47 protein-coding genes and 6 pseudogenes (1 of these 53 only partly in view) are annotated in these 57,021 nt (G+C 61.2%); 29 read left to right on the forward strand and 24 right to left on the reverse strand.

The genetic code is table 11. From position 1 onward, the window contains the following. Positions 1–529: 529 nt before the first annotated feature. Both Q8X48_RS02940 and Q8X48_RS02945 read right to left on the reverse strand, forming a co-directional pair. The gene (locus tag Q8X48_RS02940; RefSeq protein ID WP_046816441.1) at positions 530–2,023 is read right to left on the reverse strand and encodes a CoA-acylating methylmalonate-semialdehyde dehydrogenase; all 1,494 of its coding nucleotides are present in this window, start codon (positions 2,021–2,023) and stop codon (positions 530–532) included. 179 nt (positions 2,024–2,202) lie between these two features. After that, the gene (locus tag Q8X48_RS02945) at positions 2,203–3,552 is read right to left on the reverse strand and encodes an aspartate aminotransferase family protein (RefSeq protein WP_218482994.1); all 1,350 of its coding nucleotides are present in this window, start codon (positions 3,550–3,552) and stop codon (positions 2,203–2,205) included. Positions 3,553–3,690: 138 nt separating this feature from the next. Here Q8X48_RS02945 and Q8X48_RS02950 point away from each other — a divergent pair, with 138 nt between their 5' ends. The 6 genes from Q8X48_RS02950 (at position 3,691) to Q8X48_RS02975 (ending at position 10,264) form a co-directional block, all read left to right on the forward strand. Beyond that, entirely contained in the window at positions 3,691–4,611 is a 921-nt protein-coding gene (locus Q8X48_RS02950) for a LysR family transcriptional regulator (protein WP_015093347.1), read from the forward strand. A 211-nt stretch (positions 4,612–4,822) separates the two neighbouring features. Beyond that, on the forward strand, positions 4,823–5,473 hold the full coding sequence (locus Q8X48_RS02955) for a TetR/AcrR family transcriptional regulator (RefSeq protein WP_218480712.1): 651 nt from the start codon (positions 4,823–4,825) through the stop codon (positions 5,471–5,473). Positions 5,474–5,491: 18 nt separating this feature from the next. Then, complete coding sequence (locus Q8X48_RS02960) at positions 5,492–6,073, forward strand: IMPACT family protein (protein ID WP_126049108.1); 582 nt, start codon at positions 5,492–5,494, stop codon at positions 6,071–6,073. 581 nt (positions 6,074–6,654) lie between these two features. After that, entirely contained in the window at positions 6,655–8,220 is a 1,566-nt protein-coding gene (locus Q8X48_RS02965; RefSeq protein ID WP_407802577.1) for an ABC transporter ATP-binding protein, read from the forward strand. Between the two features lie 11 nt (positions 8,221–8,231). Then, positions 8,232–9,338, forward strand: a complete 1,107-nt coding sequence (locus Q8X48_RS02970) for an ABC transporter permease (protein ID WP_407802576.1) — start codon at positions 8,232–8,234, stop codon at positions 9,336–9,338. After that, positions 9,338–10,264 carry an ABC transporter permease gene (locus Q8X48_RS02975; protein ID WP_407802575.1) on the forward strand — a complete coding sequence of 309 codons (927 nt, stop codon included), beginning with the start codon at positions 9,338–9,340 and terminating at the stop codon, positions 10,262–10,264. The genes Q8X48_RS02970 and Q8X48_RS02975 overlap by 1 nt, the downstream gene beginning before the upstream one ends. Here the strand turns inward: Q8X48_RS02975 and Q8X48_RS02980 are convergent. Beyond that, entirely contained in the window at positions 10,261–10,752 is a 492-nt protein-coding gene (locus tag Q8X48_RS02980) for a hypothetical protein (protein WP_407802574.1), read from the reverse strand. The genes Q8X48_RS02975 and Q8X48_RS02980 overlap by 4 nt on opposite strands. Positions 10,753–10,861: 109 nt before the next feature. Between Q8X48_RS02980 and Q8X48_RS02985 the strand changes: the two are divergent. From Q8X48_RS02985 to Q8X48_RS02995, 3 genes and pseudogenes are all read left to right on the forward strand, one after another. Further along, positions 10,862–10,990, forward strand: a pseudogene (locus Q8X48_RS02985) (MerR family transcriptional regulator); the annotation flags it as partial. A gap of 19 nt (positions 10,991–11,009) precedes the next feature. Continuing rightward, positions 11,010–11,699, forward strand: coding sequence for an SDR family oxidoreductase (locus Q8X48_RS02990; RefSeq protein WP_407802573.1), 690 nt, complete (start codon positions 11,010–11,012; stop codon positions 11,697–11,699). A gap of 259 nt (positions 11,700–11,958) precedes the next feature. After that, entirely contained in the window at positions 11,959–13,317 is a 1,359-nt protein-coding gene (locus tag Q8X48_RS02995) for an 8-oxoguanine deaminase (protein ID WP_407802572.1), read from the forward strand. A gap of 202 nt (positions 13,318–13,519) precedes the next feature. On the opposite strand, the pseudogene Q8X48_RS03000 reads toward Q8X48_RS02995, so the two are convergent. Beyond that, positions 13,520–13,669, reverse strand: a pseudogene (locus Q8X48_RS03000) (calcium:proton antiporter); the annotation flags it as partial. A 278-nt stretch (positions 13,670–13,947) separates the two neighbouring features. Here Q8X48_RS03000 and Q8X48_RS03005 point away from each other — a divergent pair. The 3 genes from Q8X48_RS03005 to Q8X48_RS03015 all read left to right on the forward strand — a co-directional run bounded on the left by Q8X48_RS03005 (position 13,948) and on the right by Q8X48_RS03015 (position 17,103). After that, positions 13,948–15,030 (forward strand): BMP family ABC transporter substrate-binding protein, encoded by a 1,083-nt coding sequence (locus Q8X48_RS03005; RefSeq protein ID WP_126049094.1) that lies wholly within the window; start codon positions 13,948–13,950, stop codon positions 15,028–15,030. 71 nt (positions 15,031–15,101) lie between these two features. Then, the gene (locus tag Q8X48_RS03010; RefSeq protein ID WP_407802571.1) at positions 15,102–16,067 is read left to right on the forward strand and encodes a 2-oxoglutarate and iron-dependent oxygenase domain-containing protein; all 966 of its coding nucleotides are present in this window, start codon (positions 15,102–15,104) and stop codon (positions 16,065–16,067) included. An 82-nt stretch (positions 16,068–16,149) separates the two neighbouring features. Then, complete coding sequence (locus Q8X48_RS03015; protein WP_126049090.1) at positions 16,150–17,103, forward strand: adenosine deaminase; 954 nt, start codon at positions 16,150–16,152, stop codon at positions 17,101–17,103. A gap of 73 nt (positions 17,104–17,176) precedes the next feature. Here Q8X48_RS03015 and Q8X48_RS03020 read toward each other — a convergent pair whose 3' ends face one another. Both Q8X48_RS03020 and Q8X48_RS03025 read right to left on the reverse strand, forming a co-directional pair. Further along, positions 17,177–17,911, reverse strand: a complete 735-nt coding sequence (locus Q8X48_RS03020; RefSeq protein WP_407802570.1) for an ArsR/SmtB family transcription factor — start codon at positions 17,909–17,911, stop codon at positions 17,177–17,179. Positions 17,912–18,226: 315 nt separating this feature from the next. Beyond that, on the reverse strand, positions 18,227–19,156 hold the full coding sequence (locus Q8X48_RS03025) for a LysR family transcriptional regulator (protein WP_407802569.1): 930 nt from the start codon (positions 19,154–19,156) through the stop codon (positions 18,227–18,229). A 125-nt stretch (positions 19,157–19,281) separates the two neighbouring features. Between Q8X48_RS03025 and Q8X48_RS03030 the strand changes: the two genes are divergently transcribed. Both Q8X48_RS03030 and Q8X48_RS03035 read left to right on the forward strand, forming a co-directional pair. After that, on the forward strand, positions 19,282–20,295 hold the full coding sequence (locus Q8X48_RS03030; protein ID WP_407802568.1) for a zinc-binding alcohol dehydrogenase family protein: 1,014 nt from the start codon (positions 19,282–19,284) through the stop codon (positions 20,293–20,295). Between the two features lie 235 nt (positions 20,296–20,530). Then, positions 20,531–20,704, forward strand: a complete 174-nt coding sequence (locus Q8X48_RS03035) for a hypothetical protein (RefSeq protein ID WP_007971850.1) — start codon at positions 20,531–20,533, stop codon at positions 20,702–20,704. Positions 20,705–20,712: 8 nt separating this feature from the next. Here the strand turns inward: Q8X48_RS03035 and Q8X48_RS03040 are convergent, their stop codons facing one another. Next, on the reverse strand, positions 20,713–21,909 hold the full coding sequence (locus Q8X48_RS03040; protein ID WP_407802567.1) for a multidrug effflux MFS transporter: 1,197 nt from the start codon (positions 21,907–21,909) through the stop codon (positions 20,713–20,715). 90 nt (positions 21,910–21,999) lie between these two features. After that, positions 22,000–22,197, reverse strand: a complete 198-nt coding sequence (locus Q8X48_RS03045) for a cation transporter (protein WP_007971846.1) — start codon at positions 22,195–22,197, stop codon at positions 22,000–22,002. A gap of 148 nt (positions 22,198–22,345) precedes the next feature. On the opposite strand from Q8X48_RS03045, the gene Q8X48_RS03050 reads away from it, so the two are divergent. From Q8X48_RS03050 to cueR, 3 genes are all read left to right on the forward strand, one after another. Then, the gene (locus Q8X48_RS03050; RefSeq protein ID WP_095964791.1) at positions 22,346–22,729 is read left to right on the forward strand and encodes a hypothetical protein; all 384 of its coding nucleotides are present in this window, start codon (positions 22,346–22,348) and stop codon (positions 22,727–22,729) included. A gap of 200 nt (positions 22,730–22,929) precedes the next feature. Then, positions 22,930–25,323, forward strand: a complete 2,394-nt coding sequence (locus Q8X48_RS03055) for a heavy metal translocating P-type ATPase (protein WP_407802566.1) — start codon at positions 22,930–22,932, stop codon at positions 25,321–25,323. Further along, entirely contained in the window at positions 25,320–25,733 is a 414-nt protein-coding gene (gene cueR, locus Q8X48_RS03060; protein ID WP_102702251.1) for a Cu(I)-responsive transcriptional regulator, read from the forward strand. Before Q8X48_RS03055 ends, cueR begins: the two co-directional genes overlap by 4 nt. A 182-nt stretch (positions 25,734–25,915) precedes the next feature. Here cueR and Q8X48_RS03065 read toward each other — a convergent pair whose 3' ends face one another. After that, complete coding sequence (locus tag Q8X48_RS03065; protein ID WP_126049080.1) at positions 25,916–26,809, reverse strand: PA4780 family RIO1-like protein kinase; 894 nt, start codon at positions 26,807–26,809, stop codon at positions 25,916–25,918. Positions 26,810–27,255: 446 nt separating this feature from the next. Here Q8X48_RS03065 and Q8X48_RS03070 point away from each other — a divergent pair. Next, positions 27,256–28,344 (forward strand): annotated as a pseudogene (locus Q8X48_RS03070) (cache domain-containing protein); the annotation flags it as partial. A 129-nt stretch (positions 28,345–28,473) separates the two neighbouring features. Beyond that, positions 28,474–29,202 carry a methyl-accepting chemotaxis protein gene (locus tag Q8X48_RS03075; protein WP_371317838.1) on the forward strand — a complete coding sequence of 243 codons (729 nt, stop codon included), beginning with the start codon at positions 28,474–28,476 and terminating at the stop codon, positions 29,200–29,202. Between the two features lie 124 nt (positions 29,203–29,326). Here the strand turns inward: Q8X48_RS03075 and Q8X48_RS03080 are convergent, their stop codons facing one another. Further along, entirely contained in the window at positions 29,327–30,604 is a 1,278-nt protein-coding gene (locus Q8X48_RS03080; RefSeq protein ID WP_407802759.1) for an acetyl-CoA C-acetyltransferase, read from the reverse strand. Positions 30,605–30,867: 263 nt separating this feature from the next. Here Q8X48_RS03080 and Q8X48_RS03085 point away from each other — a divergent pair, with 263 nt between their 5' ends. Beyond that, positions 30,868–32,220, forward strand: a complete 1,353-nt coding sequence (locus Q8X48_RS03085; protein WP_407799598.1) for a 3-oxoacyl-ACP reductase — start codon at positions 30,868–30,870, stop codon at positions 32,218–32,220. A gap of 2 nt (positions 32,221–32,222) precedes the next feature. Then, positions 32,223–33,077 (forward strand): MaoC family dehydratase, encoded by an 855-nt coding sequence (locus tag Q8X48_RS03090; RefSeq protein WP_407799599.1) that lies wholly within the window; start codon positions 32,223–32,225, stop codon positions 33,075–33,077. A gap of 86 nt (positions 33,078–33,163) precedes the next feature. Here Q8X48_RS03090 and Q8X48_RS03095 read toward each other — a convergent pair whose 3' ends face one another. The 3 genes and pseudogenes from Q8X48_RS03095 to Q8X48_RS03105 form a co-directional block, all read right to left on the reverse strand. Continuing rightward, a complete protein-coding gene (locus tag Q8X48_RS03095) occupies positions 33,164–33,427 on the reverse strand; it encodes a DUF6124 family protein (RefSeq protein WP_407799600.1) in 264 nt (87 codons plus the stop codon). 529 nt (positions 33,428–33,956) lie between these two features. Beyond that, positions 33,957–34,139, reverse strand: a pseudogene (locus Q8X48_RS03100) (LuxR C-terminal-related transcriptional regulator); the annotation flags it as partial. 43 nt (positions 34,140–34,182) lie between these two features. Beyond that, positions 34,183–34,389: pseudogene (locus Q8X48_RS03105) on the reverse strand (prepilin peptidase); the annotation flags it as partial. Between the two features lie 143 nt (positions 34,390–34,532). On the opposite strand from Q8X48_RS03105, the pseudogene Q8X48_RS03110 reads away from it, so the two are divergent. Together Q8X48_RS03110 and Q8X48_RS03115 are read left to right on the forward strand one after the other, a co-directional pair. Continuing rightward, positions 34,533–34,667: pseudogene (locus Q8X48_RS03110) on the forward strand (pilus assembly protein); the annotation flags it as partial. Beyond that, positions 34,664–37,405 carry a PAS domain-containing sensor histidine kinase gene (locus tag Q8X48_RS03115; RefSeq protein ID WP_407799602.1) on the forward strand — a complete coding sequence of 914 codons (2,742 nt, stop codon included), beginning with the start codon at positions 34,664–34,666 and terminating at the stop codon, positions 37,403–37,405. The pseudogene Q8X48_RS03110 and the gene Q8X48_RS03115, both read left to right, overlap by 4 nt. On the opposite strand, the gene Q8X48_RS03120 is transcribed toward Q8X48_RS03115, so the two are convergent. From Q8X48_RS03120 to Q8X48_RS03140, 5 genes are all read right to left on the reverse strand, one after another. Next, entirely contained in the window at positions 37,402–39,381 is a 1,980-nt protein-coding gene (locus Q8X48_RS03120) for a pilus assembly protein TadG-related protein (RefSeq protein WP_407799603.1), read from the reverse strand. The genes Q8X48_RS03115 and Q8X48_RS03120 overlap by 4 nt on opposite strands. Positions 39,382–39,530: 149 nt before the next feature. Further along, on the reverse strand, positions 39,531–40,094 hold the full coding sequence (locus tag Q8X48_RS03125; RefSeq protein ID WP_407799604.1) for a DUF4136 domain-containing protein: 564 nt from the start codon (positions 40,092–40,094) through the stop codon (positions 39,531–39,533). 37 nt (positions 40,095–40,131) lie between these two features. Next, positions 40,132–40,740, reverse strand: coding sequence for a DUF4136 domain-containing protein (locus tag Q8X48_RS03130; RefSeq protein ID WP_407799606.1), 609 nt, complete (start codon positions 40,738–40,740; stop codon positions 40,132–40,134). 12 nt (positions 40,741–40,752) lie between these two features. Beyond that, positions 40,753–41,502 (reverse strand): methyltransferase domain-containing protein, encoded by a 750-nt coding sequence (locus tag Q8X48_RS03135; RefSeq protein ID WP_007971340.1) that lies wholly within the window; start codon positions 41,500–41,502, stop codon positions 40,753–40,755. Further along, complete coding sequence (locus tag Q8X48_RS03140) at positions 41,502–41,804, reverse strand: MazG-like family protein (protein WP_126049043.1); 303 nt, start codon at positions 41,802–41,804, stop codon at positions 41,502–41,504. The genes Q8X48_RS03135 and Q8X48_RS03140 overlap by 1 nt, the downstream gene beginning before the upstream one ends. Positions 41,805–42,064: 260 nt before the next feature. Here Q8X48_RS03140 and Q8X48_RS03145 point away from each other — a divergent pair, with 260 nt between their 5' ends. Both Q8X48_RS03145 and Q8X48_RS03150 read left to right on the forward strand, forming a co-directional pair. Then, positions 42,065–42,358, forward strand: coding sequence for a hypothetical protein (locus Q8X48_RS03145; protein WP_102700477.1), 294 nt, complete (start codon positions 42,065–42,067; stop codon positions 42,356–42,358). Between the two features lie 175 nt (positions 42,359–42,533). Continuing rightward, positions 42,534–43,883, forward strand: coding sequence for an MATE family efflux transporter (locus Q8X48_RS03150; RefSeq protein WP_407799607.1), 1,350 nt, complete (start codon positions 42,534–42,536; stop codon positions 43,881–43,883). Positions 43,884–43,894: 11 nt separating this feature from the next. Here Q8X48_RS03150 and Q8X48_RS03155 read toward each other — a convergent pair whose 3' ends face one another. From Q8X48_RS03155 to Q8X48_RS03180, 6 genes are all read right to left on the reverse strand, one after another. After that, complete coding sequence (locus Q8X48_RS03155; RefSeq protein ID WP_407799608.1) at positions 43,895–44,695, reverse strand: DUF4123 domain-containing protein; 801 nt, start codon at positions 44,693–44,695, stop codon at positions 43,895–43,897. Continuing rightward, positions 44,692–46,011 carry a type VI secretion system Vgr family protein gene (locus Q8X48_RS03160; RefSeq protein WP_407799609.1) on the reverse strand — a complete coding sequence of 440 codons (1,320 nt, stop codon included), beginning with the start codon at positions 46,009–46,011 and terminating at the stop codon, positions 44,692–44,694. The genes Q8X48_RS03155 and Q8X48_RS03160 overlap by 4 nt, the downstream gene beginning before the upstream one ends. A gap of 231 nt (positions 46,012–46,242) precedes the next feature. Continuing rightward, positions 46,243–48,156, reverse strand: coding sequence for an arginine decarboxylase (gene speA, locus Q8X48_RS03165; protein ID WP_095964774.1), 1,914 nt, complete (start codon positions 48,154–48,156; stop codon positions 46,243–46,245). Between the two features lie 219 nt (positions 48,157–48,375). Beyond that, complete coding sequence (locus Q8X48_RS03170; RefSeq protein ID WP_102700472.1) at positions 48,376–48,747, reverse strand: translation initiation factor Sui1; 372 nt, start codon at positions 48,745–48,747, stop codon at positions 48,376–48,378. Positions 48,748–49,049: 302 nt separating this feature from the next. Next, entirely contained in the window at positions 49,050–49,607 is a 558-nt protein-coding gene (locus Q8X48_RS03175) for an NUDIX hydrolase (RefSeq protein ID WP_407799612.1), read from the reverse strand. Between the two features lie 3 nt (positions 49,608–49,610). Continuing rightward, complete coding sequence (locus tag Q8X48_RS03180; RefSeq protein ID WP_407799613.1) at positions 49,611–50,678, reverse strand: DUF2333 family protein; 1,068 nt, start codon at positions 50,676–50,678, stop codon at positions 49,611–49,613. A gap of 482 nt (positions 50,679–51,160) precedes the next feature. On the opposite strand from Q8X48_RS03180, the gene gcbA reads away from it, so the two are divergent. From gcbA to aroQ, 4 genes are all read left to right on the forward strand, one after another. After that, on the forward strand, positions 51,161–52,831 hold the full coding sequence (gcbA, locus tag Q8X48_RS03185; RefSeq protein WP_102700469.1) for a diguanylate cyclase GcbA: 1,671 nt from the start codon (positions 51,161–51,163) through the stop codon (positions 52,829–52,831). A gap of 955 nt (positions 52,832–53,786) precedes the next feature. Next, the gene (locus Q8X48_RS03190) at positions 53,787–54,830 is read left to right on the forward strand and encodes a methyl-accepting chemotaxis protein (protein ID WP_407799902.1); all 1,044 of its coding nucleotides are present in this window, start codon (positions 53,787–53,789) and stop codon (positions 54,828–54,830) included. A gap of 168 nt (positions 54,831–54,998) precedes the next feature. Next, positions 54,999–56,750: a protein-disulfide reductase DsbD gene (locus tag Q8X48_RS03195; protein ID WP_407799614.1), complete on the forward strand. Its 1,752-nt coding sequence runs from the start codon at positions 54,999–55,001 to the stop codon at positions 56,748–56,750. A 132-nt stretch (positions 56,751–56,882) separates the two neighbouring features. Continuing rightward, on the forward strand, positions 56,883–57,021 hold the start of the coding sequence (aroQ, locus tag Q8X48_RS03200; protein ID WP_007971361.1) for a type II 3-dehydroquinate dehydratase. Its footprint extends 317 nt past the window's final position; 139 of the gene's 456 nt are visible here — the first part of the coding sequence; it begins with the start codon at positions 56,883–56,885; its stop codon lies beyond the right edge, outside the window.

Raw genomic sequence — 57,021 nt, forward strand, 5'->3', positions numbered from 1 at the left:
GCAATCGTTGGTTACATCTTTGATTTCTCGCGGAGTAACTTGTGATGCTGATAATCTGTTGACTAGCAGTCTGACTCCACAAGCACCCACACGAATTGCTTGATTCAGTTGTTAAAGAGCGGTTGGTTAAGATCTTTCGTCTCAACCGAGGCGCGCATTCTACAGCAGCCTCATTTGCTGTCAAGTGATTTTTTTAAGAAGCTTTCAAGGAATCCTTAGCAACTTCAACCACTTGCGCTTTCGATCTCTCGTCAGCGGGAGGCGAATTCTACAGCGTTACTCGCTGCTGTCAACACCTCTTTTTCAACTTCCCTAGCGCTTCGATGACCTGAAGCAACCCGCTGCCGAAAACTGCGTAACTCTTTGTTTATCAAGGAGTTTTCCGTTTCGACTGCGCCGGAAGTGGGGCGAATTATAGGCCTCCAGAATCTGCCGTCAACACCTGTTTTCACAAATCTGTCATTTAGCCCCAAAAAGCCCCTAAACCAAAAAGGCCGACCCAATGGGTCGGCCTTCTACGCCCTTCTACTTACAAGCTAGGGAACGCGAACTGCGAAGCTTCATGGCTCGCACGCTGCGGCCAGCGCTGGGTGATGGCCTTGCGGCGAGTGTAGAAACGCACGCCATCCGGGCCGTAGGCGTGCAGGTCGCCGAACAGCGAACGCTTCCACCCGCCGAAGCTGTGATAGGCGACCGGCACCGGCAACGGTACGTTGACGCCGACCATGCCGACTTCGATCTCGTCGCAGAACAACCGCGCCGCTTCGCCGTCACGGGTGAAGATGCAGGTGCCGTTGCCATACTCGTGATCGTTGATCAGCTGCATGGCCTCTTCCAGGCTGTTGACCCGAACAACGCATAACACCGGCCCGAAGATCTCTTCTTTATAGATACGCATCTCTGGCGTGACGTTGTCGAACAGGCAACCACCCAGGAAGAAGCCTTCTTCATGACCGGCCACGGTCAGGCCACGACCATCCACCACCAGCGTCGCGCCAGCGGCTACGCCGTCTTCTACATAACCGCTGACTTTGTCACGAGCCTGACCAGTCACCAGTGGGCCCATGTCCAGACCGCAGGAAGTACCGGCACCGATTTTCAGCGCCTGGATTTGCGGAACCAGTTTGGCCACCAGAGCGTCGGCGACCTGGTCACCAACACACACGGCCACAGAGATTGCCATGCAGCGCTCACCGCAAGAACCGTAAGCAGCGCCCATCAGTGCGCTGACAGCGTTGTCCAGGTCGGCATCCGGCATCAGCACGGCGTGGTTCTTTGCACCACCCAGGGCCTGAACGCGTTTGCCGCGCTTGGTGCCTTCGGAGTAGATGTATTCGGCAATCGGCGTCGAACCGACGAAGCTCAGCGCCTTGACTTCCGGCGCTTCGATCAACGCATCCACCGCAGTCTTGTCGCCGTGCACCACGCTCAGTACGCCTTTAGGCAAACCGGCTTCCAGCAGCAACTGGGCAATCAGCAGCGTCGAGCTCGGGTCACGCTCGGACGGCTTGAGAATGAAGCAGTTGCCGCAGACGATCGCCAGCGGGTACATCCACAGGGGCACCATGGCCGGGAAGTTGAACGGCGTGATACCGGCGACAACGCCCAACGGCTGGAAGTCAGACCAGGCATCGATGTTCGGGCCGACGTTGCGGCTGTACTCGCCCTTGAGGATTTCCGGAGCCGCGCAAGCGAACTCGACGTTCTCGATGCCGCGCTTCAGTTCACCGGCAGCATCTTCCAGGGTCTTGCCGTGCTCTTCGCTGATCAATTGCGAGATGCGAGCCTCATTCTGCTCCAGCAGTTGCTTGAAGCGGAACATCACCTGAGCACGCTTGGCCGGTGGCGTGTTGCGCCAGGCCGGGAATGCAGCCTTGGCCGCGTCGATGGCGCTCTGGATGGTTTCGCGGGTCGCCAGCGGCAACTTGTGAATAGCCTGACCGGTAGACGGGTTGAACACATCAACCGCGCGACCGTTCTCGGTCACCAGTTCGCCATTGATCAAATGCGGAATAACGCTCATGGAAGCTCCTGAAAAGTTGTCCACAGGCGCCTACGAAATGGCGCCTGCTATATATAGATGCTTTGTGTAGGAGCGAGCTTGCTCGCGAAGATAGTGAGGGCGCCGCGTTCATCCAGGCAGCCCGCATCATCGTTAACGTCCATCGCGAGCAAGCTCGCTCCTACAGGTGTGTTGTCAAATCAGTCGATCTTGCCCAGCACTTCGCCGACCGCGTCGAACAGACGATCCAGGTCCTGCGGCTTGCTGTTGAAGGTTGGGCCGAACTGCAGGGTGTCGCCGCCGAAGCGGACATAGAACCCGGCTTTCCACAGCGCCATGCCGGCTTCGAACGGACGCACGATCGCATCGCCGTCACGTGGAGCGATCTGGATCGCACCGGCCAGGCCGAAGTTGCGGATGTCGATAATGTTCTTGGTGCCTTTGAGGCCGTGCAGCGCATTTTCGAAATGCGGTGCGACTTCGGCCACGCTCTGTACCAGGTTTTCCTTTTGCAGCAGGTCGAGTGCTGCCAGGCCTGCCGCGCACGCCACCGGGTGTGCCGAATAGGTGTAGCCATGGGGGAACTCAACCGCGTACTCAGGCGTCGGCTGATTCATGAAGGTCTGGTAGATCTCGGAGCTGGCAATCACCGCGCCCATCGGGATCGCGCCATTGGTGACTTGTTTGGCAATGCACATCAGGTCCGGAGTCACGCCGAAGGTGGTGGCGCCGAACATGGTGCCGGTACGGCCGAAACCGGTGATCACTTCGTCGAACACCAGCAGGATGTTGTGCTGGTCGCAGATTTCACGCAGACGCTTGAGGTAACCCTGCGGCGGAACCAGCACGCCAGCGGAACCGGCCAATGGTTCGACGAATACCGCCGCGATGTTCGATGCATCGTGCAGTTCGATCAGCTTGAGCAGTTCGTCAGCCAGGGCGATGCCACCCTGCTCCGGCATGCCACGGGAGTAGGCGTTGCTTGCCAGCAGAGTGTGCGGCAGGTGGTCGACGTCCATCATCGCCTGACCGAACAATTTGCGGTTGCCGTTCACGCCGCCGAGGCTGGTGCCCGCGATGTTCACACCGTGGTAGCCACGGGCACGGCCGATCATCTTGGTTTTGGTCGACTGGCCCTTCAAGCGCCAGTAGGCACGGACCATCTTCACCGCGGTGTCAGCACACTCGGAACCCGAGTCGGTGAAGAACACGTGGTTCAGGTTGCCCGGGGTCAGGTCGGTGATTTTCTCGGCCAGCTGGAACGACAGCGGATGACCGTACTGGAAGCCTGGCGAGTAATCGAGCGTGCCCAGTTGCCTGGCGACCGCTTCCTGGATTTCCTTGCGGGTGTGCCCGGCGCCACAGGTCCACAGACCCGACAGCGAGTCATACACCTTGCGCCCCTTGTCGTCGATCAGCCAGCTGCCTTCGGCGCCAACGATCAGGCGCGGGTCGCGCTGGAAGTTGCGGTTGGCGGTGTAAGGCATCCAGTGAGCATCGAGCTTGAGCTGGCTGGCCAGCGAAGTCGGGGCGTTTTCAGGCAAGTTCATGGGCAAAACCTCGCAAGGCAGTAAGCGGCGTAAGGATTGAAAACCGTTGTTGCAGCTAAATTGCCACGGGGATAAAGTCTGTGAAATGCAACTCTTCTAATGTTCAGTCAGCCAATCACTAAACTTTGAGTAACCCGCATGAGCGCTCGCCGTCCCGATCCGCTGGCCCAGGTCAGCGACTTTGATATTCGCCTGCTGAGGATCTTTCGCAGCGTGGTGGAATGCGGCGGCTTCTCCGCGGCGGAAACCGTGCTGGGCATTGGTCGTTCAGCGATCAGCCAGCAGATGAGCGATCTGGAGCAACGCCTCGGCCTGCGCCTGTGCCAACGTGGACGCGCCGGTTTTTCCCTGACCGAGGAAGGTCGCGAGGTCTATCAATCGGCGTTGCAACTGTTGAGTGCGCTGGAAAGCTTCCGCACCGAGGTCAACGGCCTGCACCAGCACTTGCGTGGTGAATTGATCATTGGTCTGACGGACAACCTGGTCACCCTGCCCCACATGCGCATCACCCATGCCCTCGCGCAGTTGAAAGAGCGCGGCCCGGACGTGCAGATCCAGATCCGCATGATCGCGCCCAATGAGGTCGAACAAGGCGTACTCGACGGCCGTCTGCACGTCGGCGTGGTGCCGCAGGCAAGCGCACTGTCGGGGCTGGAGTACCAACCGTTGTATAGCGAACGCTCGCTGCTGTATTGCGCGGTCGGCCATCCGCTGTTTTACGTCGACGACAAACAACTGGACGACGAGCGCCTGAATAGTCAGGACGCCATCGCACCCACCTTTCGATTGCCAGCGGAGATCCAGGCCCACTACCAGGCGCTCAATTGCACCGCCAGCGCCTCGGACCGCGAAGGCATGGCATTCCTGATCCTGACCGGACGCTATATCGGTTACCTGCCGGATCACTATGCGAGTCTTTGGGTACAGCAGGGCCGGTTGCGAGCGTTGAAAGCCAAAACGCGCTTCTATGACCTGAGCCTGGCCTCGGTCACACGCAAGGGGCGTCGCCCGCATCTGGTACTGGAGAGCTTTCTCGAGAGCCTGGCCGCGACGCGTTGAAATTTTGGATTACAGAAACCTGTGGGAGCGGGCTTGCTCGCGAAGAGGCCGGTACATCCAGCAGCAATGTTGTTTGACACACCGTCTTCGCGAGCAAGCCCGCTCCCACATTAGATTGCGGGGCAGGGTTTTATTGTGTGAGGACTTGTCTGAAGCCGATGGGTACGTTATCAACGCACTGGCCGTCCCACCCACCAGTTCGGAAGTGCTTATGACCTTTGAAGTCCCAGCCCACGGCGGAAAACCCGTCAGCCGCATTCGTCAGAAGAACGAAGAGACCATCATCAAAGCCGCCGAAGACGAGTTCGCCCGTCACGGGTACAAAGGCACGAGCATGAACACCATCGCCCAGAATGCCGGGCTGCCCAAGGCAAACCTGCATTACTACTTCACCAACAAGCTCGGTTTGTACGTGGCGGTGCTGAGCAACATCATCGAGTTGTGGGACAGCACCTTCAACACCCTCACCGCCGAGGATGATCCGACCGAGGCCTTGACCCGTTACATTCGCGCCAAAATGGAGTTCTCCCGCCGCCAGCCGCAAGCGTCGCGAATATTCGCCATGGAAGTCATCAGTGGCGGTGAGTGCCTGACCGAGTATTTCAACCAGGACTATCGCGCCTGGTTCCAGGGCCGTGCGGGCGTGTTCCAGGCCTGGATCGACGCCGGTAAAATGGACCCGGTCGATCCGGTGCACCTGATCTTCCTGTTGTGGGGCAGCACCCAGCATTACGCCGACTTCGCCACGCAGATCTGCCGCGTCACCGGGCGCACCCGGTTGACCAAACAGGACATGGAAGACGCCGGGGACAACCTGATCCGCATCATTCTCAAGGGCTGCGGCCTGAAACCTGCCATTTAATTAGCCATTCAGGTACGTATGCCTTTTACCCTCAGCGGTTTTTGCGAATACCGCGAAGAGATTCGCAAGAGCCGCTTCATCACCTTCGCCGCGCCGATATCCAGCCCGACCGAGGCCCAGGCGTTCATTGAACAGCACAGTGACTTGAATGCCTCGCACAACTGTTGGGCGTGGAAGCTCGGCGATCAATATCGCAGCACCGATGATGGCGAACCCGGCGGCACCGCAGGTCGGCCGATTCTGGCGGCGATAGAGGCACAGGACTGTGATCAGGTCGCGGTGCTGGTGATTCGCTGGTACGGCGGCATCCAACTGGGCACCGGTGGTCTCGCCCGGGCCTATGGCGGCGGTGCGAACAAATGCCTGCAAGCGGCGCCAAAGGTTGAGTTGATCAGCCGGGTGCCGTTGCGATGCGCTTGCGGGTTTGCCGAGTTGGCGTTGGTCAAGCTGCGGGTGGCGGAGGCAGGTGGACTGGTTGTGGATGAAAGCTTCACCGCCAATGGTGTCGAGTTGCAGTTGGCGGTAGGCGATGCGCAGATCGATACCTTGCAGTCACAGCTGGCCGATTTGAGTCGTGGACGTATTCTCTTGCAGCGCTGAAAACAAGCGCAAAAGATCGCAGCCTTCGGCAGCTCCTACACGGAATCGTGCTGCGATCTTTTGGGGCACGCCGCTTTTCCACTTATTCCATATTTGCCCACATCTGCTGTGCACCCGGCTGTGGATAACCTGAGCACATACCGCTGTAACCCTTCTGTCATGCGGCTTTGCGGACTTTGCTCAATTTTCGTCCAATCTGCCATCAAGCGCTTCAAATTCAAGCAAAAACAAACAGTTACGGCGATTTATCACCTTTAGAAGAAAGCCACCCAGTGCTTATGCCCATGCCTTGAGCTTGCGCACAAATACTGTGGAGCAATCTGTGGATAACCCGTTCATGGCCGTCTCGGCACCCTGCAGGGTATGGCTTGTGGTCGATTGATCATTTTTTGAGCAAAAGCCCACGAGCAAAATCGGGGCTTGATTTGCACCATTGCCCCCATGTGGTGCCGGGCTCTGCGTGGCTCATTTGAAAGCTGCGGACTCAACGCCTCGGCTCACAGGACCTGAATATTTTCCTGACCTGATGGCCAGAAAATTGCTTTATCCACAGGCACAAGTCCAACAGCACCGAGCCTGTCATGCCCAATCACGCTCCAATCCCGGATCCGGTTCCGCGCCTGCAACTGCGCGGAATCAGCAAACGCTACCCCGGTTGCCAGGCCAACGATGCCATCGACCTGACCATTGCCCCTGGCGAGATCCATGCCCTGCTTGGGGAAAACGGCGCGGGCAAAAGCACGCTGATGAAAATCATCTACGGCGTCACCCAGGCCGATTCGGGCGAGGTGATCTGGCAAGGTCAGCGGGTAACCCTGCGCAACCCGGCCCAGGCCCGGAGCTTGGGAATCGGCATGGTGTTCCAGCACTTCTCGCTGTTCGAAACCTTGAGCGTGGCGCAGAACATCGCCCTGGCCATGGGTGCGGCGGCAGGCACACCCAGACAACTTGAGCCGAAGATTCGCGAGGTGTCGCGACGCTATGGCATGGCGCTGGAACCGGAGCGACTTGTCCACAGCCTGTCGATCGGAGAACGGCAACGGGTGGAAATCATTCGCTGCCTGATGCAGGACATCCGCCTGTTGATTCTCGATGAACCGACTTCGGTGCTGACGCCGCAAGAAGCCGACGACTTGTTCGTCACCCTGCGCCAGCTCGCCGCCGAGGGCTGCAGCATTTTGTTCATCAGCCACAAGCTCGGGGAAGTCCGCGCGCTGTGCCAGAGCGCGACGGTACTGCGCGGCGGACGCGTGACCGGACATTGCGTGCCAGCCGACTGTACGGATCAGCAACTGGCGCGCCTGATGGTCGGTGAGGCGGCGCAGCTAAACGCAAACTATCCGAAGGTGACCGGGGGTGATGCGTTCCTTGAGGTACGTGGATTGTCCTGGCACAACCCGGACCCGTTCGGATGCTCGCTCAAGGACATCAATCTTGAAGTGCGCAGCGGCGAAATCGTCGGCATCGCCGGTGTCGCGGGCAATGGCCAGGACGAGCTGCTGGCCTTGCTCAGCGGCGAACAACGCCTCAATCGCAACGAAGGCGCAACCCTGCGCTTTGGCCAGGAACCGGTTGCCCATTTACACCCCGACGCACGTCGCAGACTTGGCCTGAGCTTCGTCCCAGCAGAACGCCTGGGCCATGGCGCGGTGCCAGAGTTGAGCCTGGCAGACAACGCGCTATTGACCGCTTTCCAGCAAGGACTGGTGAATAAGGGTCTGATCCGGCGCAGTAGAGTCGAAGTGTTGGCCGAGGAAATCATCCGCCGTTTCGGGGTCAAGACACCCGATAGCCAGACCCCGGCCCGCAGCCTGTCCGGCGGCAACCTGCAGAAATTCATCCTCGGCCGGGAAATCCTCCAGCAACCCAGGCTGCTGGTCGCCGCGCACCCGACCTGGGGGGTGGACGTCGGCGCGGCCGCCACCATTCACCGCGCCTTGATTGCCTTGCGCGATGCCGGCGCGGCGATCCTGGTGATTTCCGAAGACCTCGACGAACTGTTCCAGATCAGCGATCGCCTTGGCGCCTTGTGCGACGGTCGCCTGTCGGCGCTCCACGCCACGGTCGATACGCGCCTGAGCGATGTCGGCGGCTGGATGGCCGGCCAGTTCGCTACCCCTCAATCACTCGCATCCGCCACGCGCTAACGGAGTGTCACATGCTGCTTTCTCTTGAACCCCGTGGCCAGCAATCGCGGCTGATGCTGTGGTGCTCGCCGTTGCTGGCGGCTGCGCTGACCCTGGGCTGTGGATCGTTGTTGTTCATCTCGCTCGGGCATGACCCGCTGCTGACCTTGCACACACTGCTGATCGCTCCGGTCAGCGACCTGTATGGCGTCTCTGAATTGTTGGTCAAAGCCCTGCCGATTCTGCTGTGCGCACTGGGCCTGGCCGTCGCCTACCAGGCGCGCATCTGGAACATCGGTGCCGAAGGTCAACTGCTGCTCGGTGCATTGGCCGGCAGTGCGCTGGCGGTCAACATCATCGATCTGCAAAGCCGCTGGGCGCTGGTGCTGATCCTGCTCACCGGCACCCTGGCCGGTGCAGCCTGGGCCGGCCTGACCGCATGGTTGCGCACGCGCTTCAACGCCAATGAAATCCTGACCAGCATCATGCTCAACTACATCGCGCTGAACCTGTTGCTGTTCTGCGTTCACGGTCCGTTGAAGGATCCCGCCGGGTTCAACTTCCCCGAGTCAGCGATGTTCGGGGATGCCAGCCGCTTGCCGCTCTTGATGGAGGATGGCCGGGTTCACGCCGGGGTGTATTTCGCCCTGCTCGCCTTAGTGACGGTGTGGGTGCTGTTGCAGAAAAGCTTTGTCGGCTTCCAGATCAAGGTGCTCGGGCTGGATAAGCGGGCCGCCGGTTTCGTCGGTTTTCGCGAGAAGCGCCTGATCTGGCTCGCGCTATTGATCAGCGGCGGTCTGGCGGGCCTTGCCGGTGTGTGCGAAGTCACCGGGCCGATCGGTCAGTTGGTGCCGCAGGTCTCGCCGGGCTACGGCTACGCGGCGATCACCGTGGCGTTTCTCGGCCGCCTCAATCCCATCGGCATTCTGTTTTCCAGCCTGTTGATGGCGCTGCTGTACATCGGCGGTGAAAGCGCTCAAATGAGCCTGAATCTGCCGCAAGCGATCACCCAATTGTTCCAGGGCATGATGCTGTTTTTCCTGCTGGCCAGTGACGTGCTGATTCTCTACCGGCCACGCTTGAACCTGCGCTGGAACCGTCGTGCCCAAGCCACCGCCGTACACGCAGGAGCGTTGTGATGGATATCGATCTGCTGAGCAATATTTTCTACGCCATGGTCCGCTGCGGTACACCGTTGCTGCTGGTGGCGCTCGGGGAACTGATCTGCGAGAAAAGCGGCGTCCTCAACCTGGGCCAGGAAGGCATGATGCTGTTTGGCGCGGTGATCGGTTTCATCGTCGCGTTCAACACCGGGCACCTGTGGCTCGGAGTAGTGCTGGCGATGTTCGCCGGGATGCTGCTGTCATCGCTGTTTGCGCTGGTGGCGCTGGTGTTCAATGCCAATCAGGTGGCCAGCGGTCTGGCCCTGACGATTTTCGGCGTGGGCCTGTCGACCTTTGTCGGTGCGGCCTGGGTCGGCAAGCCGCTGGCAGGTTTCGAACCCTTGGCGATTCCCTATCTGAGCCAGATCCCGCTGATCGGGCGGATGCTGTTTGCCCAGGACCTGTTGGTCTATCTGTCGTTCGCACTGTTTGCGCTGGTGGCCTGGGTCATTCTGAAAAGCCGTGTCGGGCTGATCATTCAAGCCGTCGGGGAAAATCCCGCTGCCGCCAGTGCCATGGGTTTGCCGGTGTTGTCAGTGCGTACGTTGGCGGTGTTGTTTGGTGGCGCGATGGCCGGATTGGCCGGGGCCTACCTGTCCCTGGCGTACACGCCGATGTGGGCGGAGAACATGAGCGCCGGGCGCGGCTGGATTGCCTTGGCGCTGGTGGTGTTCGCCAGTTGGCGGGTGTGGCGCCTGCTGCTCGGCGCGTACCTGTTCGGGCTCGCCAGCATCCTGCACCTGGTGGCGCAGGGATTGGGGCTGGCGATTCCGTCGAGCCTGCTGGCGATGCTGCCGTATGTCGCGACCATAGTAGTGCTGGTGCTGTTGTCACGGGATGCGCTGCGGACACGGTTGTATGCGCCGGTGTCATTGGGGCAGCCGTGGCAGGCCGGGCATTAGGCTGTGCCTGTTCGGTCCTCTTCGCGAGCAGGCTCGCTCCCACATTTGACCGAGTTCACACCCATCCCATGTGGGAGCGGGCTTGCCCGCGAAGGGGCCCGAACAGGCAACACCTGAGCCACGCCCCACGCCAATTCAAACACCAGAAAAACCACAAGCAATGAACTCGCCCCCTGGATCAGGGCATAAGCCTGCCAGGCCGAGAACAGGAATCTGGCCACGGCGTCATACCGCCCGAAAACCTGCTGCGGATCACGAATCCGCAGCACCGACCATACGCAGACGATCGAGCCCAACAGATTCGCCATTAACATGTGCACCGGTTCGAACGGTGGCAGCTCACCCGGCAAACTCAACGCCTGGCTCAGCGCAGTCAAAACCCCATGCAACGCCGCAAAACTCCACGGCGTGACAAACGCGACCGTCACGATCAGGTCGTACCAGGCACTGCCTTGCACCAACCGGCGATATTGCGTTGTAGTCCACATCGTCATTGCTCCATCAATTCAGGGAGCAACAAGGCTAAAGCCTGGAGTATGCTCCAGGGTCAAGCCCCTTCGAGACATCATGATGCGCATCGGTGAACTGGCCCGGGCCAGCGCCGTCACGCAACTGCTGCAAGACAAACTCAAACTGATCGAAGCCCGCATGGCCGAACTCGGCGCGCTACGCGAAGAGTTGCAACAACGGCTCGGGCAACAGTGTCCATTGAATCCACGATCCTGAACTTTCAAGGAAGCCACTCATGTCCAAGGCAAAAACCGCACTCATCATCGGCGCCTCCCGGGGGCTTGGTCTCGGGCTGGTGAAAACCCTGCTGGCCGATGGCTGGCAAGTCACCGCCACCGTGCGCGACCCGCAAAAAGCCGAGGCCTTGCAGGCCCTGGGCAAGGTGCGGATCGAACAACTCGACATGGACGATCAGCCAGCAGTGTCCGCCCTGAGCCAGCAACTCAAGGGCGAGGTGTTTGACCTGCTGTTCGTCAATGCCGGGGTCAAGGGGCCGGATATCCAGACACCCAACGGTGGCGCGACGATGGCCGAAGTCGGTCAGCTGTTTTTCACCAACGCCGTGGCGCCGATCAACCTGGCCCAGCGTTTTGTCGAACAGATCCGCCCGGACAGCGGCGTGCTGGCGTTCATGAGTTCGGTGCTGGGCAGCGTGACCATGCCCGATGCACCGGAGCTGGCGCTGTACAAGGCCAGCAAGGCAGCACTCAACTCCATGACCAACAGCTTCGTCACTCAGTTGGGCGATACAACGCTCACTGTCCTGTCGCTGCACCCGGGCTGGGTGAAGACCGACATGGGCGGTGAAGGCGCGGACATCGACGTCGAAACCAGCACGCGCGGCCTGGTCGATCAGGTGAATGCGTATGTCGGCAAGGGCGGACACCACTTCATCAATTACCGGGGTGAGACCATTCCCTGGTAATCACCGCCAACACACTACCCTGTGGGAGCGGGCTTGCCCGCGATGACGACGGCACAACCAACAACGATTTGACTGACACACCGCTATCGCGAGCAAGCTCGCTCCCACAGGGTTTTTTGTTGTCCTGTCGGGCCGGGCTTGCCCATAACGGCATTTTGATCGACACTTCGCACCTCGCCTCCCCGGCGAACCTGGATCAGCAGACAGGGCAACACTGAGCTGGCAACCCTGAACCCAATTTTCAGAGGAGCCGGCCAACATGCCTGCGACCCGTACCTGGTTAAAAAATCCCCTCGCCATTTTCACCTCCAACGGTCTCGATGCCCGTGGCGGCCTGGTGCTGCAAGACGGCTTGATCGTCGAAGTGCTCGGCGCAGGCCAGCAACCGTCCGCACCGTGCAATGAAGTGTTCGATGCCCGCGAGCATGTGATCCTGCCGGGCCTGATCAACACCCATCACCACTTCTATCAAACCCTGACCCGCGCCTGGGCGCCGGTGGTCAATCAGCCGCTGTTTCCGTGGCTGAAAACCCTGTACCCGGTCTGGGCACGCCTGACCCCGGAAAAACTCGCCCTCGCCACCAAGGTCGCACTGGCCGAATTGCTGCTGTCCGGCTGCACCACCGCCGCCGACCATCACTACCTGTTTCCGGAAGGTCTGGAAAATGCCATCGACGTGCAAGTCGAGAGCGTTCGTGAACTGGGCATGCGCGCCATGCTCACCCGCGGCTCCATGAGCCTCGGCGAAAAGGACGGTGGACTGCCGCCGCAACAGACTGTGCAGGAAGGCGAAGTGATCCTCGCCGACAGCCAGAGACTGATTGCCGAGTACCACGAACGTGGCGACGGCGCGCAAATCCAGATCGCCCTGGCACCGTGCTCGCCGTTCTCGGTGACCCCGGAAATCATGTCGGCCAGCGCCGAACTGGCGAACCAACTCGACGTGCGCCTGCACACCCATCTGGCAGAAACCCTCGACGAAGAAGATTTCTGCCTGCAACGCTTCGGCCTGCGCACCGTGGATTATCTGGACAGCGTCGGCTGGCTCGGCCCGCGTACCTGGCTGGCCCATGGAATCCACTTCAACCCGGACGAGATCACCCGCCTCGGCGCCGCCGGCACCGGTATCTGCCATTGCCCGAGCTCGAACATGCGCCTGGCCTCGGGCATCTGCCCGAGCATCGATTTGACTGACGCCGGCGCCCTGCTGGGTCTGGGCGTGGACGGTTCGGCCTCCAACGATGCCTCGAACATGATGCTCGAAGCGCGCCAGGCCCTGTACATCCAGCGCCTGCGCTACGGCGCCGAGAAGATCACCCCGGAACGCGTGCTCGGCTGGGCGACCAAAGGCTCGGCCAGTCTGTTGGGCCGTACCGATATCGGCGAACTGGCCGTTGGCAAGCAGGCCGACCTGGCGCTGTTCAAGCTCGATGAACTGCGCTTCTCCGGCAGCCATGATCCGGTCTCGGCCCTGCTGCTGTGCGGCGCCGATCGCGCGGACCGGGTGATGGTCGGCGGCAAGTGGCGGGTGATTGACGGGCAGGTCGAGGGGCTGGACCTGAAGGGCTTGATTGCCGATCACAGCCAGGCGGCGCGACAGTTGATTGCCGGGACCTGACACAACACCAATTAACACTGTGGGAGCGGGCTTGCTCGCGAAGGCGGCGTGTCAGTCGACATACTTTGTGTATGACACACCGCTATCGCGAGCAGGCTCGCTCCCACATTGGTTTTGTGAGGCCTTCAGAGTCCCAACAGCGACAACATGATAAACGTCGCAAACAACACGAAATGAGTCATGCCTTCGATGGCGTTGGTTAGGCCGCGACGATGAAGGCAATCAACGCCAGCCCGCTGATCAATGCGATGACCTGGCCGCTGTGCAGCATCCAGTGCTCCAGCGGATAGGCCACGCACGCGGCGATCAACGCCAACAGCAGGAAGCCTTCTTGCTTGAGGGTGGTGAGCATGGCGAGCCATTTTGCCGAGTGGTGCCGATGAGCTACGGACTGCGGGGTGACGTTAACGTTTCGTTTTACCTTAGCGCACCAGAGGGTGGCGTGAGGTTGGTCAGATGCACTGCGTTGGTTCTGGCGTTGAAAAAGATCGCAGCCTTCGGCAGCTCCTACAGAGCTACGCGAAGCCATGCAGGAGCTGCCGAAGGCTGCGATCTTTTGATTTTGTTGTCCGGTTGGTCAGCCATTTGCATTGCCCCTGCCAATCACACAACAAAATGGAGCTCCAGTTCATGCACAACCGTCCGTTGAAGAAGCTGCTTTGCGCCGTTACCGCCGCCATCGGCCTGAGCGCGAGCCTGAGTGCCAGCGCCAACGACCCGCTGAAAGTCGGCTTCGTTTACATCGGCCCGATCGGCGACCACGGCTGGACGTATCAGCATGAACAGGGACGCAAGGAGCTCGCGGAAAAATTCGGCCCGCAGATCACCACCAACTATGTAGAGAACGTGGCCGAAGGGGCCGACGCCGAGCGGGTGATCCGCAACATGGCCAAGGACAAATACGACCTGATCTTCACCACCTCCTTCGGCTACATGAACCCGACCGTGAAAGTCGCCAAACAGTTTCCCCAGGTGACCTTCGAACACGCCACCGGCTACAAGCAGGACAAGAACCTCGGCACCTACCTGGCACGCACCTACGAAGGTCGCTACGTCGGTGGCTTCCTCGCGGCGAAGATGACCAAGACCAGGAAGATCGGCTATGTCGCCTCTTTCCCGATCCCGGAAGTGATCCGCGACATCAACGCCATCCAGCTGGCCCTGAACAAGTACAACCCCGGTACCGAAATCAAGGTGGTGTGGGTCAACTCCTGGTTCGATCCGGGCAAGGAAGCGGATGCCGCCAACGCCCTGATCGACCAGGGCGTGGACGTGGTGTTCCAGCACACCGACAGCCCGGCGCCAATCCAGGCCGCCGAACGTCGTGGCGTGTATGCGGTGGGCTACGCTTCGGACATGGCGCACTTCGGACCGAAGGCGGTGCTGACCTCCATCGTCAACGACTGGGGCCCGCACTACATTCAGGCAGCCCAAAGCCTGCTTGATCATGACTGGAAGTCCCAGGACTACTGGGGCGGCTTGAAAGAGGGCACGGTTGAGCTGCCGATCAGCGACCTGGTGCCGGCTGCGGTGAAAAGCGAAGCCGAACAGCTCATCGCCAATATCAAGAGCGGTACGCTGCAGCCGTTCACCGGGCCGATCAAGGATCAGGCCGGTGTCGAAAAAATCCCGGCAGGCGTGAGCGCGACTACGGCGGAACTGGCGTCGATGAATTACTACGTGGAAGGCATGAAGGCTGAAATACCGAAGTAATGCTTCACCCATCCCCCTGTGGGAGCAAGCCCGCTCCCACATTGGAAATTCATCGCTTTCAAGGATTGCGCATGACCAGCCTCCCCATCATCGACATCGCCCCGCTCTACAGCGACGACCAGAACGCCTGGCCAGCCGTGGCCGCACACATCGACCACGCCTGCCGCGAGTGGGGTTTCTTCTACATCATGGGCCATCCAATCAGTGCCGCCCGCATCGACGCCCTGCTCGACCACGCCAAACGCTTCTTCGCCCAACCCACCGCCGAAAAACTCAAGATCGACATCACCCAGACCCGTCACCATCGCGGCTACGGCGCCATCGCCACCGAACAGTTGGATCCGAGCAAACCCAGCGACCTCAAGGAAACCTTTGACATGGGCCTGCACCTGCCGGCCGGGCACCCTGATGTACTGGCGGAAAAACCCTTGCGCGGCCCCAATCGCCATCCGTCCCTGCCCGGTTGGGAAGAGTTGATGGAGCAACACTACGTCGACATGCAGGCCCTCGCACAAACGCTGTTGCGGGCAATGACCATTGCGCTGGGGATCGAGCGCGATTTCTTCGACACTCGCTTCCATGACCCGGTCAGTGTGTTGCGCCTGATCCACTACCCGCCGCGTCACACGGCCAGCTCCACCGAGCAGCAAGGCGCCGGCGCCCATACCGACTACGGCTGCATCACCCTGCTCTATCAGGACGCCGCCGGTGGCTTACAGGTACGCAACGTCAAAGGTGAATGGATCGACGCGCCCCCCATCGACGGTACGTTCGTGGTCAACCTCGGCGACATGATGGCGCGCTGGAGCAACGACCGTTACCTGTCGACACCGCACCGGGTGATCAGCCCCCTGGGCGTGGATCGTTATTCGATGCCGTTCTTCGCCGAGCCGCACCCGGATACCCGTATCGAATGCCTGCCCGGTTGTCAGGATGCACTACACCCGGCGAAATACCCGGCCACTACCTGCGCCGGGTTCCTGCTCTCGCGCTTCGCCGATACCTACGCTTATCGACGGGAACAGGAAGCGGGGTGATGAACCGCCTGGTCAGGTTTTACCAATTGTTGCGGCAACCCTCTGTAGAATGGCGACCATTGCACCTGATGAGAAAAGAATCATGTATGACTGGCTGAACGCCCTGCCCAAGGCAGAATTGCACCTGCACCTGGAAGGTTCGCTGGAACCCGAGCTGTTGTTCGCCCTGGCCGAGCGCAACAAGATTGCCTTGCCATGGAGCGACGTCGAAACCTTGCGCAAGGCGTATGCCTTCAACAACCTGCAGGAGTTCCTCGACCTGTATTACCGGGGGGCCGATGTGCTGCGCACCTCCCAGGATTTCTATGACCTGACCTGGGCGTACCTGCTGCGCTGCAAAGAGCAGAACGTGATTCACACCGAACCGTTCTTCGACCCGCAGACCCACACCGACCGTGGCATCCCGTTCGAAGTGGTGCTCAACGGCATCGCCGCCGCGCTGAAGGATGGCGAGCAGCAACTGGGCATCACCAGCGGTTTGATCCTGAGCTTCCTGCGCCATCTGAGCGAAGACGAAGCACAGAAAACCCTCGACCAGGCCCTGCCGTTCCGCGATGCGTTCGTCGCCGTCGGCCTGGACAGTTCCGAGATGGGCCACCCGCCAAGCAAGTTCCAGCGCGTGTTCGACCGTGCCCGTCACGAAGGCTTCCTGACCGTCGCCCACGCCGGTGAAGAAGGCCCGCCCGAGTACATCTGGGAAGCCATAGACCTGCTGAAAATCCAGCGCATCGACCATGGCGTGCGCGCCATCGAAGACGAGCGTCTGATGCAGCGGATCATTGACGAGCAGATCCCGCTGACCGTGTGCCCTCTGTCGAACACCAAACTGTGCGTATTCGATCACATGTCGCAGCACAACATTCTCGACATGCTGGAACGCGGTGTGAAAGTGACCGTGAACTCCGATGATCCGGCGTACTTCGGCGGTTATGTCACGGAGAACTTCCATGCCCTGCACACTCACCTCGGCATGACCCAGGACCAGGCCAGACGCCTGGCGCAGAACAGCCTCGATGCGCGGTTGGTGAAAACCTGAAGGCAAACGCAAACCGTGAGCTGGCTTGCCAGCGATGCTGGATGGGAGACCACCATCGCCGGCAAGCCGGCGCCTACAGTGCCATTTCCAGCTCGGTTTCCAGGGCAAAGCGATGAATTTCGCGTTGCCCGGAGGCCGTCACCTGCAAGGCTCGGGAATCGTTGGGCAGGCTCAGCCACCCCGACTGCATGAACAGCTGCAACAAGGCGGCCCCCAGCGAGCCGCCCATGTGCGGGCGTCTTTCGCTCCAGTCAGGGCACGCACAGGCAACCCTGCCGTTGCGATGGGCCAGCGCCTGGATGAACACTCCCCGTGCCGCCAACTCCGTCGCGCCCTTGAGCGTGACCGTGACCCGCTGATCCGAATGTTCGATCCAGCCCGCTTCCAGCAATCGCTGATACAGGTCGGCGGACAGGGTACCCCCCAAGTGATCGTCGCACAGCCGGGCACTCAGCAATGACGAGCGCACTGCCCGGGGTTTGACGAGTGGCGCATTGCGCTTGAACACGTCCGGAATATCCTGGGGCGCGCTGGCGAAGGTCGCGCTGGCCAGCGCTTCGATTGCCGCCCCGATCTCGGGGGCAGCCAGGCGGAAGAAGCGTTTGCGGCCGCGGCTTTCAACCCTTAACAGACCTCCAGCGGACAAACGTCCCAGGTGTGCACTGGCCGAAGACGGTGACAGGCCCGCCAGCAAAGCCAACTCTTCGGTTGCTCGCGCCGAACCATCCATCAAGGCCCACATCATTGCGCTGCGCTTTGGGTCAGCCAGCAATGTGGCGATCTGGCTGATGCAAGGTGCATGTTCCATGTATTCACTCCCTGTTGAATCGTTTCGTCTTCTGACCAGATACATCTTGACCAGTAATGTGTCGTCGGCCAATCCGTGGAAACTGCCATGAGTCCGGCAACGCCTTGCTCACCCATTAGCGCTGCCTGGCCGATGCCGCGAAGGCCAGAAGGATGAACGTGCTGCCGGGCCGACTCGAACGTGGACCCGCCATTGGGGATCGACGCTACTTACATGATGAGAGCGCTAGTATATGCGGGTTGGTCGGCGGATCCTGTCCTCCGCCCGGCATAGGTGGTGATAGTTCCTGAGGGAAATTTCTCTTTTTTTGTACGACTAATGATCGATATCTGAAAAGCCCGGAAATTGACTGCTCAACAGGGCGCATCGGCTGACAAGCATTTCGCGCAGCAGGTTCACCGGCTTACTCAATTGTGCGCGATGGGCGCACAACAGATTCAACGGTGCGCGCTCGCAGATCAGTTCCGGCATCAGCACCTTCAAGCGGCCGGCCAGTACATCGGCGGCGACATCGAACCAGGATTTGTAGGCGATCCCGGCACCGGCCACGGCCCAAAGGCGAACGACATCGGCATCGTCACTGAAGCGGTCGCCGCTGACGGTCAGGCTGACTTCGCGTTTGCCGTCGTGAAAACTCCAGTGATCGTGGACCCTGCTGCCGAGCATGTACAACAGGCAATTGTGCTGTGCCAGTTGCTCCAGATGCCGCGGTTCGCCATGGCGAGCCAGATAGTCGGGTGCGGCGCACAACACCCGGCGGTTCTGCGGGGCGATGGGCAGCGCCACCAGGCTGGAGTCTTCCGGTTCACCGTAGCGCAGGGCAATGTCTACCGGCTGGCGGAACAGGTCGGCGATGCGGTCCCCCAGCAGCAGGCGCACGGTTAGTTTCGGATGCTCGCGCTGAAACTGGTCAAGCCAGGGCAACAGCAGATGGCGGCCAAAGTCCGACGGCGCCGACAGTTGCAGAACCCCGCTGACCTGGTCCTGACCGCTGGCCAGTAATCGCCGGCCCTCGTCGAGATTGCTCAAGGCCGCGCGGGCGTATTCGAGAAAGCCCTCGCCCTCGGCGGTCAAGCGCAAGCTGCGGGTCGAACGGGCCAATAGACGGGCGCCCAGTTGCTGTTCAATGCGCTTGAGCGCTGCACTGGCCACCGCCGCCGACATGTCCATGCCCCGCGCCGCGGCGGACAGACTGCCCAGGTCCGCCGCCCGGACAAACAACTGCAAGTCATCGAAACGCAGCATCAAGTGCACCGATTATCAAAAAAACATTGAAAGAGACTGCTCTTTTAGCCGGTTTTATCTTCCGGAGAAATAGCCAATCATCTACCCCATCGAATCGCTTCTTTATTAGTGTTCAGGAGTCGTCCATGAAAGCCATTGCCTACTACGCCTCGTTACCGATCAGTGATGACAAAGCCCTGCAAGACATCGAACTGCCGGAGCCGGTTGCCGGCCCTCGCGACTTGCTGGTGGAAGTCAAAGCCATCTCGGTCAACCCGGTGGATACCAAGGTGCGCCAGAACGTCCAGCCCGAAGACGGCGCGGCCAAGGTGCTGGGCTGGGACGTGGCTGGCGTGGTCAAGGCCGTGGGCAGTGAGGTGACGCTGTTCTCGGTCGGCGACAAGGTGTTTTACGCCGGCTCCATCGCGCGGGCGGGTGGCAACAGCGAGCTGCATGTGGTGGACGAACGCATCGTCGGCCATATGCCCAAGACCCTTGGTTTCGCCGAGGCCGCCGCCCTGCCGCTCACCTCGATCACGGCCTGGGAACTGTTGTTCGAACGCCTGCAAGTGCACGAAGGCAAAACCGACGAAGGCCAGAGCCTGTTGATCGTCGGCGCGGCAGGTGGCGTGGGCTCGATTCTTACGCAGCTGGCTCACCAGCTGACGGCCCTGAAAGTCATCGGCACCGCTTCGCGCGCGCAGACCCAAAGCTGGGTTAAAGAGCTGGGTGCCGATCTGGTGATCGACCATGGCCAGCCACTGAGCGAAGCACTCAAGCTGGCCGGTGTGGATCAGGTCACCCACGTCGCCAGCCTGACCCAGACCGACCAGCACCTGGACCAACTGGTCGAGGCATTGGCGCCCCAAGGCAAGCTGGCACTGATCGATGACCCCAAGTCGCTGGACGTGAGCAAGCTCAAGCGCAAGAGCCTGTCGCTGCACTGGGAGTTCATGTACACCCGTTCGCTGTTTGAAACCGCGGACATGATCGAGCAGCACAACCTGCTCAATCGCGTCGCCTGGCTGATCGATGCCGGGACACTGAAAACCACGGTGGGTGAACACTTCGGCACAATCAATGCGGCCAATTTGCGCCGTGCCCATGCCCTGCTGGAAAGCGGCAAGGCCAAGGGCAAGATTGTGCTGGAAGGGTTTTGAAACGCTGAAAAAACCCTTTCCGGTTTCATCCTTTCTGCGTTTTTTCGTCTGCGACCGGAACGTCCCGGTCGCAGACAACCCCTTTGGACGCCATCGAAAAGTCGTGTTTTTTTTGGTTACAAACCGTCAGTCCGACAGTTGATCCTTGTCACAATGCTGCTCGTATTCAGGACTACAATCGAATCTCCTGCGAGGCAGTCTTTTGCGTAACGTCTTTTACGAGAGGTGATCCGTTGTGAAGATCCTGATAAAAGAACTGGCAAAATCCCAATGGCAAGTCCGCTTAGACCAGCATGCGGTGACCTTCCGCAGCGAAGCAGAAGCTCGCGCTTTCACGCGTACCCTCGAAGCCCGCATCCAGGCCCCTCACCAGATCCCCATCCTCCACCCGCAGCGTGCTGCCGGCTGATTCCGGCCTCAAACCTGGGCTTGCGCCAGCGCCCGGGCATTTTGCAAACGCCGGGTGAGCACCGCAGCGCTCACCACCAGAACTCCGCACAGGCTGATGACCATGGCCATCGGCGCGGCGCTGCCATCGTGCAAAACGCCCACCAGCGCGGAGGCACCGGCAGCCACGCTGAATTGCAGGCAACCGAGCAGCGCCGACGCGCTGCCGGCCCGTGCGCCCTGCCCGCTCATCGCGCAGGCGGCGGCATTGGGGCTGATGCAACCGAGGCTGGAAATACAGATGAACAATGGAATCAGCAGCGGCCACAGCTGGGCCGTGTGCAAAGCGCTGACAGCGAGCAGGGTCAGACCGGCCGCGAGATAAATCCACACCGCGCGCGCCAGCAAGAACGTCGGGCCACGTTTGGCCAGCAGCCGCGCGTTGACCTGCGCCACCAGAATGAAGCCCGCCGCATTGGTGCCGAACAACCAGCCGAAATGCTCGGCCGGAACGCCGTAGAGCTTGATGATGATGAAGGGTGAACCGGCGATGTAGGCAAACATCCCGGCGATGGCGATGCCCCCGGTCAAGGCATGGCCAAGAAATATCGGGTCGGCCAGCAACCGACCGTACTGGCGCAGTGCGCCCGACAGCGGTTGGCGCGGTATGTGGGCCGGCAAGCTTTCCGGCAATCCCGTGGCCACCGCCAGCCCCGCCAACGCACTGAACCCGGTCAAGGCCAGGAAGATCGACTGCCAGCCTGTGGTGTTGACCAGCAACCCACCCAGCAATGGCGCGAGGATAGGCGCAAGCCCCATCACCAGCATCAACTGTGAAAAGACTTTCGCCGAGCCCACTGCATCACACTTGTCGCTGACCACCGCCCGGGAAATCACCATGCCCGCGCAGCCACCCAACGCCTGGACGAAACGCGCACCGATCAGCCATTCCAGATTCGGCGCATAGGCGCACGCCACCGAGGCCGCGGTGAACAGGCCGACACCGGTGAGCAACGGAATGCGTCGCCCGAAACGATCCGCCACCGGGCCATAGGCCAACTGACCGATGGACAAGCCGAGGAAGTAGGCCGCCAACGTCATCTGGACGTGATTTTCGTCCGTGCCGAAAGCCAGCGCCATGGCCGGGAAGGCCGGCAGGTAGAAATCAATCGCCAGCGGACCGAAAGCGCTCAAGGCGCCGAGAATCAGAATGGTACGGAAGTTCATCAGGCATCCAGTGAGGCAGGAGTCGGCAGCCCGACAGTCTAGCCGCGCATGGACGCCTTGAACATTCCGGTAGCTCGCTAACTATCAAAATCAGGCCAGTTTGACGCCATACCCCTCTTCGCTGATCGCCTCGATCACTTGCTGGGCAGTCAGCGCACTTTCGACACCGACTTCTTTAGCCGCCAGATCGACCCGCACACTGGCTGCCGGGTCCCTGGCCTGCACGGCCTGGGTGATGGCCTTGACGCAGTGGCCACAAGACATGCCTTCAACGTTGAACACTTGCATGGGATGACTCCTTTTCCGAGGGTTGAGTCCAGTTTCGAGCTTGCCACCATGGCAAGGTCAAGTTCTGAAGATTGCTGCCGGGCTGGCAATCGGCGCTACGCTCGGCCAAGCTGCGTCCATCAATGACTCGAACTCAGGAGATTCAGCCATGCGCTGGTCGGTTTTCAGCCTGTTTGGCTTTCTCAGCCTTTTCTCCGCCGTGCCTTCGGTCAATGCTGCAGGTCAGGATTATGGCGTGCTGATCATTTCCCGCGAGCGCCTGGAAGTCGCGACCAGCTGCGAGATCGGTGTGTACATCCAGGACCAATTGGCGGCGCGGCTGTTTCAGGAGCAGAGCACCTCGTTCAACCTGCCGCCCGGCATCGTCTCACTGCGCCTCAAGTTACTCCCGGGGCAGATGCCGGGTTGCAATCCGGGCATGCTCGCGCCGGGCTCTCAGGATATCCAGCTCAAGGCCGGGGATGTGCTCAAGTACCGGATCGCGATGACGCAGGAAGGGATGTACCTGAAACGCGCCGGTCTCGGCTACTGACACACCGTCCCTGTAGGAGCGAGCTTGCTCGCGAAAAACGTCCAGACAACGCGTACATTCAGAACCCAGCGTTACCGTTTGCGTTCATCGCGAGCAAGCTCGCTCCTACAGGGGATCAGCGGTGGGTATAAGATTGGCACTTGACCTTGCCAGCATGGCAAGGTTGATCCTGTGGTCATCTACTACAGGGAGTGCGACCGATGTCCGAATCCACCACGTTCGACTTGCCGATCGCCGGCATGACCTGCGCCAGTTGCGCCGGGCGTGTCGAGCGCGCCTTGAGCAAAGTCATTGGCGCCAGTGCCGTCAGCGTCAACCTCGCCACGGAACAGGCCCGGGTCCAGGCACCCAGCGACAGCCTGCCAGCCCTGATGGATGCCGTGGCCAAGGCCGGCTACAGCGTGCCGCAGCAAAGCCTGGAACTGAGCATCGACGGCATGACCTGCGCGTCCTGCGTCGGTCGGGTCGAGCGGGCGCTGGGCAAGGTGGCGGGCGTGAAAAGCGTCAGCGTCAACCTGGCCAACGAACGCGCCCACCTTGAACTGCTCGGCCAGGTCGATCCGCAAACCTTGATCGCGGCCGTGACCAAGGCCGGTTACACCGCCAGCGTATGGGAAGTCGAACACCCGCCGGCCGACAACCAGCAACAGCGCCTGCATCGCGAACGCCTGGCCTTGATCATGGCCATCGCCCTCGCCTTGCCGCTGGTCTTGCCGATGCTGCTGCAACCGTTCGGCGTGCACTGGATGCTCCCGGCCTGGGTGCAATTCGCCTTGGCCACGCCAGTGCAATTCATCTTCGGTGCACGGTTTTACGTCGCTGCCTGGAAAGCCGTACGCGCCGGGGCCGGCAACATGGATTTGCTGGTGGCCCTGGGCACCAGCGCCGGTTATGGCTTGAGTGTGTATGAATGGGCCACCGCCGCCGGGCGCATGCCGCACCTGTATTTCGAAGCCTCGGCGGTGGTGATCGCCCTGGTATTGCTGGGCAAGTACCTGGAAAGCCGCGCCAAGCGCCAGACCGCCAGCGCCATCCGCGCCCTCGAAGCCTTGCGCCCGGAACGGGCGATTCAGGTGCTCGATGGCCGTGAGCAGGAAGTCGCCATCAGCGCCCTGCGCCTCAATGACCTGGTAATGGTCAAACCCGGCGAACGTTTCCCGGTGGACGGCGAAGTGGTCGAAGGCCAGAGCCACGCCGACGAAGCCCTGATCAGTGGCGAGAGCCTGCCCGTGCCCAAGCAGCCCGGCGACAAAGTCACTGGCGGCGCGATCAACGGTGAAGGCCGGTTGCTGGTGCGTACCCAGGCCCTCGGTGCGGAAACCGTTCTTGCACGGATCATCCGCCTGGTGGAAGACGCCCAGGCCGCAAAGGCGCCGATCCAGAAACTGGTGGATAAAGTCAGCCAGGTATTTGTACCCACCGTGCTGGTGATTGCCTTGGCGACTTTAATCGGGTGGCTGCTGTATGGCGCGCCGATGGAAACTGCGCTGATCAACGCCGTGGCGGTGCTGGTGATCGCCTGCCCTTGCGCACTGGGCCTGGCCACGCCGACGGCGATCATGGCCGGCACCGGCGTGGCGGCACGCTACGGGATTCTGATCAAGGACGCCGAAGCCCTGGAGCGTGCCCATGAAGTCAGCGCGGTGGTATTCGACAAGACCGGCACCCTGACCTCCGGCGCCCCGCGCATTGCTCATCTGAGTGCCATCGACGGCAATGAAGCGAGCCTGCTGCAACTGGCCGGCGCCCTGCAACGCGGCAGCGAGCATCCGCTGGCCAAGGCTGTTCTGGATGCCTGCGCCGAACGCCGCTTGAAGGTGGCCGACGTCAGCGACAGCCAGTCCCTGACCGGCCGCGGCATTGCCGGCACACTGGAAGGTCGTCGCCTGGCCCTGGGCAATCGTCGCCTGCTGGAGGACAGCGGCTTGAACGCCGGACCGTTGGCCGACTCGGCAATCGCGTGGGAACAAGAAGGCCGGACCTTGTCTTGGCTGATCGAACAATCCCCCGCCTCTCAGGTGCTGGGCCTGTTCGCCTTCGGTGACACCCTCAAGCCCGGCGCGCTGCAAGCGGTGCAGCAACTGAGCACACGGAACATCAGCAGCCACCTGCTGACGGGCGATAATCGCGGTAGCGCCAAGGTGGTGGCCGAGGCGCTGGGCATCCAGGACGTGCATGCCGAAGTGCTGCCGGCGGACAAAGCCGCGACGGTCGCTGCACTGAAAGAAACCGGCGTAGTGGCGATGGTCGGCGACGGCATCAATGACGCCCCGGCACTGGCCGCCGCCGATATCGGCATCGCCATGGGTGGCGGCACCGACGTCGCCATGCACGCGGCCGGCATCACCCTGATGCGCGGCGATCCGCGACTGGTGCCGGCTGCATTGGAGATCAGCCGCAAGACCTACGCCAAGATTCGGCAGAACCTGTTCTGGGCCTTTGTCTATAACTTGATCGGCATTCCGCTGGCGGCGTTTGGCTTCCTCAATCCAGTGCTGGCCGGTGCAGCCATGGCGTTGTCGAGCGTCAGCGTGGTGAGCAATGCGCTACTGTTGAAAACCTGGAAACCCAAGGACCTGGAGGACAACCGATGAACATCGGCCAAGCGGCCCGCCACAGCGGCCTGAGCGCAAAGATGATCCGTTATTACGAATCCATCGGCCTGCTCAAGGCGGCCCATCGCACCGACAGCGGTTACCGGGTGTATGGCGATGACGATCTGCACACGCTGGCGTTCATCAAGCGCTCGCGGGACCTGGGGTTTTCCCTGGAGGAAGTCGGCAAGTTGCTGACCCTCTGGCAAGACCGCCAGCGCGCCAGCGCCGATGTGAAGGCTTTGGCCCGTCAACATATCGATGAGCTGAACCGGAAGATCCGTGAACTGGGGCAGTTGCGCGATACGTTGCAGGATCTGGTTGAACACTGCCATGGCGACCATCGGCCGGATTGCCCGATCCTGAAAAACCTGGAATCGGGGTGTTGTGCCACTCCGACCCGCGCGTGATTGCAAGGCACCGCAAAACCCTGTGGGAGCGAGCTTGCTCGCGATAGCGGTGTATCTGATACATCAATGTTGGATGTGCCGACGTCATCGCGAGCAAGCTCGCTCCCACAGGTTTGGTGTCTGTCACATTGAATCTGTAACCCACAAAAAACCCGGCCGAAGCCGGGTTTTTCTTTAGCCGATCACTGCATCCACGGCGGAGGCGGCTCTTCGGTCTTGCCCGGCGGCGCATCGTCCGCCGCGCGTACGGCTTGCTTGCGCTCTTCATCCAGGCGTGCGGCCTCGATTTCGCGCATGATGCCGCCCACATCGGCCAGCTCTTCCGTGTCGGCGAACTCGCCGGTCAGGACACTAGCCGGGTGCAAGGTGCCAGCCTCGTACAAGGCCCACATTTCCTTGGCGTATTTGGTCTTTTTCAACTCCGGCGCAAATCGCCCGAAGTAGGAGGCCATGTTGCCCACGTCGCGCTCCAGCATGCTGAACGCGTGGTTGTTGCCCGCCGCATCAACCGCTTGCGGCAGGTCGATGATCACCGGGCCGGTCGGCGTCAGCAGCACGTTGAACTCGGACAGGTCGCCATGCACCAGACCGGTACACAGCATCAGCACGATCTGCGAAATCAGGAACGCGTGATATTCGCGGGCCTGGTCCGGTTCCAGCACCACATCGTTCAGGCGCGGCGCAGCATCACCGTACTCGTCGGCCACCAGTTCCATGAGCAGCACGCCTTCAAGGAAGTCGAACGGCTTGGGTACCCGCACACCGGCATTGGCCAGGCGGAACAGCGCCGCCACTTCAGCGTTCTGCCAAGCGTCTTCGGTTTCCTTGCGGCCAAACTTGGAGCCCTTGGCCATCGCCCGGGCCTGACGGCTGTTGCGCACCTTGCGGCCTTCCTGATACTCGGCCGCCTGACGAAAACTGCGTTTGTTCGCCTCCTTGTAGACCTTCGCGCAACGTAACTGGTTACCGCAGCGCACCACATAAACAGCTGCTTCTTTACCACTCATGAGTGGGCGCAGCACCTCGTCGACCAGACCGTCCTCGATCAGGGGTTCAATGCGTTTTGGAGTCTTCATCAGCTTTTATTGTGGGTCCTTTATTACCAAACACGCGAAAGTCATTCGTTATACGGCAATCCACTCACGGGGGGGAGGGGTTGCCGACTTATGAACATTGCACAAGCACACAATGTGCCGATTTCAACGGGCAAAACCGACGACCGCCACGGGTCACTCCGGATCATAGCCGAGCCTGCGTCACTTGTTGTGCAAGGACATTGAGGGCAATTGCGACAGAAGCCGACACCACTTCTGAATCCTTCCGTAGGATTTTTCCCAACAGGCCTCAATTTCCTCCGACAACAGCCGAAGTCCTTAGTGACAAAGTGATTTGTCCGACAATCGCAGCCACAACAAAAGCGATGCCGCACTCAAGGACCCGGGTTGACCAAGAACGATTACGGCTGCCAATAAACCGCGAGTCATCTGCACTGCGTGGGCCTACAAGAAAATCTGGAGCGCGGATGAACATCAAACAGAAGTTGACCTGGGCGTTTGCAATCATCGCCTGCCTGCCCGTGGTGCTGGTCGCCACCCTCGTTGTGCTGAACCTGCGCAGTGATGCCAGGGACGAATTTATCGACGGCAGTGCCCGCGAGATCCGTCAGGTCAGCAACGCCATGCAATTGTTCTTTGACGGCATCAGCCAGAACGTCGATTACCTGGCCAGGCAGCCGCTGATCCGAAACTCCGACGACAGCCTCAAGACTTACATGGCCGCCAACGCCGAGAGCGTTCCCCAGGGCGAGATGGACAAGAAGGTCTTCACCCTGCTCCAGGACCTGGGCAACAGCCACCCGTCCTACGCCTATGCCATCCTCGGCACGGCGGCGGGCGGCTACGTGTCGTGGCCGGATGATCCGAAGCTGAACAACTACGACCCGCGCCAGCGCCCCTGGTACAAGGCCGCCCAGGCCAAGCCGGGCAAGCCGTTTCGCACCGAGGCCTACTACTGGGCCCAGGACGACGCGACCTACGTCAGCACCGTGCGCACCATCGACAACAAGCTGGGCACCAACGGTGGCGTGGTCAGCATCGACGTGACGCTAAAGCAGCTCACCGAAATCGTCAAACAGATCAAGCTCGGCGAAACCGGCTACCTGATGCTGCTGGAAAACACCGGCACGGTCCTGGTGGATCCGAAACAACCGGAACACAACTTCAAACCGCTGAACAGCCTGGGCGACGGCTACGCGCAACTGGCCAAGGCCGGCAAGGGCCTGGTGGAAGTGGAGTTGAACGGCGAGCGCTACATGGCCAACGTCTGGCCGTCGGAGCAACTGGGCTGGACCTTCATCGGCCTGATCAAACAGAACGACGTGATGAGCTCCGCGACCCGGTTGACCTGGTTGATCGCCATCATCGCCGCCGTCCTGGCCGTCATCTTCGCCATCGTCGGCGCCAGTTTTGCCAGCCTCATCGTGCGTCCGATCCGCAGCGTGGCCAGCGGCCTGGAAGGCATCGCCCAAGGCGAAGGCGACCTGACCCAGAACCTGCAAATCCGTGGCAACGACGAAACCGCGCAGTTGGCCAACTGGTTCAACCAGTTCCTGACCGCGATTCGCAACCTGATCCAGAACATCGGCGGCGCGGCGGGCAAGATCCTCGCCACCTCCAAGAGTTCGACCCAGGTCTCCAGCGACATGGCCGAAGCCGCCGGACGCCAGCGTGAAGCGGTGGACATGGTGTCCACGGCATTCCACGAAATGGTCGCCACCGCCAACGAAGTTGCGCGCTCTTGCAGCCAGGCGGCGGAATCCGCCGACAGTGGCCAGCGCCAGGCGCGCGAAGGTCAGCAACAGATCGATGCGGCGGTGAACAGCGTTGATCGCCTGAGCCAGGAAATCGAACAGTCAGCCCAGTCGATGCAACAACTGGAGCGCGACAGCAACGACATTCAGTCGATCCTGGGGACCATCCGTTCGATCGCCGAACAGACCAACCTGCTGGCGCTGAACGCCGCGATCGAAGCGGCCCGGGCCGGTGAACAAGGCCGCGGCTTTGCCGTGGTGGCCGACGAAGTACGAGCCCTGGCCAAGCGTACGGCCGACTCCACGGCGGAAATCGACGGGCTGCTGGGCAACCTGGCCAAACGCACCAGCCAGGTGACCCAACAAATGCATGCCAGCCTGGAAGTGTCCCAACAATCGGTGACGCGCATCGGTGAGGCGCGCAACAGCTTCGGGCAGATTCGCGAGTCGGTGGACGTGATCCGCGACATGAACACCCAGATCGCCACGGCGGCGGAACAACAGCATCAAGTGGCCGAAGACATCAACCGGCACATCAGCCAGATCCATGGTGATGCGCAACTGGTGGCGGAACTGGCCAACTCGGCACGCCTGGATTCCCAGAGCCTGGCCGGGCTGTCCAATGAGCTGGACGGGCTGGTGCGCAGGTTCCGTACCTGATTTGCAAACTCACCACTAAACCCTGTGGGAGCGAGCTTGCTCGCGATGAGGATGGTTAATCCAACATAGATGTTGGCTGACACTCCGCCATCGCGAGCAAGCTCGCTCCCACAGTTGTTTTAACTCAGCGTTCGATGATCGCGGTCACACCCTGCCCACCCGCCGCGCAAATCGAAATCAGCCCCCGCCCCTTGCCCGCCGCATCCAGCAACTTCGCCAGGTTGGCGACGATGCGCCCGCCCGTGGCGGCAAACGGATGCCCTGCCGCCAATGAACTGCCCTTGACGTTGAGCTGACTGCGGTCAATCGAGCCCAACGGCGCATCAAGCCCCAGACGGGTTTTGCAGTACTGCGGATCCTCCCAGGCTTTCAATGTGCACAGCACCTGCGCGGCGAAAGCTTCGTGGATTTCGTAGTAGTCGAAGTCCTGCAAGGTCAGGCCATTGCGCGCGAGCAAGCGCGGCACGGCGTAGACCGGCGCCATCAACAACCCTTCGGCACCGTTGACGAAATCCACCGCAGCCGCCTCGCCGTCACGCCAATACGCGAGAATCGGCAGACCTCGCTCCTTCGCCCATTCCTCGCTGCCCAGCAGCACCAGTGACGCCCCATCGGTCAGCGGCGTGGAGTTGCCCGCCGTCAGGGTGCCCTTGGCGCTTTTCTCATAGGCCGGCTTGAGTGCGGCGAGCTTTTCCAGGGTCGAATCCGGGCGCAGATTGTTGTCACGGGTGAGCCCCAGGAACGGCGTCATCAGGTCGTTGTGCCAGCCTTCGGCATAGGACGCCGCGAGTTTCTGATGGCTTTCGAGCGCCAATTGATCCTGGGCTTCGCGCGGGATGTTCCAGGTCTGGGCCATCAGCTCGCAATGCTGGCCCATGGACAACCCGGTGCGTGGCTCGCCGTTGCGCGGGAACTCGGGGATCAGATGTTTGGGGCGCAATTGCAGGAAGGTCTTCAGTTTGTCGCCGGTGGTTTTCGCGCGATTGGCTTGCAGGAGGATTTTGCGCAGACCTTCGCTGACGCTGATCGGTGCATCCGAGGTGGTGTCCACGCCACCGGCGATACCGCAATCGATCTGGCCCAGGGCAATCTTGTTCGCCACCAGCAACGCCGCTTCCAGCCCAGTGCCGCACGCCTGCTGGATGTCATAGGCCGGGGTGGCGGGCGACAACCGCGAGCCGAGTACGCACTCGCGTGTGAGGTTCATGTCCCGCGCCAACTTGAGCACGGCGCCGGAGACCACTTCGCCGATGCACTGGCCATGCAGGTTGTAGCGCTCGATCAGACCCTCGAGGGCAGCGGTGAGCATCACCTGGTTACTGGCCGTGGCGTAGGGGCCGTTGGAGCGGGCGAAAGGAATCCGGTTACCGCCGATGATCGCGACGCGGCGCAGCTGGGTCATGAGGAACTCCTGATGAATTATCTGAACTGAACACTGCCCCTTGTGGGAGCGGGCTTGCTCGCGAAGGCGTCGTGTCAGTCGACATCAATGTTGCATGACACTCCGCTTTCGCGAGCAAGCCCGCTCCCACAGGGACTGCGTGCACCATAAATCCTGCGACAAACTAATCTGCTGTAACCAAGCGTAGGCCTTATCTCGTGGATCGAACGACTGATCGCCATTCATGGTCCACACTTTGAACCTCAGCTTTCGGAGCGCGTTCCATGTCTGACCGCTATATCGACTTCGCCAATTCGTCCATCGGCCATCGCCTGGTCGGTGCCCTGGGGTTGCCGACACCGACTCGACTGGAGCGCTGGCAGGCAGGCCGGCTGCGGCCCGTGGAAGGTGCGCTGCTGATCGGCGGCGGGCCATTGGCGGAACACGTCAGTGCCTTCGCCAACCGCCTGACCGACGCGATCTACAGTTACGGCACCGAGCCTTCGATGGCCACGGCCTGGATTCCCGGCCACGGACCGAAACTCAAGGCCGTGGTGTTCGACGCCAGTGACCTGCTGCACACCGATCAGCTCAAGCAACTGCGCGAGTTTTTCCAGCCGTTGATGAAGAACCTCGATCACTGTGCGCACCTGGTGATTCTCGGACGCGATCCGCAAACCCTGCGTGACCCGTTCGCCGCCAGTGCCCAGCGTGCCCTGGAGGGATTCAGCCGTTCCCTGGCCAAGGAGTTGCGCAGCGGCGGCACCCTGCAATTGATCTACGTCGGCGAAGGGGCCGAGGCGCAACTGGAAGGCCCGCTACGGTTTTTCCTCTCGCCCAAAAGCGCCTTCGTGTCCGGGCAGGTCATTCGCCTGAATCCGTGCTCGACGCCCGTCAGCGACTGGACGCGCCCGCTCGCCGGGCGCAAGGCACTGGTTACCGGCGCGGCGCGCGGCATTGGCGCCGCCATCGCCGAAACCCTGGCCCGTGATGGTGCCGACGTCATCCTGCTCGATGTGCCGGCGGCCAAAACCGATCTCGATGCCCTCGCCGCACGCCTTGGCGGGCGAAGCATCAGCCTCGACATCTGCGCCGAAGATGCAGCCGCGCAGTTGATCGAACAATTGCCCGACGGCCTCGACATCGTGGTGCACAACGCCGGCATCACCCGCGATAAAACCCTGGCCAACATGACCCCGGACTTCTGGGACGCCGTACTGGCAGTCAACCTCAACGCACCGCAAGTGCTGACCAAAGCCCTGCTCGATAGCGGCACCCTGCACGACAACGCTCGGGTGATTCTGCTGGCATCCATCAGCGGCATCGCCGGCAATCGCGGGCAAACCAACTACGCAGCGAGCAAGGCCGGGCTCATTGGCCTGGCGCAAGCCTGGGCGCCGCTGCTCACCGAACGCGGCATCAGCATCAACGCCGTGGCACCCGGATTCATCGAAACGCAAATGACCGCGCACATCCCCTTCGGCCTGCGCGAAGCCGGACGGCGCATGAGTGCCCTCGGCCAGGGCGGCCTGCCACAGGACGTCGCCGAAGCCGTGGCCTGGCTCGCGCAACCGGGCACCGGCGCATTCACCGGGCAAGCGTTGCGCGTATGCGGGCAAAGCGTTCTGGGGGCTTGAGGATGATCACCGACTGGCACACTCTCAACCGCGAACCGAGCCTCCCGGGGCTGTACGCACGAGCGGCGACACGGCGAAAAATCACCGGCACCACCCTGCCCGATTCGGGTTTGCGCTGCTGGGTCGACGTCGATCCCAAACGCCTGGCGGCCTATCGCAAGGTCTGTGGCTTCGCCGACAACGGCCTGCTGCCGCCGACCTATGCGCATATCCTCGGCTTTGCCTTGCAAATGCAATTGCTCACCGCCAGGGACTTCCCGTTCCCGCTGCTGGGCCTGATTCACCTGAGCAATCGAATTCGTCTGCTGCGCCCCATGGGCGGGGTAAGTCGGGCGCGTGTCAGCGTTCAGGTGCAGAACCTGCAACCCCATGCAAAAGGCGCGACGTTCGATTTGCTGACCACCCTCGACGATCAACTGGGGCCGTTGTGGGAGGCACAAAGCCGGATGCTCTGTCGCGGCGTCAAACTCGAGGGCGAACCGCTTGAGGAAAACCTGGTAACGAGTCTGGACATGAACGAAGTCGAACACTGGAAAGCGCCCTCGGACATCGGTCGGCAATACGCCAAGGTGTCCGGCGACTACAACCCGATCCACCTGAGCGCGGCCAGCGCCCGACTCTTCGGTTTCCCGACCGCCATCGCCCATGGCCTGTGGAACAAGGCGCGCACACTGGCGGCACTGGCCGGGCACCTGCCAGTGGCGAACGTCGAGATCGCCGTGCAGTTCAAGAAGCCGGTACGGTTGCCCGGTGAGGTGACGCTGCTGGCCAGCGAGCCGGGGGCGAGCGGGGACTTTCAGTTGGTGGGTGTCGGAGAGTTGGAGCACATGGTCGGGCATTGGCGGCCGGTGGCCTGACAAGGCCGATGCCTGTGGCGAGGAAGCTTGTCGGGCGGGCGCTACGCACCCGAGCGGGAGGACTCCCTCGCCACAAAGCTCCGTGGTCAGTCTTGCGGATCGAGATTATCCAACGCCCGGTTCACCGCCAGCTCACCCAGCATGATCACCTGCGCAATCCCCAGCAGCGTATTGCGCTGCGAGCCCTGCAGAAAACCCGCGAAATCACTCGCCATCACACTCGCCGACGCCAGTGATTCACAGGCGTGGGCCAGCAGGGTTTCGGTGTCGATGTTCGGGGCGATGACGAACATCGTGCTGGGTTTGTGCTCGGCGGGTTGTTTGGGTGGATTGGGGGTGGGTTTAATCATCGTTGCACCTCTGGGATGAAATGGAGCCACGTCCAAATTGCCGCGAAGCAAATTGGGGTGGCAGCTGTACGCGGGTTCGCGGACCGATCCCAGAGGCAGCTCGGCATACCCGAAGGTATCCCGCGCACAGTCGCCATGACACAGAACGACAGACACAAGAAAGTGTTGTCGTCAGGTGGAGCGATTATGCCTTAGGAATCGAGCCGCGACGCCCGGACGCTGAATTTTCAGCGACCGACAAAGGCTAGAGATCGCGCTTCCGACGGACAACCTGAAAAGCGTGTCAGAGGTTTCCTCGGGACTTGAGGAAAACTACACAGGATTGGTTGACTGTAAGACCGCCTTCGCGGGCAAGCCCGCTCCCACAATGGGCCGGGGTAAACCCACGCTTCTCACCACTCATCAGGCCGAGCGTTAGCTCTCCTGCAGCTCTTGATCTTGATCCAACCTATATCGGGAGGCCTCGTGAGTCGCCGTCAGGGCGAAACCATAAGTGGCCGCTACCGCAGAAACGGATATGTACACAAAATCAGTGCGCCGCAAACCACTGCCGCATCCCGGAATTACTGGGCGACAAGGCCAACGCCAACTGCGTCCGCTTATGCATATGCGTCAACCTCAACACCTGCGATACATACAACTTCACCGTGTTCTTGATAATCCCCAACTCATACGTAATCTGATAATTGGTCTGCCCCTTGCCCACCTGCCTGAAAAGTAGACGTAGCTTCCGGCTGTGAACATATAGGGGCCGACTAGTGGAGCCAGGTGAATGTCAGCATCAGCCCCCTCGCACGAACGGTGCAAATGGCTGCTTCTTTGACATTTCAGGCGCCATATAAAAAAACAGGTTCTAAGCCCCTGACTCATAGCAGCCAGAAAACACTGGCCAATCCAGCACCCGTAAACGTGCCGGGCACGTGCATACCGTCCGTCGCAAGACCCGGGGCGGCCATGAGTTTAAAGCTCTGCACTCGGTAAAAACCTCCGTTTTGGCGGAATGATTCTATGCTGACATTACTCAGTGATAGTCAGGGTAGACGCACTCATGAAAGCCAGACTCCCCCACAAACAAAAAGGTGCCGCCGCGATTGAGTTCACCTTGGGATTGCTGACCGTCGCCATTCATTACCCCACCAATAAAATCAGCGCCGTCATTCCGTTCCTGAACCTGCCCGGCATCGGTCGGGTACCCAATCTGCCGGCGACCCTCACGGCTAGTGCGAGCCTGCAATTTTGAGTGCCGGGAATAAATTGTTTGGGCGCCTGCTCCACCGCCACCCGCCGCCCCCACCGGAGCCGCTGGAAGCACTGCGGGTGCACAGCTTCGGATTGCAGATACAGCTCAATGCCGATGGGCGTGTCGTTCAATTGAGCGGTCCGCTGCGGCATTTGCTGGCCCAGCATCCCCCCGGCGCACAGGAACCGCACCTGCTCGACTTCCTGTTGCCCCACAGCGGCCTCGTCATCGAAGGCGCGCCGGCGCACTGGCAGGGACAAACCCTGGACCTGGACTTCTACAGCCTCAACGGTCCACCCCTGCATTTGCGCGGCTGGGTGCAACCCTTGGCCGACGCCTGGCTGTTGCAGATGCTCGACATCGGCGACTTGTTGCTCGAGCGCCGGCAATCGCGCAACCGCGAGCAATGCCAGGTGCTGGCGCTGCAAATCGCCGAACAGTTGCGCCTGTGCAGTCTGACACGCCTGCCCGAGATGCTGGGCGAACAACTGCAAAGCCTGGCCCAGCGTTTTCAGGTCCCCTGCATTGCCCTGGCCTTGCTCGATGAGCAGGAGCAGGGTTGGCAGATTCACCAGCACTACACGGCTTTCGATGCACCGCAGCTATGGCAAAACGACCAGCGCCTGGGCACGGGACTGGACAGTTTGAGCGGCTCGGCACCCCAGTACCTGATCCCGCGCGAACATCCGCGCCTGCAAGGCACGTTCGGCAATACCGATGGCTTCGCCGTGCCCTACCACGATGCGCAAGGGGTGGTCGCCTGGTTGCTGTGCGGTTTCTACACGCCGCAACAACGCGCCCCCGATGTCACCGAACGCGACTGGCTGCAAATCACCGCCGCGCTCGCCAGCCCCTTGCTCGAACGCTTGCGCGAGCACCGGCATCACCTGCAACTGGAACGCCTGGAATCGCTGCAAGCGTTGCTGGGCACAGGCTGGTGGGAAGTTTTCAGCGACAGCGAAGAAGTACAGTTGGCACCTTCGCTGGCGACGACCCTGAACCTTGGAACGTCGCGTTTATCCGTACAAGACTGGCTCGACCAGGTGTATCCCGCCGACCGCGAAGAGCTGCGCATCCGTCTGCAGGACTTGCAGGTGTCAGGCATGCCACTGCTGTTGTGCGTGCGCCTGTATCGCCCCGACGATGCACTCGAACCCGTCTGGTATCGTCTGCAAGGCCAGGCGCTGGGCGTGGGCAAAAACCGTCGGCTGGTGGGTTTCATGCACGACATCAGCGACATCAAGAATCAGCAGCAGAGCGCCGCCGCCGCCCATGCACGCCTGGACAATCTGATCGCCAGTTCACCGGCGGTGATTTATGTACAGCGCTATGAAGAAGGCGCACTGCGACCGGTGTTCTTCAGCGACAGCCTGTTCCCGTTGCTTGGCTGGACCCTGGCCGACTGCGCACCCGGGGCGCTGGTGGAGCGGGTGCACCCCGACGACCGCCTGCAGTACTTCGAACGCACGCGACTGTTGCTGCGTGAAGGCTCGGTGCGCGCCCGCTATCGGCTGCGCGACAGTCAGGGTGACTATCACTGGCTGCTCGATGAAGCGAAGTTGTTGCGCGACGACCTCGGCTTGCCGGTGGAAGCCGTGGGCTTGTGGCTGGACGTCACCGAAGCGACCCTGGCGGCCGAGCAGGTCAGGCAGAGTGAAGAACGCTACCGGATTCTGGTGGAAGACTCGCCGGCGATGATCTGCCGCTACCAGCCGGACCTGACCCTGACCTTCGGCAATCGTCCGCTGGCCACCTATCTGGAATTGGCTCCCGAGCAATTGCCGGGGGTGAATCTGGGCAACTGGATGTCCGGGGAACAGCGCGAGGCATTCACCCGGCGGCTGAACCAGTTGAGCCCGGAGTTTCCGGTAAGCACCGCCGAGATCAACCTGCAACTGCCCGGGCGCGAACACGCCTGGTGGGTCTGGTCCGATCGCGGGGTGTTCGACGAACAGGGACGCTTGCTCGAGGTCCAGGCCGTAGGGCGCGACAACACCGAGGTACGACGCTCGCAGCAGCAGCTCACACAAAGCGCGAAAATGGCCACCCTCGGTGAAATGGCCACCGGCCTGGCCCATGAGCTCAACCAGCCGTTGAACGTGATACGCATGGCCATCGTCAATGTCCTCAAGCGCCTCAGCAACGGCGACGTACAGGTCGACTACCTGATCGACAAGCTCACCCGCATCGACAGCCAGGTGCAACGCGCCGCGCGGGTGGTGGACCACATGCGGGTGTTCGGCCGCCGCTCGGAAATCGAGCAGCAACCGTTCAACCCGGCCCAGGCCATCGAAGGCACACTGGCGCTGTTGTCCGAAGGGATGCGCGGCAAAGGTGTCGATCTGCGCATCAGCGAGACCGGTTTTGAAGTGCTGGTGCGCGGCTACGTCGATCAGCTTGAGCAGGTGCTGATCAACCTGATGGTCAACGCCCGGGATGCATTGCTCGGCAAGCGCGAGGCCAACCCCGATTTCAAACCGTGGATTTCGGTGTACGCCGAACGGGATACACACGCGGTACGCCTGTGGATCGAGGACAACGGCGGCGGTATCGACCCGCGTTTGCTGGAGCGGATTTTCGAGCCGTTCTTCACCACCAAACCGGTGGGTGTCGGCACCGGCCTGGGACTCTCGGTGAGCTACGGCATCGTCGAGAACATGGGTGGAAAACTGAGCGTGCAAAACGCCACCGAGGGTGCGCGTTTCTGCATTGAACTGCCGATAGTGAATCCGGACTAGTTCACCAGCGTCGCTCGACCCGAGTGACAACTGAGGTTGGCACCCACCTCGACTTTGTTCAGGTCGATCCCCAGGCTCGCCAGCAACGTATTGATCAGCGTATCCAGTAAAGGACTGAGTACCGTATTGATCGCATTGACCAACGCAGTCGTGACCTCACTCAAAATACTGCCCAGGCCACCGACGATACTGCCCGACGGCCCGTACATGTTCACGCCAAGGTCGCTCACGGTGGTGCTCAGGCTGTTGACGATGTTGGTCGTGGTGTAGGCGTAGTAAAACGGTGGCTGATTGATCTCTGGCAAGTTGGTGGCCGCCGGCGCGGAATAGACGTGAGGCATGTTGGCATTCTGGGCAACCGCGGTGTTGACCATGATATCGACGCTACCGCCAACGCCAGGCTGATGGTTGTGACAGGTTGGCGGCAAGATCAGCAGCCGCTGGCAGGTCTTCACACCGATATCGATGACCTTCAAGGGATTGACGTTGTTGCTGGGGGGAACAGTGGGCGAGCCAAACACATCGACAGGGTTGATCTGCCCGATCTTCAAGCCGATCAGTGTGGTGGTGGTGTTGGTCGTCAGGCTTTTGTTCGTCGCACTCACACAACTGTAAGCCGTGACATGACTCCAGCCACCGGCCGCCTCCAGCGCCACGTCGATGCGTATCGGAGATGGCAAGAGCTTGATGTCCGGCGTGTCACACGGCACGAGCAACGCGCAGGTCAGTGAGTTGACGACGCCTACCAGGTCCAGATGCAGCAATGAATTCAGGGTGTTGGTCAGTGGCGCAGCGAGATCGATGACGGCGTTGACCAGAGGCGTGATAGCGTCCAGCACGGGCAGGTTGATCGACAACAATGTCTTGACCTGAGCCGTGCGTACATAGATGCGGTTGGGGCCAAGAGGGGCCAATGCCGCGTTTTTCGGATTGCCGATGGCCGATAGTTGCGGTGGCTCCATCACCTGCACCCGTACGGTGATTATCGCCAGGCCGATGTCGATCGGAAAGGACGCGACCAAGGCATTCGTCTTGTTGGCCAGTTGCACAAACCCTTCGATCAAATCGAAAGCTTTGAAATTCACGGCAAGGGTCGAGATGTCGGTGCCACTTTCAACATGCAACATGTTACCCAGCACAACGGACGTCGTACCCGCGGCCACCTTCAACGCTTGCAGGCCGACAATGGCTTGGGATGCTGCAAGTGTGCCGTTGGTGCCCAGTACGTTGATCGCGGTCTGGATCAACTGGCTGACATTGACCGTGCTACCCAGTACCTGATCGTAGCCGCCAGCAGTCAGGCCGAGGTCAACTTTCAACCGATTGAGGTAGCTGAGCAGGCTGATGTCGGTATTGACCAAACCGTTCCAGCCCACCGCACTGATACTGACATTGCCTCCCAGCAATCCCCCGAACAGCAGACTGGTAATGGCCGCCTTGCTGTCATCGAAGGTCAGGGCCGCACTGCGGATCGTCAATGAAGCCACAGGGGGCGGCAGCGCAGCGACCGCCGTAGCGCTCAGCGTCAACGTCGAGCCAGCCGGTGCACCGCCGGCCAGCGCGCCGATACCACCGGCAATGCTCTGTTGCACGACATGACTGGCGATAACCCGGATAGCTTCGCTTTTGCTTGGGTCTGCACCGAATACCCGAAGGTTGTTGGCATCCAGGGTCAGCACGCCACACGCCACTGCCAGTGCGCGTCCAGTGGAGGGAATGGCGAAACCATTTCGTTGCGCGCTGGCCGTGGCATAGGTGTTCGCGGTTGAGCCGGCGGAACAGTCTCCTCCCCTTGTGGCGGCCTCAAGGGCGGCCATGTCAGCCACGCGCTGCAAACTGCGTTTTTCCAGGTACAGCCTACCGGTGTCGACCACCAACAACATGAATGCCAAAGCCAAAGTCAGGGTCAAAGCGGCCATCAAGCCGATCGCCCCCCGTTGCCGGGCCGGGCCGCGAAACTGCAGGCGGGGAGACATGGCGCACTCCTTTGCCGGCGCACTGCCGGGCGCGACCTCCGTTGGTGAAAAGCAGTGTAGACAAGGGTGGCCGAGACTGCTGGCAACTCGCCAGCGCAGACAATAAAAAACCCCTGTGAGGCACAGGGGTTGAGAGACTGGCGCTGATCCTAGGAGGCGTGCGGTGGATAGTTGGCCAATATCCGCGTGACTGTTTCCAGGATGGCATCACGACGATCCGACGGGTTCGGTGTGCGGCTGAGTATCTGTTCGTCACTGCCACGCCACACCAGCTTGCCGTCCTTGCCATCGAGCAGGTCGATCTGGATGGTCGCTACCTTGTAGCTGACATTACGGGTTTCGTTATACATGGGCGCGCCGTAGTAGCCATACCACGGGTACCCCCACCCGCCGCCGTAGTTGGTGGTCACCTGCTGTTGCCGCTCTTCGACAATCAGGTAGGTCTGCACATTCAAGTCACCCTTGGCACCCGCAGCGGCCGGGCGCAGACCGCGCTGGTCCAGTTGATCGGCAACCGCCTGACGGATGCGCTGGTCGGTCAGGTCGCTCTTGATCCGTGGATCATCGGGACGATATTGCACGGCGGGTTCTTTCCACGTCCAGCTGCGATAAGCAGCAAAGTCACGGCTGGCGTCGAAGTCATGATTGACCTGGTTGGCGGCGCAGGCACTGAGCAGCGCGACCATGGCCAGTAGAATGAAACGGCGGAACATGATGATTCTCCTGCGAAATGCTTCTTATCTACAGAAGCTAACTGGGAGGATACGCCGACATCGCCTTTTCCACAGCCTCCCGTATGGCATCGGCGCGCTCGCTTTCGCTGCCCCGGTTGCCGGTTTCAGCGCTGGAACTCCATATCGGCTGACCGCTTTTGGCGTCATACATATCCACCTGAACCACCACGACCTGTTCCTGATAGGTCCGGATGATCGGCACGGTGGCGTATGCGCCATATCCAGGGCCGTAGCCGTTGTAGCCGCCATAACCGCCGCCGTAATAGTCGTCCTGAACCTGACGCAAGCGGGTTTCCATCCGCAGGTCTGCGCTGACAAACAGGTCCGCTGGACGATTGTCGTGCAACGGGCGCAAGCCGCGCTGGTCCAGCGCATTGCTGACCGCTTCGGCAATCTGTGCGGAATCAGCCCAGGCCGTGCCCGGTGGCAGGTGCCCGTCGAGCCAGGCCCAACTGCGGTAGCGCCCATAGTCACGGGGGGGTGCCGGGTAAGCGCTGCGGTCGAAGGTCTTGGCGGCCTGGGGCGGTGCCGGAGGCAAGGGGTTGGACGTAGCGACATAAGGGTTGCTGCCCTGACAGGCCGCCAGCCCCAGGCAGAACAGCAGTACACCTGAATGACTTTTCATGGCGTGCTCCGATCAAACAGGCCGACAGATCCAGTGCAAGTAACGCCCAAGCCCGGCATAGGCTGGATGGCGGCGGTGGGCCAGTTCCATTTCCAGCAGGTCCACCAGCTCGGCGCGAGCCTGGAATTCCACCGGCATGTAATCGTGAAAAACCCGCACGCCACTCTGGGTTTCGACCCGCCATAGCCCCTCAAGTTGCGCCGCCAGCTCCCGCGGATCAAGGGGCTGCTGCGGGGTCAGGCTCTGCTTTTCACCGGCCATGTCGTTCTTGCGCATCTTGCGGAAATGACCCTTGAGCAAGTTGCGGTAAATCAGCGCATCGCGGTTGTAGAACGCCAGGGACAGCCAGCCGTCCGCCTTGGTCAGTTGATGCAACACCGGCAGGATGGCGTGGGGTTCGGCCAGCCATTCCAGCACGGCGTGGCACAGCACCAGGTCGTAGGGCTCGGTGAGCTGCCCGAGCAGTTCCTGCCAGGGTGCCTGAATGAAGGTGGCGCTCTGTCCGGCATCGGCGAAGCGTTGGCGGGCGCCTTCGAGCATCGGTTCGGCAGGTTCGGCGAGGGTCACCTGATGTCCGCGCTGGGCCAGCCACAACGACATGTGGCCAAGGCCCGCGCCGATGTCCAGTACGCGCAGCGGGCGGTCGGGCAAGGTTTCGGCCAGATCGGCCTGCAACACCGCCAGACGGATCGCACCTTTGGCACCGCCGTAGATTTTTTCGGCGAAACGGGTCGCCAGTTGATCGAAATGACGGTCGCTCATCAGCTGAACCTCCGCTCGCTGTCCGCCAGTTTGCTGCGCACCACGGCCTCCATGTCCAGCCCCAGCTCGCTGCACAACAGCAACAGGTAAAGCACGATGTCACCGACTTCCTGCCCGGCATGGGCGAGTTTGTCCGCCGGCAACTGGCGTGACTGGTCTTCGCTCAGCCACTGGAAAATCTCCACCAGCTCGGACATTTCCACGCTCGCGGCCATGGCCAGGTTTTTCGGGCTGTGAAATTGCCGCCAGTCATTGCGGTCACGGATGGCGTGCAGGCGTTCGGTCAGTTCAACAAGGTTCATCGGGCTCTCCTGAAGGCGTATAGCTTCGGGGGGATGACGAGTGAAGGCAAGTGACAAAGATTGAGCGGTTGGCATTGTCTTTTTGTGGGAGCGGGCTTGCTCGCGAAAGCGGTTGTCCAGTTAATAATGATTCGACTGACACGCCGCCTTCGCGAGCAAGCCCGCTCCCACAGTTGCGGTGCAACGCTCTATGCTTGTGGGAACTCGGCGCATGATCGACAGCCCAAGGCTCAATTCTCTTTGATCAGGACGTTCACTCAATGCAGGTAGAAGGTTTTTCCGAATGGCTCGGCCAGGTACTCGGCTCGATCATCCGCTTCATCGTTGATGGCCTCAGTGGGCTGTTCAATCTGTTGAGCAACGCCAGCAGCAATTTTATCGAAGGCTTGTCCCAGGCGCTGGGCATGGAGACCTCGGTCGTCAGCATCGTGACCTTGATCCTCGGCCTGATCCTGCTGTGGACGGCGATCCGCGCCTTTCTCAATGCGTCGTTCATCATGGGGATCATCTGGTTGATGCTGGGGCTTTGGCTGCTCAGCTGGATCATCCACTGACCCCACCGGACACTGTGGGAGCGAGCCTGCTCGCGAAGACGGAGTATCAGTCGGATCATTATTAACTGGACGACCGCTTTCGCGAGCAAGTCGGATCGCCGCACCGCCGCTCCCACAATTGATCACGGCATGCTCTTGATGTGCCGCTACAATGCCGACTCCCCAAGGAGCCTGCATGTCCAACCTGACCGCCGACTGGCGCGACCGCCCTACCCATCGCCGGGTCTGGGCGCTCGCCGCGCCGATGATTCTTTCGAACATTTCCGTACCGCTGGTGGCACTGGTCGACAGCACCGTCATCGGTCACCTGCCCCACGCCCATCAACTCGGCGCCGTCGCGGTCGGGGCCAGTCTGTATACCTTCCTTGCCTGGGCCATGGGTTTTCTGCGCATGGGCTCCACCGGGTTCGCCGCCCAGGCGGCTGGGCGCGGGGATGGTGCGGCCTTGCGGCAGATTCTGTTGCAAGGCCTGTTGCTCGCCTTCGGCCTGGCCTTGGTCCTGGGGGCTGTGGGCGTGCCGTTGAGCACAGCGGCGCTGCACTTCATGCAACCGTCGGCGGAGCTCGATCAACTGACCCGCGAGTTTTTCCACACCCGCCTGTTCGGACTGCCCGCCGCGCTGGCCAGTTATGCACTGGTCGGCTGGTTTCTCGGCACCCAGAATGCCCGGGCACCGCTGGTGATTTTGCTGAGTACCAACCTGGTCAATATCGCCCTGAACCTGTGGTTCGTCCTCGGCCTCGAATGGGGCGTGGTCGGTGCCGCCCGGGCCTCGGTGATTGCCGAATGGACGGGGGCGCTGATCGGCTTGCTGATGACCCGCAAGGCCCTGCGTGCCTATCCCGGGCATATCGTCTGGGCGGCATTGGCGCTGTGGCAGAGTTGGCGGCCATTGCTGGCGGTCAACCGCGACATCTTCATCCGCAGCCTGGCGCTGCAATCGGTGTTTTTCCTGATCACGGTGCAGGGCGCGCGGCTGGGCGACGCCACGGTCGCGGCCAATGCCCTGCTGCTCAACGGTTTGCTGCTGACCGCCCACGCCCTCGATGGCCTGGCCCACGCCGTGGAAGCGTTGTGCGGGCATGCCCTCGGCGCCCGCGACCGCGATGCCCTGCGCCGATCATTGGTGGTGGCGGGCGGCTGGTCGTTGTTGGCGAGCCTGGGCTTTGCCGCGCTGTTTCTGCTCGCCGGGCATTTGTTCATCGAGATGCAGACCGACATTCAAAGTGTGCGCGACACCGCGTTCATCTACCTGCCCTACCTCGCCGTACTGCCGCTGATTGCCGTCTGGAGTTACCTGCTCGATGGCCTTTTCATCGGCGCCACCCGCGCCAGGGAAATGCGCAACGGCATGCTGCTGACCGTGGTGCTGGTGCTGCCTTTCGGCTGGGCACTGCAAGGCTGGGGCAACCATGGCCTGTGGATAACCTTTTTGCTGTTCATGCTGCTGCGCAGCCTGACCCTCGGCGTGATCGCCTGGCGCCTGCGCCGTCACGATGGCTGGTTTGCCGGCAGCACTCACTGAGTGGCTCGAGCTCATGGCCAGGGTCGGTCGCTCTGCCACCGGTGGCGCAGGCTATCGAGGCGCTCCTGCTGAGTCCTGCCCGGCAATGGCTGCACGGGCACGGCGTCGGGATACTGCAAACGTAGCCATATCCAGCCATCCAGTACCGGGCGCTCGCTGAAACCCAGCGCCAGTCCTTCCTGCACTTGGGCCCACAGGCGGGAGAAATCTGCCCCGGTGGATCGGTTCCAGCGCCAGGCATGTTGTTCGAGCAGGCAGGTTTGCAGTTTTCCCTGTTGCCGGGCACTGAGGCTCTCCTCGACGGCCAACGGGCTGACCACCAGCCCGGGGTTGGACAAGCGCTGCCACCCCTCACATCCCGCTGCGCGATCTGCCCAGCTGCCGCCGAACCAACGCAACTGCTGGATGGGCCCTAGCCAGCGACTCAGTTCAGCGGCATCGCAAGCATCGAAAAAATAGCTGGCCGTGATCGGGTTGTAATAGTTCAAAAGGGCCCGGTGCAAGCCAAGCGTAACCGTAAGCATGCGCCGTAAATGCGCCAGCAACGACGCAGCGCCGGCCTCGCTGACCATCAGCAATCCGGGCCAGCGTTGGCCGTCGACGATGCACAGATCGGCCAGTGCCGGGCAGGTGCGCAGATCGACCAGGACCGGCCCCTGCTCTCGCAGCGCATGCCACTCCGTCCCTTCGAACAACCCATACCACCGGGCTTGTGCAAACATCTGCCGAAGCGTGACACCCGCCTGCGGCGTGCCCGGCACATCCAGCAACAACCACTGCAGGGGTGCCTCGGTCGTGCGTGTGACGATCATGCTCCAGAGCTCTGGCCAAGCTGCGTCGCCAGACGACAGGTGCACAACGCCTGTGCGCAATGATTGAAACTGCCACCGCCGGGCAGCAGGCACAGCATCAGCAGCGGTTCTGCCGAGTGCAACCATTGCTCCAGGCCCTCATCAGGGGTACAGATGACCTGGGGAGTGTCCGCGCTCATCTCCTCGATCGTTGCCGGCGCATGCAACACCCCGGTTATCTGCGGCTGATCGGGATCACCTTCGACAAAACTCACGACCAGCTCGGTTCCTTCGCGCAATGGCGAGTACGTCTCGGCCTGCAACGGCCCGGCCAATGGCAGCCAACAGTGACTGGGCGCTGCCCCTTCGCCCTGGTAAAGCCAGTCGAATTGCACCGGTACCGGCCTTGCCGGGTCGGGGCCTTGCTCATCGACCTCGACGACCCACGCCCGCTGCAGGCTGTGCATCTGGGGTTTGCTCGTCGCGCAGGGCGGCTCGAAGCGGGCCGGCCATTGCAGGGCGCGGGCCTGGTTGTAGTACGGCGTCGCCGTATCCTGGCTTCCCCAATGTTCAACGTGGGTCACCAGCCAGAGCCGATTGTAATCGGCAACCGGATGACCGGACAGCGGCATCACCCGACCGCTGCGCAAAGTCGCCAGGTCTGTCCGGCATTCGACACATTGCGCCGCTGTCGCAGCGCTACGCTGGCGTTCGAGCTGCCGCACTGCCGGCCGATCACCCTCACTGCGCATTACCGCAGGCTCACCGGTTCGAAAATGCTGGTGATCGTCGCTGAAGACCACGCAGCCCCCCCCGACCCGGTTTTCGAAGTGGTAATGCAGGCCTTCCTGGGCGCACAGTCGCTGGAGAAACTGCAGGTCCGACTCTCGATATTGCGTGCAGAAATCCCGGGGCGGGTGGTCGCCGCTCAGCGCCAGGCGCCGATCTTTACCGGTAATGCCGTGCTCCTTGAGCACCTGATCGAGGATTTGCGGCACCGAACGGGCACTGAAGATTCGTTGGCTGAAGCGCTGGGCCAGACAAGCCAGTCCTGGTCCCAGGCGCACCTGGCAGAGTCGGGGCCCCGAGGCATGATCACGCTGGACGAGTTCATGCAATTGTCCATGCACATGGTTTCCGGCTGGCCCGAAATGCAAAGAGGCCGGGCGGTACAGCAAACTGGCAAGGTCAAGCACCGGGTCATCGATCAGCAGTTCCAGTTCGAACACGAACGGCTCGCTGATGGCTTCTCTACCGGTAAAGGCCAGGACCTCAAGGGAGTCGGGCAAACCTGCAACATCCAGACGAAATAACGGTTCGCTGACTGGATTGAACATCGGCGTTTCTCTACGGGAGGGGCGGCCGGGGATTCTCGCTGAGAGACATGGCCGAGTAGAGTGCCGAAATACAACTTAGGAAATAACCTACGCGAAAAGAAGACCAAATGCGCTAAGTAGTCGAAACGCAGGTAATTTCCCATGGAATCGGAGAATTGCCGCACCAGGTCATCTGAAATTTCCGAGGCAAAAGGAAAATTTTCAGACAACCTGATGAGCGTGGAACTTACCTCAGGAAGACAGGTAAGACGAACGGGTCAGCCCCAGACGCAAGGCATCGAGGAACTGCGTGCGCTCGGTTGCGCTGATGCGGGCACTGGCGCACTTGTCGCGGTAGTGAGTCATCAACTCCTCCGGCGACAAGTGCACGTAACGCAGCATGTCTTCGATGGTGTCGTGAGTTTCGATACCGGCGTGGTACACGCTGCCGTCGGCGTTCTGGTAGATGTTCACCGAGTCGGTGTCACCGAACAGGTTGTGCATGTCGCCAAGAATTTCCTGGTAGGCACCGACCAGGAACACACCCAGCAAGTAGTCCTCACCTTCCTTCAGCGCGTGCACCGGCAAACTGGTTTCGATGCTTTGCTCGTCGACGTACTGGTTGATCTTGCCGTCGGAGTCACAGGTCAGGTCTTGCAGCACCGCACGACGCAACGGCTCTTCGTCGAGGCGGTGCAGCGGGATGATCGGCAGGACCTGATCGATGGCCCAGGTGTCCGGCAGGCTCTGGAACACCGAGAAGTTGCAGATGTACTTGTCGGCCAGTTTGTCGTTGAGTTCGTCCAGCACCTGACGGTGGGAACGCTGGCGCGCCTTCAGCGAGTTGTGCAGGCGACGGCACACGGCGAAGTAGCATTGCTCGGCCAGGGCTTTCTCGGCCAGGGTCAGCTTGCCGTCGGCGTACTGGGAGGCAACATCGCTCATGTAGTGCGTGGCGCGCCAGTAGGTTTCGGTGACCATCTCGATGTCGGTCGGACCCAGCAGGTCCACCAGCCACTGCACGGTTTCCGGCAGCGCTTCCTTGTTCTCGATCTGTGGCACGTCGTCGTTGTGTTTTTCGACGTCGGTCACCTGGATCACCAGCATGGCGTGGTGCGCGGTCAGGGAACGGCCGCTTTCGGAGAAGATATTCGGGTGCGGCAGGCTCTGCGCATCGCAGAACTCCTTGAGCATCCCGACCACGACGCCAGCGTAATCGTCCATGTCGTAGTTGATCGAACTGGCGTTTCGCGAGTGCGTGCCATCGTAGTCCACGCCCAGGCCGCCACCGACATCGATGTGGTCAACCGGCAGGCCGAGGTTGCGCAACTCGCCGTAGTAGCGGATCGCTTCCTTGAAGCCGTGCTGGTAGTCCGCCAGGTTGGCGATCTGCGAGCCCATGTGGAAGTGCAGCAGGCGAATGCCCTGGTCCAGGCCGGCCGCGCGGAAACGCTCGACCACCGAAAGCAGTTGCGCCGCCGACAGGCCGAACTTGGATTTCTCGCCGCCAGTGTCTGCCCACTTGCTCGACGCCAGGGACGACAGGCGCACGCGCAGGCCGACCTGAGGCTTGACCTTGAGCGAGGCCGCTTCTTCGATCACCAGGCCGACTTCGGATTCTTTCTCGATCACGATGAACACATTGTGGCCGAGCTTCTGGCCCATCAGCGCCAAGCGGATGAACTCACGGTCCTTGTAACCGTTGCAGACGATGGTCCCGCCCTTCGGCGCCAGTGCCAGCACGGCCAGAAGTTCAGGCTTGGAACCGGCTTCCAGACCGATGGAAACGTTCTGGGTGGCGATGATGTTTTCAATCACCGCTTCCTGCTGGTTCACCTTGATCGGATACAGCGCGGTGTACTTGCTCTGGTATTCCAGACGCTCGATGTTGGCATCGAACGCGCCGGTCAGCTGACGCACGCGGTCTTGCAGAATGTCCGGGAAACGGACCAGCAACGGCAAGGACAGGCCGCTTTTGCGCAGCTGGTCGACTTGCTCGAACAGGTCGATAGGCGAGCTGCTCGGACCGTTCGGACGAACTTCGACGCGACCGGCGTCATTGATCGCGAAATACCCGGCCCCCCAATGGCGAATCCCGTAAACACTGCGGCTGTCCGCAACTGTCCATTGGCTGCCATCGTCTTTGCGTGTGCGTCGTACGGACATCGAAGTCCCCTATAAAGAAGTCATAGTGCGTCGCCTGGATTCAGGCCGGCGCAGTCTAAAGAATGAAAATGACGGTTCGTCAACGAGGCAATAGACCCCGCCGACCGCAGTGAGTTTAGAAACCGGTCATGAACAGGCTCTGTGAAAACCATGTGGACGGCGCCAGGCCTGAATGCCATCAGGACCGGATCAAGCCGAGGGTGGTTTTCACAGAGGCTGCTAGCCGCCGGATTTCTTCGCCTTGAAACCGAGCTTGATCAGTTCTGCCAAGAGTAGCTCGACATGATCGCCCTGGATTTCGATGACACCGTCTTTCAACGCCCCACCGGTACCGCAACGCTTCTTCAACGTCGTGGCCAGTTCCTTGAGCGCCTCTTCAGCCAATGGCACGCCGGTGATGGTGGTCACCGTCTTGCCGCCACGGCCCTTGCTTTCGCGACGCACGCGCGCAATGCCGTCGCCGGCCGGGATAACGGTCTGTTTGCAGATGCAGGCGTCCACCGGTTTACTGCATTCCGGGCAATGACGACCTGCGTCGGTGGAAAATACCAGGCCGCCCAAGGCGGCGAAGGATGCGGCTTTTTTGGCCACCGGCAATCCTCTTCGGAGGACAAAGACTGGTCGCAGCACTTGGGAAGGCTATCGACCGCGAAGCCCCACTCAGGCAGGGGCAGCGCTACTGAAACGGTACAATATTCACTTCACTGTGGGAGCGAGCTTGCTCGCGATGAACTCAAAGGCGACGCGTTCATTCTGGATGCCCGCGTAATCGTTGACGTCCATCGCGAGCAGGCTCGCTCCTACAGCAACAACCAGCAATACCGGTTCAGTTTAAAAAGGTCGCGCAGTGTAACGGCAAAAACGCCGATTGCTAAGAGCCAATCGGCGCCAATTTATAGCTGTTTTGCGACGTTGCTTTGTTGAGCCTTCAGATAGCGCTTCAACGCCGCCAGAGAGTCCGGGCAGTAAGGCTTTTGCTCGATCTCCAGCATGACCTGATCGATGGGGATAAAGCGTGCTTCGAGCACCTCTTCCGGTTGCAGGGTCAACGGGCCGTCCCACACCGCCGAGAACGCCGAGCACCACAGGCGATTGCCAGTGTCCTCGAAGAAGAAATGGTCATGGGCGGTCAGCTCCACGCCACTCACGCCCAGTTCTTCTTCCAGTTCCCGGGCCGCCGATTCGGCGTAGGTCTCAGTGGCGAGCACCATGCCCCCCGCTGCCACGTCCCAGTAACCGGGATAGATCGCCTTGCTCAGGGTACGGCGATGCACGCACAACTCGCCAGCGGAGTTGAACAACATGATGTAGGTACCGCGCCCGATCAGCCCGCGCTCGCGCAAATCGGAACGGACCAGGGCGCCGAGCAGGTTGTCCTGCTCGTCGACCCAGGCGATCTGTTCGGCATCGGAAGCCGCACGGTGCGCGGCTTCCCTGGTGTTTTCGACCATGACTCAGCCCTGATTGAGCAGTTGACGCAAATCGATCACCGCGGCGTTGGCCCGGGAAATGTAGTTGGCCATGACCAGCGAGTGGTTGGCCAGCACGCCGAAGCCGCTGCCATTGAGGATCATCGGGCTCCACACCGGCTCCTGCGAGGCCTCCAGCTCACGAATGATCTGGCGCACGCTGACCGTGGCGTTTTTCTTGGCCAGCACATCGGCGAAGTCGACTTCGATGGCGCGCAGCAAGTGCGACAAGGCCCAGGCCTGACCGCGAGCTTCGTAGAACACGTTGTCGATCTGCAGCCATGGAGTTTCGACGATTTCTTCATCGACTTGCGGCGCCACACCTGGTGTCACTACCTCGGTCTTCAGCGCAGTGTTGAGCTTGACCCGACCCACACTGGCCGACAGCCGTTGCGACAGCGAACCCAGGCGGGTACCGACATCACCCAGCCAGTTGTTCAGGTTGTCGGCACGGGCATAGAACAGCGCGCTCTTCTGGTTCGGATCGGACAGGCGCGCCTGATAGCGGCTCAGGGAGTTGATGCCTTCCTGGTACTCGGACTCACTGGACGGCAGCACCCAACTCTTGTTGTCGAAGTTGAAACGCGGCTCGGCCTTGGCCAGGTCGGCGTCTTCGGCGGACTGCGACTGCGAACGGGCGAAATCTTTGCGCAACGCCCGGCTCAGGTCGCGGACCTGCACCAGCACGCCATATTCCCAGCTCGGCATGTTGTCCATCCACAGGCCTGGCGGGAAACGGTCGTTGGATATATAGCCGCCTGGCTTGGTCAGCAAGGTGCCGGCGACAGTCTTGAGGGTTTCCACCGTGGTGTAGCCGACGACCATCTGCTTGCCTTCTTTCTCGGCCGCCAGTTGTGCGGTTTGCTGGACCGGGAAGAGCGCCGGCTCCTGGCTCCAGTACCAGCCCAGGACACACGCCACCAACAGGTAGATGCCCAGCAGAGTGGCCAGCGCCCGGCTGAACAACAGACCGCCCAGGTAACTGCGGGCCTCCGACTTCGGTTCAGCAGTACGTTCAGGCGCACTGCCTGTGCGGTTCTTCCAGTCCAGCATGGCGATATCCTTTCAATCTCTTGAGTTCAACGGTTCGACCACAACCATACAACAACGTGCCTTGGCCCGGCACCCGCCAATGCACCGATGCGGAAAATTACCGGGCTTGTGGATGAAAAGTGCTCCTGGTCTCCCGACGACGCTACGACCTTCAAAATCCGGCTAATGCCCTGAACTACCGCCTAAGGGAATCCCCTACCCCCCGAAACCGAAAAAAGGGCCACTGCGCAGAGGCTGGAAAATCATGAATCTCCAAATGCCAGTCACACTTCAATTGCCGCCCCACGTCCACCAAGTGCCCTGAATAAAGCGCTTCACCCCCGCACACCGCGACTTTAAAGGCGCAAACCAGACTGATCGGTCACAAACTGAATGAGGTTGCATTGCAGATTATTGACGTACAGCACTCATGTAATGGAAAAGTGATGCTAGCATAGAGCCACCAGTCGACCTCAGTGTGCACCCTAACTAGTAGTCAGGATATGACCGAGCCAGAAGACCCCAGCCGCGAGCGCCTCAAGCACCACTTTGCCCAGCGGGTAATTCATCAGGCTCGTCAGATTCTTGAGATATGGCAGCGCCTGCAACGTAGCGAGTGGTCCACCGCCGACCTGTCGGAACTGAGCGAGGCCAATCTGCGCCTACTACGTTTCGCCGAGCGCTTCGAGCAACCGGAACACACGCAACTGGCGCGTCATATCGGTCAATCCCTGGAGGCGGTCGACGCCAACCGCGGACGCCTGAGCAGCGGCCTGATCACCGACCTCAATCGCTTGATGCAGCGCCTGTCACGCACCGGCCTGCGCCATGGCGACCAACTCGATCAAACCTTCCTGCCGCCACTGCGCAAGCCCATCTATGTGATGCTGCAGGATCACGACCGCGCCGAGCGCCTGGCCAAACAACTGGAATTCTTCGGGCTCAGCGCCCAGTCGCTGGACAGCGTAGACGCGTTTCGCTCGTCGATGGTCGAGCGCTTGCCGGCGGCGATTGTCATGGACGTGGACTTCAGCGGCCCCGGCGTCGGCCTGAAGCTGGCCGCCGAAGCCCAGGAAGGCCTGGACCATCGCTTGCCGCTGCTGTTCTTCAGCCTGCACGAAACCGACACACCGACCCGCCTCGCCGCCGTGCGTGCCGGCGGCCAGGAATTCCTCACCGGCACTCTCGAAGCGTCGAGCCTGCTGGAGAAAATCGAAGTCCTGACCTGCGTCGCCCAGTACGAACCTTATAAAGTGTTGATCATCGACGACTCCCGCGCCCAGGCCCTGCACACCGAGCGCCTGCTCAACAGTGCCGGAATCGTCACCCGGACGTTGATCGAGCCGATCCAGGCCATGGCCGAACTGGCGGACTTCCAGCCAGACCTGATCATCCTCGACATGTACATGCCGGCCTGCACCGGTACGGAACTGGCCAAGGTGATCCGTCACAACGACCGTTATGTCAGCGTGCCGATCATTTACCTGTCGGCCGAAGACGACCTGGACAAGCAACTCGACGCCATGAGCGAGGGCGGCGATGACTTCCTGACCAAACCGATCAAGCCCCGGCACCTGATCACCACCGTGCGCAACCGCGCAGCAAGGGCCCGCAACCTCAAGGCACGGATGGTCCGCGACAGCCTCACCGGCCTGTACAACCACACGCACATCCTGCAATTGCTCGAAGACTGCTCGTTCCGCGCCCGTCGCGAGAACAAGCCACTGAGCTTTGCCATGCTCGACATCGACCATTTCAAACGGGTGAACGACAGCCACGGCCACCCCATGGGCGACCGGGTGATCAAGAGCCTGGCGCTGTTTCTCAAGCAACGCCTGCGCAAAACCGACTTCATCGGCCGCTACGGTGGCGAAGAATTCGCCATCGTTATGCCGGACACCGATATCGAAGCGGCCTACAACGTGCTCGATGAAATCCGCCAGCGTTTTGCCGAGATTCACTACCCCGCTCAACCCCAGGACCTGTGGTGCACCTTCAGCGCCGGGGTGGTGGAATTATGCGAAAGCTCCGACAGCCTGATGATGGCCAGCCTGGCAGACGAGGCGCTGTACCGTGCCAAGGGCGGCGGACGCAATCGCGTGCAGGCCGCCCGCACATCAAAGCAAAGTGCCACTTTTTCATCGGAATCGACCGATACGGTCATAACCCTGTAACAGAAACGCAATAACTTCAGGCGCTTACCATTTCTGCCGTTGGTAGTCCTTAATGCGCCTGAAGCTGCTGACCAATCTCAATACCCTCCTTTTGGTGGCCGTGTGCGTGGCCCTCGGCGCCACGCTGTGGTGGTCGCAAAAAGCCCTTGAGCGTCCGTATCTATTAATGGAGCGCTACCTGGGCCTGTCGCAGCAGTTTCAGAATGAAGTCGCCCGCAGCGTCGAGGATTACCTTGGCAGCGGCGATGCCCTGCGCCTGAGCAGTGCCGCCCAAGGCATCGACAGCCTGCAAAAACAACTCGGCGAATTGCCACCCGCCCTGGCCGAGACCTTGCGCCCGAGCCTGTCGACCCTTGAAGAGTTCAGCAAAACCGACCTGCTGGCAGCCGGCAAACTGGCCGGCGATCCGCAGGCCCTGCTGCTGCAGGCCGAACGGGAGCTGGGTGCCAGTCTCGATCAGCTCAGCCATTACGCCAGTGGCAATGCCGCCTATCTGACGCCGCTGCTCATCGCATCGCAGCACCTGGGCAAGTTGTCCCTGGCGCGGGACAAACTGGTCAGTAGCGGCCGCAGCGAACTGGCCGCCGACGTCGAACGCGAAGTGACCAACATCCGCACCCAGGCAGAAAAACTCGATGCCCTGCCCTTGCTGGGGGTGACCTCCAGCAGCGAATCGAACACCGATGATTTCGCCGCGATGATGGGCCTTGAGAACCAGGAAAAAACCGTCGCCGAAGATGCCGGCGTCGGCCTAAAGCGTGAACTCAACAGCCTGCTTGCCCGCTACCCGGCCGAGCTCGCACGTACCCGCGATCAAATCGGCAAACGCGCTGACCTCAGTACCGCGACTCACCTGAAAATCGCCGACGTGCAACAGGCCATCGCCGGACTGGAACCGGTGGTACGCGCCCAGCACGGGCAGATCCAGGGTGAAGTACGGCTGATGCAAGGCGTGATGATCGGCTTGATTCTGTTGATCGCGCTGCTGATCGACACCTTGCAACGCAAACTGGCCCGGACCCTGACCAACCTCGCCCCGGCCCTGTCGACCTGGGCCGAAGGTGACTTCAGCCGCGACATTCAACTGGGCAACACCAACCGCGAACTGCATGACATTGAAGCCTCGCTCAACCGCCTGCGCGCTTATCTGGTGGACCTGGTAGGGACCATCCGCCTCAATGCAGAGCAAGTGGCCGGCAGCAGCCGCACCCTGGCGGACCTGAGCAATGATTTGCATGACGGAGCAGAACATCAGGCCGGCGACACGGCGCTGATCCGCGACTCTCTGAGCGAACTGGAAGCGACCATTCAGCAAGTCGCCGGTGACGCCAGCCAGGCCGCCGACGCCAGCCGCCACGCCGGCCTGGCCGTGGAGCACGGACAGAAAGTCATCGGACTGAGCCTTACCGGCCTGCATGCGCTGGTGAATGAAGTGCAAGGCAATGCGCAAATGATCGAACACCTGGCCGAGGAGTCGGCCACCATCGGCGGCGTGTTGACGGTGATCCGCTCGATCGCCGACCAGACCAACCTGCTGGCCTTGAACGCTGCCATCGAGGCGGCCCGGGCCGGGGAAATGGGCCGCGGCTTTGCCGTAGTGGCGGAAGAGGTGCGCTCACTGGCGCAACGTACCGCCGGGGCCACGGCAGAAATCCAGACGCTGATCGCCGGGCTGCAAACCGCCGCACGGCAGTCGGTAGAGGGCATGCGTGCCCAGGTCGAACACGCCGAAGCCACGGCCAGCCAGGCCCAGGCCGCCGATGGCGCGCTGGATAAAATCGTCGGGGCGATCCAGACCATTTCCGACACGGCGGTGCGCATCGCCGATGTCACCGCCCAGCAAAGCGGCGCGGTCAGCGAGATTCGTGATCACAGCGAGCGGATTCATCAGTTGGGTGGGGATAACTTGCTGCGCATTGGCGAAGGCCGTGAGCAAGGGGAGAACCTGCTGGTGCTGGGTGGGCGATTGCACACCGCCGTTCAAGCCTTCCGCGTCTGACCGACCGCCTTCGCGAGCAAGCCCGCACATTTGATTCGTGTACGACGCAAATCCCCTGTGGGAGCGGGCTTGCTCGCGAAGACGCCAGATCAATCACCACAGATTCCCAGCCTGCACACCACGCCGCTGTCCGCTATCATCCCCCCTATTCCGATACGCGAGATTGTCATGCGCCGTTTGCTCTGCCTGCTGCTTTTAGTATTCGCCCTGCCGGCCAGCGCCACCGGCTTGCTGGAAAATCGTCCAAGCTCGACCCTGGGCTCGATTAACAACAGCGCCGACTTCCTGCCCGTGCGCGAAGCTTTCCAGTTGAGCCTGGTAGAAAGCACGCCGCAATCGATCAAGCTGCGCTTCGTCGCCACTGAAGGCTATTACCTCTACCGTCACCGCTTCCAGTTTCGCGCCGATCCGGCCGAAGTCGTGCTCGGCGCGGCGAAACTGCCCGATGGCCAGAAAAAGCACGACGAGTACTTCGGCGACGTCGAGGTGTACCACGGCATTCTCGACGTCGAACTACCGCGCACCGATCAGCGGGCCTTCACCCTGGCCGTGACGTATCAGGGTTGCGCCGACAAAGGCCTGTGCTATCCGCCGGAGACCGAGCGCCTGAGCATCGACGGCAGCGGCGGCGCGACGACGACGACGGCATCTCAATGGAGCTGGCGCGAACTGGCATTGTTTTTCCTCGCGGGCCTGGGCCTGACGTTCACACCCTGCGTGCTGCCCATGCTGCCGATCCTGTCCGGGGTGGTGCTGCGCGGCCAGGTCGGCGGCTGGCGTGGTTTCAATCTGTCACTGGCCTACGTGCTGCCGATGGCCGCGTGCTTTGCCCTGCTCGGCGCGCTGATGGGCCTGTTCGGTGCCCAGCTCAATCTGCAGGCGCGGCTGCAATCGGCCTGGGTGCTAGTGCCTTTTGCGATGTTTTTTGCGCTGTTCGCGCTGGCGATGTTCGGCGTCTTCGAACTTAAGCTGCCGCAGGCCATCAGCAGTCGCCTGGACCGCATCGCCGGTCGCACCGAAGGCGGGTCACTGTGGGGCGCCGCGGTGTTGGGCGTGGTCTCCAGCTTGCTGGTTTCACCCTGTGTTTCGGCACCACTGGCCGGCGCGTTGCTGTACATCAGCGCCAGTGGCGATGCGTTGGGCGGCAGCCTGAAACTGTTCATGCTCGGCCTCGGCATGGGGGCACCGCTGTTGCTGGTGGCCACCGGTGGCGCAGCCTGGTTGCCAAAAAGCGGTCCTTGGCTGGTCTACGTGAAAAACGCGATTGGCGTGCTATTGCTCGGGTTGGCCGTCGGCCTGCTCAGTCGCGTCCTGCCGGGCCAGGTCACCTTGCTGCTGATCGGTTTGCTGGCCGGCGGTGTCGGCCTGTTCATGGGGGCGCTGGAGTTCGTCTATAAACCACCACGCAAACGCCTCGGACAGTTGCTCGGCATGTTCCTGGTGTTTTACGCGCTGGCCTGCTGGTACGGCGCGTTCAGCGGCCAGACCGACCCGTTCAACCCGATAGGCCAGCCTCGCATCGTCGACAACCGCGGCCAGGAGCAAACCACCAGCGCCTGGCAAACCGTCAGCACGCCGGCCGATCTGGACCGCGCACTCACCGACGCACGCTCCTCCGGCACACCGCTGCTGCTCGACTGGTATGCCGACTGGTGCATCAGTTGCAAAGTCATCGAGCGTGAGGTGCTGGACGACCCTGTCGTCATCGAACGTCTCAAGGGTTACCGGCTGATCCGCTTCGACATCACCGCCAGCAACGCCGAGCAACGCGCCTTGCTCGACCGCTACCAGTTGTTCGGCCCCCCGGCCCTGATGTTTTTCGGCAAGGACGGCGTCGAACGCGCCGATGTGCGGGTGATCGGCGAGATCAACGCCAGGGACTTCGCCGAACGTGTTACCAGGGCGAATGACCGCATTTAATCAAGCAGTCATATATTTCGCGCAAACATCGGTCATCGTGCTGCCTATTGCAGAGAACTGGACAGTCACAAAGGCTTTGCGGCATAGTCGCCGGGTTCTGACAATTGCTCACAGAAAATAAAGGAACAGCCGATGGCGACCCTACTGGTTCTGCACGGACCCAACCTGAACTTGCTCGGCACTCGTGAACCGGGCACCTACGGAGCCACGACGCTGGCGCAGATCAACCAGGACCTGGAACGCCGTGCCCGCGAAGCCGGTCACCATTTGC

Origin of the sequence: Pseudomonas sp. QLc11A (assembly GCF_052112305.1) — a bacterium.
Taxonomy (GTDB): domain Bacteria; phylum Pseudomonadota; class Gammaproteobacteria; order Pseudomonadales; family Pseudomonadaceae; genus Aquipseudomonas; species Aquipseudomonas laurylsulfatiphila.

What these genes read in the sequence shown, in the direction of transcription:
- Q8X48_RS02975 (WP_407802575.1), top strand. Translation starts at nt 9,338, where the DNA reads ATGGATATCGATCTGCTGAGCAATATTTTCTACGCCATGGTCCGCTGC.
- Q8X48_RS02960 (WP_126049108.1), top strand. Translation starts at nt 5,492, where the DNA reads ATGCCTTTTACCCTCAGCGGTTTTTGCGAATACCGCGAAGAGATTCGC.
- Q8X48_RS03055 (WP_407802566.1), top strand. Translation starts at nt 22,930, where the DNA reads ATGTCCGAATCCACCACGTTCGACTTGCCGATCGCCGGCATGACCTGC.
- Q8X48_RS02955 (WP_218480712.1), top strand. Translation starts at nt 4,823, where the DNA reads ATGACCTTTGAAGTCCCAGCCCACGGCGGAAAACCCGTCAGCCGCATT.
- Q8X48_RS03130 (WP_407799606.1), bottom strand. Translation starts at nt 40,740, where the DNA reads ATGAAAAGTCATTCAGGTGTACTGCTGTTCTGCCTGGGGCTGGCGGCC.
- Q8X48_RS03085 (WP_407799598.1), top strand. Translation starts at nt 30,868, where the DNA reads ATGTCTGACCGCTATATCGACTTCGCCAATTCGTCCATCGGCCATCGC.
- Q8X48_RS03050 (WP_095964791.1), top strand. Translation starts at nt 22,346, where the DNA reads ATGCGCTGGTCGGTTTTCAGCCTGTTTGGCTTTCTCAGCCTTTTCTCC.
- Q8X48_RS02945 (WP_218482994.1), bottom strand. Translation starts at nt 3,552, where the DNA reads ATGAACTTGCCTGAAAACGCCCCGACTTCGCTGGCCAGCCAGCTCAAG.
- Q8X48_RS02970 (WP_407802576.1), top strand. Translation starts at nt 8,232, where the DNA reads ATGCTGCTTTCTCTTGAACCCCGTGGCCAGCAATCGCGGCTGATGCTG.
- Q8X48_RS02965 (WP_407802577.1), top strand. Translation starts at nt 6,655, where the DNA reads ATGCCCAATCACGCTCCAATCCCGGATCCGGTTCCGCGCCTGCAACTG.
- Q8X48_RS03155 (WP_407799608.1), bottom strand. Translation starts at nt 44,695, where the DNA reads ATGATCGTCACACGCACGACCGAGGCACCCCTGCAGTGGTTGTTGCTG.
- speA (WP_095964774.1), bottom strand. Translation starts at nt 48,156, where the DNA reads ATGTCCGTACGACGCACACGCAAAGACGATGGCAGCCAATGGACAGTT.
- Q8X48_RS03150 (WP_407799607.1), top strand. Translation starts at nt 42,534, where the DNA reads ATGTCCAACCTGACCGCCGACTGGCGCGACCGCCCTACCCATCGCCGG.
- Q8X48_RS03090 (WP_407799599.1), top strand. Translation starts at nt 32,223, where the DNA reads ATGATCACCGACTGGCACACTCTCAACCGCGAACCGAGCCTCCCGGGG.
- Q8X48_RS03030 (WP_407802568.1), top strand. Translation starts at nt 19,282, where the DNA reads ATGAAAGCCATTGCCTACTACGCCTCGTTACCGATCAGTGATGACAAA.
- Q8X48_RS03160 (WP_407799609.1), bottom strand. Translation starts at nt 46,011, where the DNA reads ATGTTCAATCCAGTCAGCGAACCGTTATTTCGTCTGGATGTTGCAGGT.
- Q8X48_RS03180 (WP_407799613.1), bottom strand. Translation starts at nt 50,678, where the DNA reads ATGCTGGACTGGAAGAACCGCACAGGCAGTGCGCCTGAACGTACTGCT.
- Q8X48_RS03040 (WP_407802567.1), bottom strand. Translation starts at nt 21,909, where the DNA reads ATGAACTTCCGTACCATTCTGATTCTCGGCGCCTTGAGCGCTTTCGGT.
- Q8X48_RS03145 (WP_102700477.1), top strand. Translation starts at nt 42,065, where the DNA reads ATGCAGGTAGAAGGTTTTTCCGAATGGCTCGGCCAGGTACTCGGCTCG.
- Q8X48_RS03175 (WP_407799612.1), bottom strand. Translation starts at nt 49,607, where the DNA reads ATGGTCGAAAACACCAGGGAAGCCGCGCACCGTGCGGCTTCCGATGCC.
- Q8X48_RS02990 (WP_407802573.1), top strand. Translation starts at nt 11,010, where the DNA reads ATGTCCAAGGCAAAAACCGCACTCATCATCGGCGCCTCCCGGGGGCTT.
- Q8X48_RS03195 (WP_407799614.1), top strand. Translation starts at nt 54,999, where the DNA reads ATGCGCCGTTTGCTCTGCCTGCTGCTTTTAGTATTCGCCCTGCCGGCC.
- Q8X48_RS03015 (WP_126049090.1), top strand. Translation starts at nt 16,150, where the DNA reads ATGTATGACTGGCTGAACGCCCTGCCCAAGGCAGAATTGCACCTGCAC.
- Q8X48_RS03135 (WP_007971340.1), bottom strand. Translation starts at nt 41,502, where the DNA reads ATGAGCGACCGTCATTTCGATCAACTGGCGACCCGTTTCGCCGAAAAA.
- Q8X48_RS03010 (WP_407802571.1), top strand. Translation starts at nt 15,102, where the DNA reads ATGACCAGCCTCCCCATCATCGACATCGCCCCGCTCTACAGCGACGAC.
- Q8X48_RS03025 (WP_407802569.1), bottom strand. Translation starts at nt 19,156, where the DNA reads ATGCTGCGTTTCGATGACTTGCAGTTGTTTGTCCGGGCGGCGGACCTG.
- gcbA (WP_102700469.1), top strand. Translation starts at nt 51,161, where the DNA reads ATGACCGAGCCAGAAGACCCCAGCCGCGAGCGCCTCAAGCACCACTTT.
- Q8X48_RS03080 (WP_407802759.1), bottom strand. Translation starts at nt 30,604, where the DNA reads ATGACCCAGCTGCGCCGCGTCGCGATCATCGGCGGTAACCGGATTCCT.
- Q8X48_RS03075 (WP_371317838.1), top strand. Translation starts at nt 28,474, where the DNA reads ATGGTGTCCACGGCATTCCACGAAATGGTCGCCACCGCCAACGAAGTT.
- Q8X48_RS03125 (WP_407799604.1), bottom strand. Translation starts at nt 40,094, where the DNA reads ATGTTCCGCCGTTTCATTCTACTGGCCATGGTCGCGCTGCTCAGTGCC.
- Q8X48_RS02995 (WP_407802572.1), top strand. Translation starts at nt 11,959, where the DNA reads ATGCCTGCGACCCGTACCTGGTTAAAAAATCCCCTCGCCATTTTCACC.
- Q8X48_RS03120 (WP_407799603.1), bottom strand. Translation starts at nt 39,381, where the DNA reads ATGTCTCCCCGCCTGCAGTTTCGCGGCCCGGCCCGGCAACGGGGGGCG.
- Q8X48_RS03190 (WP_407799902.1), top strand. Translation starts at nt 53,787, where the DNA reads ATGATCGGCTTGATTCTGTTGATCGCGCTGCTGATCGACACCTTGCAA.
- Q8X48_RS03095 (WP_407799600.1), bottom strand. Translation starts at nt 33,427, where the DNA reads ATGATTAAACCCACCCCCAATCCACCCAAACAACCCGCCGAGCACAAA.
- Q8X48_RS03140 (WP_126049043.1), bottom strand. Translation starts at nt 41,804, where the DNA reads ATGAACCTTGTTGAACTGACCGAACGCCTGCACGCCATCCGTGACCGC.
- cueR (WP_102702251.1), top strand. Translation starts at nt 25,320, where the DNA reads ATGAACATCGGCCAAGCGGCCCGCCACAGCGGCCTGAGCGCAAAGATG.
- Q8X48_RS02980 (WP_407802574.1), bottom strand. Translation starts at nt 10,752, where the DNA reads ATGTGGACTACAACGCAATATCGCCGGTTGGTGCAAGGCAGTGCCTGG.
- Q8X48_RS02950 (WP_015093347.1), top strand. Translation starts at nt 3,691, where the DNA reads ATGAGCGCTCGCCGTCCCGATCCGCTGGCCCAGGTCAGCGACTTTGAT.
- Q8X48_RS03045 (WP_007971846.1), bottom strand. Translation starts at nt 22,197, where the DNA reads ATGCAAGTGTTCAACGTTGAAGGCATGTCTTGTGGCCACTGCGTCAAG.
- Q8X48_RS03005 (WP_126049094.1), top strand. Translation starts at nt 13,948, where the DNA reads ATGCACAACCGTCCGTTGAAGAAGCTGCTTTGCGCCGTTACCGCCGCC.
- Q8X48_RS03020 (WP_407802570.1), bottom strand. Translation starts at nt 17,911, where the DNA reads ATGGAACATGCACCTTGCATCAGCCAGATCGCCACATTGCTGGCTGAC.
- Q8X48_RS03065 (WP_126049080.1), bottom strand. Translation starts at nt 26,809, where the DNA reads ATGAAGACTCCAAAACGCATTGAACCCCTGATCGAGGACGGTCTGGTC.
- Q8X48_RS02940 (WP_046816441.1), bottom strand. Translation starts at nt 2,023, where the DNA reads ATGAGCGTTATTCCGCATTTGATCAATGGCGAACTGGTGACCGAGAAC.